Origin of the sequence: Enterococcus sp. 10F3_DIV0382 (genome assembly GCF_002140245.1) — a bacterium.
GTDB lineage: Bacteria > Bacillota > Bacilli > Lactobacillales > Enterococcaceae > Enterococcus_B > Enterococcus_B lactis.
The window spans coordinates 677749-735419 of the sequence record NZ_NGMF01000001.1 but is presented as its reverse complement, the minus strand read 5'-3'; the positions used below and the strand labels follow the sequence as shown (position 1 = coordinate 735419).

Below are 57671 nucleotides of genomic sequence, written 5' to 3'. Positions count from 1 at the left end.
CTTTATCGCAGGGGCTATTGTCCTTGTATTCTGTCATCATTTGTTTGGCGCCCATTCGATTTTGATTGTTTCTATTTTATTCTTGATCATGGCCCTCACTCAGACATTTCAGTTATGGCAGTTTTATCATACGAACCGTTTCACCTTTTGATTCCCCTGAATCAAAAAAACTAAGCAGGATGCTGTTCACAAAGAAATATTTGTGAGTGAGCAATTTGCTTAGTTTTTTATTATTCAGTTGTAAAGATACCCTTTGCTTTCGGGTTATTTGTAGTGTAGCGGATCGATTGGGCATCTGCCTCTTCTGTCATTTTCTTTGCCCGCATCTTGATTTCTTGTACGATTTGTTCTCCACATGTTGGATCGGCTACGAAATCGTATTTATCCCCATCGATTACTATTTTGGGACATATATCAAACTGTTCATACCATTCTTCATAACGTCGATTGAGTTCTTTATAGTAGGAATAGAGTTCAGGATCTTGCTCTAGCTGTTCATATTCCCGACCTCTTTTTTTGATTCTTGCTAACATAGTTTCAAAAGACACACGAATATAAACCAGTAGATCCGGTTTCTTTTGTGGCGAAATTTCTTCTAATTCCTTCAGCATCGTCTCTAAAAGGCCCTCATACTGCTTTACTTCTACTTCAGAAACACGCCCTAAATCGGCATTCAGATGAAACAACATACTATCTTCGTAGATAGAGCGGTCTAGTACATTATCATCATGGCTGAAAGCATCTTTAATCGCCAAAAAACGTTTGTTTAGAAAAAATATCTGCAATAAAAAAGTATACTTTTCCGGATTAGAATAAAACAGTGGCAATACTTCATTATCCTCCACGTTCTCATAAAAAGGTTTTGTTTCTAAATCTTGGGCAAGCATTTCAGTCAGTGTGCTTTTCCCTGCACCGATCGTTCCTGCAACAATGATCACAATTATCGGCATCCTTCCTGTAATAAAATCTGTTCTTCATTTTACTACTTCATTTATAGAAATAAAAGCCTTGACTTTATCTGCTCCTTAAAGACTGCTTCGCCAATAGTAGCTAGAAGTCACGCCTATTCATGAAAATAAAAGAGTAGAATGGATGAACTTCTACTCTTTTATGCTCTCAACATTTTATCTGTTTTTATTCTTCTATTGTACTTGATTTGCGTACAACTAACTGCCAGTGCAGATTATGAGCGGTATCATTGTCTTCTGCTGCGCAATTCATGACACGTATCATCACGCTATTTTCATAGATTTTTTCTATTTTTCCTTTTATTGGTGATTCAAATAAATCAGATTTAAATGCATATGTTTCGCCGACTTCAAACAATTGTTCATTTTCCATAAGAATCCCTCCATCACCTTTTCTAAGGTCAGTAAATTTTTAACATAAAATAATCAAAAAAACACAAACTTGTCATAAAAAGTACTTTTCGTATCAAAACTGTCACCTTTTTTGGAAAGGATTTAAAAAATGAAGATTCTTTTAAGGAAATCATGACGGTTTTGATGCCAAAACCACTTTTTATGAAACAAAACACGTTTTTTATTTTTTTTAGCATAGAATTTGTGGTGGGGTACGTATGAGATGAAAGATAAAGTTGTGAACAAATTATTAGAAACCTTATTCAGCGGAGATAAATCGGAAGAAGATATGGTGTATGTCCAAGTAAAATTTGCCTTAGAAGTTTTATTGAACAACCTTGGAAAACTAGCGGTCGTTCTAGTCTTTTCTCTGGTGACGGGCTCATGGGCGGAAACAGGAATCACCTTTCTTTCCTATATCTGCATCCGCAGATATGCTTATGGATTACATTCCGACTCTGAATTCGTTTGTCTGCTGTGGACACTACTTTATTTATGGGGCGTTCCCTTGGTGATGAAACATCTGCAATTGACTATCTCCTTCCCAATGATGGTCTTTTTGTTAATCAGCTGCTTTTTGTTACTGCTTCGCTATGGATCAAGAGGTACAGCAATCAATCCCATTGAACCCGAGAAACGTCCACCATTATTAAAGAAGGCAATCAGCATGTTTCTAATTTTTTCTCTCATCACTTTATTTTTCTCAGCTTCTTACTTTTCTACCTATTTGCTACTTGGGATTGTTTTAGAAATAGCTACGTTGCTTCCTATTACAAACTACTTGATGAATTTTGGAGGAATCTTTCATGAAAAAAACAATCATTAAACAATTAACTAACTTATCTGACTTTTTTGTATCTGGCTGCTGCTTTGGTATGAGTTCTGAATTCAAAATCCCTGAAAAATTAAAAAAATAATACGCTAATTGTGCTATAATTTGGTAAAAATCAATGGGAGCTGTACTTTATGTTTTTATGGTCCATAGCGTTGCAATATTTGATTTACACAATTTGTATCTTATTGATTGACCATCATATCCGATACAATTATCTGTTTGCAGGAGTCACTCTGATTTCTTGCGTTTTGATTGGATGGGTCTACTCAGTTTTAGGGATTTTTACTGCTCTAATTGCTATAGGAATGCTGATGCTTACTTTTTTCTTCTTTTCGACTTCGCGTCAACAATTAGTTTACGCGCTTCCTTTTGGATTATTGACGTCGCTTTTAGGAGATCATTTAACAAGCATCGGCGATTTTTTTGTTTTGAAATCTGCGGTTGTTGAACCAGGAGATTCCTTGCAGTATTTTCACATTGCCTTATCCGCTCTTTTATCTGCTTTATTAGCTTTTTGTTTTAAAAAATCGTTAGAGACTTGGTTTCACACAGTGGACCGCCGTATGATCGGTACGATTGGGACGTTGATATTATTTACATACTATATCATTATTTTTTATACCCGTTTTTCTGGTGAAACACCTGATGTCTTAGCTTTGAATACTAGTTTTTTCATTCTCTATCTGTGTGTCGGCTTGATCATCTTGGTTTATTATTGGAAAATCTCTAATAAGAAATTAGCTGATCAGTTGTTAGAGCAACAAGTCAGGATGCAGCAGGATTATATCAAAGATCTGGAAAAAAACTATCAAGACTTGAGAGAATTCAAACATGATTACCAAAATCTGCTCTTTTCTCTTCACAGCTATATTGCAGAAGGCGACTTGGAAGGATTACGGTCGTACTACGATCAAACGATATTGCCTACACGCCAGATGATGAACCTTTTCCCGGCCAATCTAAGTATGTTGGATAATATGAAAGTTCCTGAAATACGCAGTTTGCTGTCATTAAAACTTATGATGGCACAGGAAAAAGGATTGATCGTCCAGCTTCATTTTCCTAAGCCAATCGAGTTGGATACGAAACATACGGTAAACCTTGTACGTATGCTTGGTATTATCTTGGACAATGCGATTGAAGGAGCTAGTGCTGCAAAGAAGAAAAAGATCGAATTGACGATCATCAAGAAAAATCATTCCGTGATGATTCGTGTAATCAATACAACAACAAATACATTACCGTTAAACCAGTTGAAACAAAAAGGTTTCTCAACAAAAACAAATCCAAAAAACGAAGGACTTGGCTTATTTATATTGGATGAATTGACAAAGACAAACCCTTATCTTTTCCTTGAAACATCAATTGAAAACCAACGTTTTTCTCAAACGATTTATATTCAAATAAAATAAAGGAGTAATGATATGATTCCCATTTATATTTGTGAAGACGATCCAAAACAATTGGAAGTTTTATCAACGGTGATCAAAAACAGGATCATGATTGAAAACTTAGACAGTTATGTTCATATTTCTACCTCTGATCCGGAAGAACTTCTCAATGCGGCCAAGATCAGAACTTCTTCTTTTGGTATTTATTTTTTAGATATTGAATTAGAAGACAGTGAAATGGATGGCGTAGCGATTGGTAAATTGATCCGTGAATTAGATCCTTTAGGAAAAATAATCTATGTGACTTCTCATACGGAAATGTCGATGAAAATCTTAAAAAGCAACATTGAGCCGACTGACTATATTGTGAAAGAAGACCTTTATGATTTAAAAGAAAATGTCGAGCAGATCCTGAGCAAAATTTTTGAAGATTTTCAAATGTCCCAGATCCAAAAAGATATCTTCAAAATAGAGTTCAATGATGAGATCAAATTTTTACCGATCAAAGAAATCCAATATTTTTCTACTTCGTTAGGCGCACCACATAAATTGGAAGTTCATTTGACTCATGCTCAATTGCAATTCTACGAGAAGATCAAAGAAATCGAGAAAATGCATCGGAATTTTATTCGTTGTCATAAATCTTATGTTATCAATACACAAAACGTGCGGTCGATTAATAAAAAAACCAGAGAAGTCACGTTGGCAAACGGTGAGACTATCCCTGTCTCTATCCGTGGATTAAAAAAGTTAATTTCATAAAAAGAACCGAATAGTTTGGACCGACTAAATAATCAGCCGATCCAAACCCTTCGGTTCTTTTTGCTTCTCAGTGCAAAAGCATTTCCTGTGCAATTTCACGGCCATCCATTGTGTCTGGATAAAATGTTGGCCAATTTTCCATTTCTTTTAGCAATGCCTCTTGACTTTCATTTCCTGCATATAAATGAAAATGTTCGGAGTCAGCCGGTGCAATCGTGTGATCACTGAATTGAATATATCTAAACGCGCCACTTTCCTTATCTTCTGCTTCGAATAGATACCTTACACCACGGTTTCCTGCCTCGTAGGTTAAGATTTCTTTCCCTACATAACGATAATTTGAACGTTTCGTTGTTCCATCCTTAAACGTAAATGCCATCTCTTTCTCACCGATCTTGATTGAAGCAATATCTGTTTGATAGCCCTTCGTATAGTATTCTTTATATTCTTGTGCTGTCTTATCCTGATTCAATTTTTCTTTATATTCAAAAACAGGATCGAATGTCCCATCTTCTACATACGTATCTACTGACTGCCAAGTTCCTGCCCAATCTGAAAGAGAGCGATCTTGTACATCCTCGTCTTCGAAATAACCGTTATAGACGCTCTTTTCTTTTTTGGGAGTCAAAGTATCTTCTAACAGGTTTTCTGTCTCTGTCGTTTTTCTCAACGCTTCGAGGTTGGCTTCCATGATAGAAAGATAGTTTTCTCCATTTTCTATTTGTTCATTCGTCAGCCCCTCCAAAGGATTCAATACTTCTAAAGATACACCTGCTTCGTTTGCTAACGTTCTGGCAATACTATCTTTGGCGTTTTCTTCAAAATAAATATAGTTGATCCCGTGTTCTTTAACAAAGTGTTTCAGTTCAGCGATTCTCGCCGCAGAGGGTTCTTCACTAGAAGAAAGACCAGCAATAGATACTTGATTCAATCCATATTCTAATGCCAGATAGTTGAATGCAGCATGTTGCGTGACAAAAGATCTTTGTTTTGCTGGCTTAAATGTTTCTTGATAAAGCTGATGGAGTGCTTGAAGTTTCTCGGTATAGGCTGCTGCATTTTTTGTCCATACTTCCTGTTTTTCTGGGTAAGCTTCAATCAACTGATCACGTATGCTTGCTACCTGCTTGATTGCTAAACTTGGTGCTAGCCATACATGCGGATCTAGCTCATGTTCATGTGTATGACCTTCTTCCCCGTGTTCATGGTCATGATCATGTCCTTCTTCACTTCCCGGAAGTAAAAGCATACCTTCTGTCGCCTTTATCGTATGGACGTTGCCTTCTTGTAATGTTTTTTGGATTGTGGGGACCCATGTTTCCATATTTTCATCATTATAAACAAAGATATCTGTATCTTGGATCTTTGCCATGTCTTTAGCAGAAGGTTCATAATCGTGGGAATCAGTCCCTGCTGGAATCAATAATTCTACTTCTCCTTCATCCCCGACGATTGCTTTTGTAAAATCATACATAGGATAAAAGGTCGTCATCACGCTCAATTTTTCCTTACTGTCCCCTGCTTCTCCACTTGCCCCGCAACCAGCTAACATACCTGTTAAAACCAGTGTAGCCAATATACCTATCAGTCGTTTCATTTATAACACTCCTTCTCATCTTCTTTCATTTGAATGTTCCGATTCGCCTCTAACAAATCGTAATAGTTACGTTTTAGCAACAGGATTTAATTTATCATAGGGCTAAAAGAGCTGTCAAGCGTTTTCTTATTTTAATTGAGGAGAACTTTCGTATGGATGATTCACGATATTTTTTCAATCAACTCTATCATTTTCCTTTTATCCCCTCTTTTGTCTATAATAAAGTTATAGACAAAGGAGGAAAATGAGTGAAAAAAGAAACAGATACAACGAATCGTTTGATCCGCTTTTTGGGAGGCAAAACCTCTTACTATGTTTTAGGTATGGTGATCCTGCTGGCACTGATCATTTATTTTTTCCATCAGATTTCATTTATATTCAAGCCTGTTGGGATTATTATCGCTACTATCTTGCCCCCATTATTGTTTGCGCTGATCTTATATTATCTTTTGGAACCAGTCATCAAACGTTTAAGCAAGCACCTTTCGAGGAACCTGTCAGTCATTATTGTTTATGTGATTATTTTATTTTTATTGGGGCTTGGAAGCGTATGGCTTGTTCCTTTTCTTGAAGAACAGACAAAAACATTGATTAGCAGTTTGCCAGATTTATTTCAAGATTTCCAAGAGAGTCTCCGTCAATTTTTGGAGAAAACACCTTTTGCCGATTCATTTAATCAATTTTTTACTTCTATTGATGACGTGACGTCTGATATAGCTGGCTTTATTGGAAATTATTGGGAAAGTGGCGCACAACGGATCAGCAATATTTTTTCAACTGTTACAGCTATTTTCATTACTTTATTTACTGGGCCCATTGTCACTTTTTTTCTTTTGAGAAATCCTCAAAAATTTTATCAGTCAGTTTTAGCGATTGTCCCACCAGCCTTTCGTACAGATTTTAAAAATTTGACAAAGATTGCTAATCAACAATTGGGTTCATTTTTAAAGGGGCAGATCATTGCTTCATTTATCCTTGGAGCAGTCTACTGGGTTTGTTTCTTACTGATCGGATTAGAATTTGCCAGTGTTTTAGCTATTTCTGCTGGGTTATTATGTATTATTCCATATATTGGACCGTTTATCGCTTTTTTCCCGGGTTTGATCATTGCATTCCAAGACTCTACTTTTATGGCTGTCAAATTTGTCATTGTCTGGTTTGCCGTACAGCTTCTCCATGGTGACTTGGTAATTCCTCGAGTAATGGGTGATCGGTTGCAGATCCATCCGATTACGATCTTAATCGTTTTGCTTGTCATGGGTGATCTAATGGGAATTGTGGGCGTTATTTTCGGTATTCCTATCTATACGTTAGTCAAATTACTCGTTACTTTTATTTTCCGTAAATTCAAACAACGCTACAATAAATTTTATGGCGACAAAGGAGAATATGAACACTCTTCATTTTCTGAAGAAGATTATTTTAAATAAAATAAAAAACGTCGATCTCACGAGAATACTCGTAGGATCGGCGTTTTATACTTTTTGGTTTTAGTTTTTTAGTAAAGCAATTGCCTGATATGGTTTTAGCTCCAGATTTTGATGAAGAACAGTATCGGAATAATTATCGATAAGAATATCGGCTTCTGTGAATCCTTCTGGAATGGTGATCCTTGTATCTTTATCATAGAAATTTGTTAATACAAGCAGCTGCTGCCCTTCAAATTGGCGAAGATAGCCATAAACTTGCGGATGATCTGCTCCATAAGCATGATAATCGCCTTGTGCAACGATTGGATATGTTTTTCTCAACCGAATCAATTTCTTATAATAGGACAAAATAGAATCCTCAGAAGATCGTTCTTTCTCTACATTGATCTCTTCTAGCTTACCTGCAACTTTTAACCAAGGTTTTCCTGTAGTAAAGCCTGCTTGTTCTGCATCGGACCATTGCATGGGTGTTCGAGAGTTATCACGAGATTTTGCTTTGATTCGACGGAACGCCTCTTTTTCTGTGAATCCTTGTGCAAGGAGCAACTTGTAAGCATTCAAACTTTCTACGTCAATATAGTCGGAAATTGAGGAATAGTCTGGATCGACCATGCCGATTTCCTCTCCCATATAAATGTATGGTGTTCCACGATTTAAATGGATCATGGTTGCTAGCATCTCTGCTCCTTGTTTTCGATACTGATCGATAGCTACAAACCGATTGAGCGCACGTGGCTGATCATGGTTATTAAAAAATAAAGCATTCCAGCCATTACCATCACTCATCTTTTCTCCCCAAGTATGGAACAGTCGCTTTAATTCTGAAAAATCAAATGGAGGAGTTGACCATTTATTGCCATTTTCATAGTCGACTTTCAAGTGATGAAAATTAAAGACCATTGATAATTCTTCTCTACTAGGTTCTGTATACAAGATACAATTTTCGATCGTCGTAGAGCTCATTTCACCGACTGTGATGATAGTGGAATCCGTCCCAAACGTTGCTTGGTTCAATTCTTTTAGATACGTATGGGTGATTGGTTTATCCGTATATTCAGGTTTACCATCATTTTCTTTATTGTTTTTCAATTGCTCGTCTTTACCGATAACATTGATAACATCGAAACGGAATCCTTTTACCCCTTTTTCCATCCAAAAACGAACTACTTTGAATAATTCCTCTCTTACTGCTTGGTTCCGCCAGTTCAAATCAGCTTGTGTCTGATCATATAAGTGCAGATAATATTTTCCTGTATCTCCAAAGGGCGACCAAGCACTCCCACCAAATTTTGATACCCAGTCCGTTGGTTCTTCTCTTAAAATGAAGAAGTCCTGATAATACTGATCCCCTGCTAGTGCTTTTTTGAACCATTCATGTTCTGTCGAAACATGATTCAATACCATATCGAGCATGACTTCTATTTGGTATTCTTTTGCTTTAGCTATTAGTTGCTCGAATTCTTCCATCGTACCAAAGATAGGATCGATGGCTGTGTAATCAGAGATATCATAACCGTTGTCTTTTTGAGGACTTGGATAAATAGGATTTAGCCAGATCATATCGATCCCTAAATCATTCAAATATGGCAGTTTTTCTTTAATTCCTTTTAAATCTCCAATTCCATCACCATTACTGTCTTTGTAAGATTTGGGATAGATTTGATAAATGACTTTGTCTTTAAATGTCATGGATATTTGCCTCCATTCAACTGATTTCTTACCTATCACAACTTATATATACAAGTTATCATTTATTATAACTGAACCGAAAGCGTTTGTAAAATTTATCTTTATACTTCCTAAGAGGGTGTTGTCCAATAAAAAACAAGAGATCAGACATGTATTTGTCTAGTCTCTTGTCTAAAATAGCAAAATGTTCTTGTTTCTTCTATAAATGATGTTCAAAAGCTTGCATCTACGACAATAAGTCCTTTCAAATGAAAAATATGAGGAGCTGTTTTCTTAAATTTCTTCTTATTTCTTGAAGCTGACCACTTCTGTCACAACCTCTTTCTTAAACGGTGTTCAATCAGCTGACCTTCGGTATTAGCTCAACAAACGGCAAAATATGAGGAACTATTTTGCCGTTTGTTTCTCTAATACTCAGGTCAAACCGCTGATTTCACAACCTCTGTTTTTATTCATTCGATTTCAACGCATCAATCATATCGATATGCTTTAATTTGAAATGGGTAACAATCATCACAATAACCGTGAATACGATGGTTAATCCTGCTGATAAAACATAAGCCCACCATGTAATCACTAATGGAAAGATGACATTTTCCATAGATGCTTGTTGTAAGATAAAGTCAGTCAATACATATCCTACACCAAATCCTCCAATGATCCCTAAGAGAGTAAAAATGATATTTTCTCGAACAATATACATCGTGACTTCTTTATCAAAAAATCCAAGGACTTTTATCGTAGATAATTCGCGTACACGTTCGGAAATATTGATATTAGTTAGATTATACAAGACGATAAAAGCCAGCAATCCTGACAATACGACAAAGATTAATACAACCGAGTCTAAGTTTGCCATTGATTCTTCTTGCGTTTCGATTTGTTTGGACATGAAAGACGTATTTGTCACAGCGTCTGTAGCAAGCAGTTTCTCGGAAAGCATTTCTTCTTCTTTCGTTGTCATCTTATCTGTACGCACCAAAAATGCATTATCCGTCATCGATTGATCAGTCACTGAAGCGTAATATTCAGGGGACAGATAAATAAAGCTGCCTAGATAGTTTTTCACGATTTCTTTTACTTCGACTTTCCATTCTTTTTGATTTTCATCATAAAGCGATATATGATCTCCTGTAGATAAGTCAAATAGTTCTGCTGCTTTTTGCGTAATAGCGATTCCTGCTTTAGGTAAGGAACGTGGGTTCTCTTCAAGATTTGTTAAATGGATAAAACGATCAAAATCAGCTGTTTTACTCGGTACGATCACTGTCAGACTTTGCGAAGCATGCCCTTTTTTTCTCAATTCTACGGTTTGAGTATGAATAGCTAGGATCTCATTTACTTTTTCTTGCTGCTGCAACATATCCACTGCTTTTTGACGACTCTCTTCCGTGGATGAATCTAATGTAACGATTGCTTGATAGTCAATGATCGGTCCAAATTGTTTGGCTGAGACAGAACTTAGAGAATCTCTCAATCCCACGCCCGCAACCATCAGACCGGCACAGCCAGCAATTCCGATAATCGCCATAAGCATTCTTGACTTGTATCGGAAGAGATTTCGATAACTGATTTTTTGATTAAAGCTAAGGCGTGACCACAGCGGAGTGATGTATTCAAGAAAAATACGTTTCCCTGGCTTCGGTGCTTTCGGCTGAAGCAGTGCAGCAGGCCGTTCTCTTAGATCTTTGAACAAAACAATCATTGCAGCGCCAAATGCGGCAATGAAGAATGCGGCAGCTGCTTGTAAAATCGGTGGCCAGTCATAAAAAACAAGAGCACTCCCAATGTCATATCGCTCGTTAGATAGTTCAAAAATGATTCTTGGTAAAAGATTCGTTCCTAATATCGTTCCTAAAACAATGCCTATTCCTGAAGCTAGACTTGCATAAATTGCATATTTTTTTGCGATTTCAACTTTCGTATAACCTAACGCCTTCAATGTTCCTATTTCCCTGCGGTTTTCTTCTACCATACGCGTCATTGTCGTAAAAGTGATCAATGCGGCAATAAAGAAAAAGAAGACAGGAAAAACATTGGCGATTGCTGCGATACGTTCAGCCAGATCACCAAATTCTTGAAACCCGACATTTTCTGAACGTTCATTGTACAGGTATGATGGTTTAGTTAAATTTTCAATTTTTTCTGCATTTTCGTTCCATTCTTCCTCTGCAGAAGCTAGTTCTCGTTCTTTCTCAACTAACTGCCTTTCTTGATCAGCGAGTTGAGCTTCTTGTTGAGACAAAGTTTGTACAGCGATTGTCCGTTGCGCTTCAGGAAGCTGCTGGATAGCTGCTGACTGCTGCGCTACCTGTTTTTTAGCATCTTCTAACTGTGTTCTTCCCTGCGCTATTTGTGCTTTGCCTTCTGTTATTTTTTGCTGTGCTGGTTCTAATTCTTCTTTTGCCGATTTTTTCAGTTCTTCTAAGCGTTCTTCGGGTCGATCTTGTAAATACTTTTCTGCCTTTTCTTGATTTTGCTCCATTTTATCTTTGTAAGCTTTGCTGTACGTATTCAAATTCTTTACGTTCGTAAAATCAAGATATAAGACAGAATAAATATCCGTCTTGAAATTGGATTCAGGCAAATAGACAAAATAATCAACGCTACCATTTCCGACATTCGCGTATCCTCTCTCCAAATTGTTGATGAACAATGGAGAACGGACAAAGCCAGTGATGGTATACTCTTTTTCTTTCAATTCATCTGAATCAATCTGATAGATATCTCCGATTTTATACCCTGCATTCTCCGCTTTTTCATCTAATAAAAGTTGGTTGGGTTTTTCCGGGCGTTTTCCATCAATTAATTGTAGCTTGTTCTGCCTGCTATTTTTGTTATAAGAAAAGATTTGGATCACTTCATTTTTTCCAGTATTGGAATAATAGATCTGTTTTCCTGTTTCTACTTTTGCATCTGGGATCTTTTCTGCTTGAGCGATATCTTTTTGTGTCAAACCACCAGTAGAAACGATTTGCAAATCAGAAAGTCCTGCTGTACCAACATAGTGGTCCATCGTTTTTTGCATGACAGGTCCAGCAGTTTTGACACCTACAAATAAAAGTGTTCCTAGCATGACAATAAGGATGATTGCAATGAACCGCCCTTTAGATTGCCGGATTTCGCGAAAACCTGCTTTAAGATATGTTTTTGTTTTCATAAAATCCTCCTACCATACAATCTCATCAATGGATGAAGGATGCTCATTCAATTCCACTGACCTTACTTTTGCATCATTGATGTGGATGACTCTATCAGCGATGGGCGCTAAAGCAGAATTATGTGTAATGATCAAAACAGTATTGCCATGTTGTCTGCTAGCATTTTGCAATAATTTCAATACTTGCTTTCCTGTTTCAAAATCCAGTGCACCTGTCGGCTCATCACATAAAAGCAGTTTAGGGTTTTTGGCTAATGCTCGAGCAATGGAAACCCTCTGCTGTTCGCCTCCTGATAATTGGGACGGAAAGTTATTCAATCGATGAGCTAGGCCCACTTGCGTCAATACTTCTACAGGATCAAGCGCATCAGGGGAAACTTCCGTTGCCAGTTCTACATTTTCTTTTGCTGTTAGATTAGGAACGAGATTGTAGAATTGGAAGACGAACCCTACATCTGTTCGTCGGTAAGCAGTAAGCTGCTTGTCTGAAAATTGCGCAATATCTGTGTTATCAATAATAATCTGTCCTTCATCAGGTGTGTCCATCCCACCTAAAATATTAAGAATCGTTGACTTTCCCGCTCCACTTGGGCCAAGTATAATCACTAATTCGCCTTTTTCAATTGAAAAAGAAATATCGTCATTTGCTGTAATGGTCGTTTCTCCCATCTTGTATCGTTTGTATTCATTTTTTACTTCGACATACTTCACGCTGATTCCTCCATTTTCACGATATTTCTCGCTTTATCTATGCATCGAATACGTTTTCTCACACTTATTTTACCATTGAATTTCTCTAGACTAAAGAAAGGAATTCTTTATTTAGTTGACAAATAAACGATTTATGATTTACTTACATAAAAAACATTGTTATTTGAAAGAAGGAACATCATGAATGATTTAAAGGAAAATATGATTTTTGATTTATCAAAAACTGCTTTTGTCGCGATCGACATGCAAAAAGGGATCGTAAATAACGGTACACTCTCTCCACACACTGCAGCATCTATTCTGACAAACAATGATTTGTTAGCAAAAGCATTGAAACATACCGTTGCCTTGAAAGTTTTAGTGAATGTAGACATCTCCACTTTCCCTTATTTGAGTCAACAAACTGATATGGGTGGAATGACTGCTGCTTCTGTACCTCCAGAATTCACTGATTTACTTTTGAAGGATTCTTTGAAAGATACAGACAATATGTTGACTATCACAAAATACAATCCAAGTGCTTTTTTTGGTACTTCTCTTGATCTTCAACTTCGTCGTCGTGGAATTGAAACCATCATTTTAAGCGGTGTAGCGACAACAAACGGTGTATACGCTACTGCATTGGATGCCTTCCAACACGGGTATCATGTCGTACTTGCTGAAGATGCTTGTAGTGATCGCGACAAAGAATCGCATCAATTGTTCATAAACAAGATATTTCCGAAAACTGCACGAATACGCTCAACGAAACAAATAATCGAAGCGATCCAACAAAGTAAATAGGGTACTAGCGTATATGATTTTCATTTACTTCTTTTTGATTTCATGGGAAAATAACCACAGGATTTAGATAGGAGTATGAACATGGTGAAAAAAAAGATCACAATCAAAGAAGTCGCTAAACTTTCCGGCGTTTCAATCACAACTGTCTCCTTGATATTAAATGGAAATACGGAGAAATTCAGTCCGAAAACCGTTCAGAAAGTTTTAGCTGCTAAAGAAGAATTAGGTTATCAACCTGATTATTTTGCTAGACAAATGATTACCAAGGAAACGAAAACGATTGGCGTACTCGTTCCTGATATCACGAATCCATTCTTCAGTACATTGATGCGAGGAATTGAAGATATCTTGTACAATCAGAACTTCGTCACGATATTATGTAATGCTGATTCTGATCATCAAAAAGAAATCGAGTACCTAGCCGAACTCACACGTCGAGGTGTGGATGGATTCATTATCGCGACTTCTGCTGTCTCTACAGATGCAATCAACGAAAATTTGAAAAAACAAGGCCGGCCCTTCATTGTTTTGGATCAAAAAAAATCTGAAGGATTTAGTGATGCCGTACGAACAGACGATTTTCGCGGTGGTTATCTGGCAGGTATGCACCTGCTTAGTCTAGGACATCAAACGATCGCCCTTATCTATCCTGAAAATCTGCCAGAAAATGTCCACGCTCGAATTGATGGGTTTAAATCTGCTCTTGATGTTTACCAAATCCCTCACGACCGTCTGATCCTCTTGCCTACACAGTTCTCAAAACAAGGCGGCTACCAAATCACAGCCAAACTTCTTGATTCTGCTGCAACTGGTGTGTTTGCTTTAAATGATGAATTAGCTTTTGGATTATATCGCGGATTAGAGGAAGCTGGAAAAAGCATCCCAGAAGACTATAGCATTATTGGCTATGATAATATAGACATGTGCGAATATATCAAGCCAAAACTGACGACGATCGCACAACCAATCTTCGAATTGGGGCAAACATCTGCCCAATTATTGTTAGATCGAATCCAATTCCCAGAAAAAGAGTGGGAAGAAAAACGGCTACCTGTACGACTAGAAAAAAGATTTTCGACTGCACCCTTGAAATAGCTTTCAAGGTGTGCTATATTTTTATCGAACTATTAAAACGTTTTACTAAAACGTTTTAAAAAATAATTCTTTCCATCAAAATGAATGAGATAGTTGGAGGTTTGTGAAATGAACACGGTTACAGTAATTGGAAGTATTAATATGGACACTACCCTTCGTTTAACCAAAATGCCAAAACCAGGAGAAACGATGCATGCACATGAGATTTTTCACGCTGGCGGAGGCAAAGGCGCCAACCAAGCAGTGGCAGCCAAACGTTCAGGCGCACGAACATCTTTTATTGGAGGTGTTGGAACTGACAGTGAAGGACAGCAATTGTTGGATCTACTGACGAAAGAAAATATCGATACATCTGGAATTGCTGAAATTGAGGGCGCCGCAACCGGACAAGCAATGATTATGGTGGACGCAGCAGGAGAAAACAGTATCTTGATTCATGCAGGCGCAAATAATGCTTTCCATGAACGAGAAGTTCGAAAGAACAAAGAATTGATTACAAACAGTGACTTTATTATTGCTCAATTCGAAAGTAGTTTAGATGCGACGATCCTAGCTTTTTCTATTGCAAAAGACGCAGGAAAAACAACGATCCTGAATCCTGCACCAGCTAGAGAAACCATTCCTACTGAACTACTCGAAAAGACAGATATCATTATACCAAATGAGACAGAAACAGAAATTATTACAGGAATCAGAGTTACAGACCATGACAGTTTGGTCGCAGCAGCTGAAAAAATGCATGAATTAGGCATCGGAACAGTAATCATTACATTGGGTAGTACCGGTGCTTTCTACCACACAGAAAAAGAACAAGGTATCGTCCCTGCTTTTAAAGTAGATGCTATCGATACGACAGCCGCAGGTGATACATTTATTGGGGCATTGAGTAGCACACTTCAGCCAGATCTTGGTAATTTGAAAGAAGCGATCCTTTATGGAAATCTAGCCTCTTCTATTGCCGTACAGTCTTATGGTGCGCAACCTTCTATCCCTTACCGTGAAGCTTTAGAACAATCAGCAGTCATAAATTAACAACGAGAGGAAGAAACAAACATGAAAAAAGGAAAAGTAATCAATTCAGATATTTCACGAGTAATCGCGCAAATGGGACACTTTGACAAATTAAGTATCGGGGACGCAGGCATGCCTGTTCCCTTTGGTACTGAAAAAATAGATTTAGCTGTTTCAAATGGACTTCCAAGTTTTTTATCTGTTTTAGAAAACGTTTTAGAAGAACTTGAAGTACAATCCATTGAATTGGCGGAAGAAATAAAGACAATGAATCCGGAAATATTGGAAAAAATCAAATTACTGTTACCAGATACACCGATTAGCTTTATCCCACATGAAGAAATGAAAAAAGACTTGAATAACTGCCATGCATTTATTCGTACAGGCGAGATGACACCTTATGCCAATATTATCTTAGTGAGTGGAGTGGTCTTCTAATGGAAACGACAATGAATCCTGAACAGATGGTACTGTCCGAACAGATTCATCTGCTGATTGATCAGTTAGGGGGAAAAGACAATATTGATTCTGTCCTCCCATGTGCGACTCGGCTTCGTATCAAATTACAAAAACAGCCAGCAGCAAATGTAGAAAAATTAAAGCAGCAAATCCCTTCTATCAAATATTTCATTTTACTCGATAGATATGCAGAAGTAATTATGGATCAGGGATTGGCCCCTGCTTATAAGGAATTGACACGTCAAATCGATCATTCAGCTCCGAAAGAAAAGTTAAATCCGATCGAAAAACTATTTGGTTTGATATCGGAAATCTTTACGCCAATCATTCCCCTATTTGCCGGTTCTGGTATATTAAAAGGTCTGGTTGTTTTAGCGACTACGATTGGCTGGCTTAGTGAAACGAGCGGGACTTATCATATTTTGTCTGCCGCGTCGAATGCTGTCTTTTATTTTCTGCCCATCTTTCTCGCTTTTTCTGCCGCCAAAACGTTTAAAGTGAATGGATATATCGCGGCTGTCATTGCTGCAGCGCTGATTGAGCCAAATTTGACCTCTTTACTTTCAGATAGTGGAAAAGCAGCTACTGATTTTCTGGGGATCCCTGTAGTACTGATGCAGTACACGTCTACTGTCATGCCGGCGATTTTAGGTATTTTCTTTTATTCTTTTGTCGAAAGATTCCTTAAAAAATATATTCGCGAAAACATGCAATTAGTATTTGTACCTTTACTTTCATTAGTCATCACGGTTCCTTTGACATTAATGGTCTTCGGACCTGCCGGTGTTTATCTTGGTGAAGGCTTAGCTGCAGCAATTACTTGGATGATGGATATTAACGGTCCGATCAGTGGAGCAATCATCGCTGGAGGCTGGAACATTTTGGTGATATTTGGTATCCAATGGGCTGTAAATCCTGTCATGATCAGCAATATCTCAGCTTATGGGTTCGACCGTATCGTTCCGTTGACAGGAGCAGCTAATTTTGGAATGGCTGGTGCAGCTTTAGGGGTATTCCTACGAAGTAAACGTTCAAAAACACGTTCGATCTCCGGTTCTGCTTTCGCTTCGATTTTACTTGCGGGAGTGACCGAGCCTACTGTTTACGGAATCGCGATTCCATTGAAAAAACCATTTGTTGCTGCTTGCATCGGTGCAGCTGCTGGTGGAGCTGTTATGGGATTTGCTCAAGTGAAAGCGATCGCTTTTGTATTTGGTAGTCTGACCACATTGCCAGCCTTTATTTCCGGTACTTTTTTCTGGTACTTAGCAGGATTGGCTGTTAGTCTAGTCGTAGCAATGATCACCACCCTTGTTAGCGGGTTTGATGAAGACCTGATGTCTTACGAATAATGAACGAAAAAAGACTGAAGTATGAGATGCTTATCACATATTTCAGTTTTTTTCTTTTTTAGGATCGTTATTTTTATAAATTTTTTGTGATACTCTCCAATCTTTGGTATAATTTACATATGCATGACCATTTTTATCCCCACTTGTTTATCCCCAAACAAAGATGGTTTATGCAATAAAATGAACATCAAACCACAACGAATGACTGCTCGTTGCTTTTTTACAACTTGTTTTATTTAGAATACTCAAGCAGATTCATGGAAAGAAAAAGCTTTTCGACACGATTATCTGTTCAAACGAATAACTTATGAATGCTGAATAAAACAGAAAATCAATGAAAGGAAAAGGACTAGTTTATTATGAAAAACAAAAAAACGATGCGTTTGCTAGCTGCTACTTGGCTGATTGCTCCTACTGTTTTGTCGACTAATGCCGTATTTGCTGTAGATAATCAAACAACCGATCAAACAGTCACAACAGGTACATCTACTTCCAGCTCAGCTACTAGCGAAACAACGGATTCTTCTGCAGAAGGCACAACCGGAACAACTGACTCATCAACAGAATCGACCGAACCAACTGATCCGGCTGATCCATCAGAAAATGAAAAGCCAGCCGAGACATATACCCTTACGATTGCTCCTTCTTTGATTGGGAAGATCCAACTAACTGCTTCGTCAGAGGATACCGCTGAACAGCAACCTTTGAATATCACAGAAAGCGGAACGGTAGAAGGTTTATCAGCAGGAATGAAGGTGACTTACACTATTACGCCAGCTGAAGGTGAACAAATTGCTTCAGTCGCTGTGAATGGTGCTAAAGAAGTGAACTATGAGGCAAAGACTTTTACAGTAGGTACGAACAATTTATCTATTACTGCAGAATTTGAACCTGTACCGGATACTTCAACAGAGGAACCAACTGATCCTAGTGAAGAAGTCCCTAGTACACCAGATCCGGAAACGCCAAATAAACCAGATGAGGGTAATAACAACAATAGCAACAATAACAACAATAATAATGGTTCAAATAATTCAAACAATAATAACAATAATTCGAACAGCGGGAATTCTTCGAATCAAACAAACCCATCTGGATCGAATAACAATGGAAATACTCAGAGAGAACCAAACCATCCAAACAATGGTTCATCGAATGGCGGAACAAACAATGCTTCGTCTCGTCCAAATACAGCAAATCAAAGCAGTATAGAGAATCCATCTTCTGCTTCTTCTGATTTTGTTGTAAAATCACCAATTGATGCTGTATTGCCTACAAATGCAACGAATGTCCAACAAGCAATCGTTCGAGAAGCATTCAAGCATCTTGGAAAACCATACGTATGGGGAGCAAAAGGTCCAAATACTTTTGACTGTTCTGGTTTGACTTATTACGTATATATGAAAGCAACCGGTCATTATATCGGTGGCTGGACAGGCGAACAGCAATATGCAGGTACGCAGATTCCAGTAAGTCAGGCCCAACCTGGCGATCTCGTCTTCTGGGGACCTTCTTCCGGTGTTACTCACCATGTAGGTATCTATATTGGTAACGGACAATTTATCCATGCGCCCCAACCAGGAGATAAAGTTCGAGTAACTTCTATTTCAGATTTCACGCCTGATTTTGCTGTCCGAGTAAACTTAGCAGGTTTACCTGCTGCTTCAGGTTCGCTGACAGGCGGCTCATCTATTTTAGATGGATTAGATGGCTCGTTCCATTTCAGTCAAAACCAAACAACTGATCAGTTCCTGAAAAAGATTGCAGATGATGCACAGGAAATCGGCCAAAAAGAAGGAATCTACGCATCAGTCATGATGGCTCAAGCTATCCTTGAAAGTGGATCTGGAAACAGCTTATTATCAAGCGAACCAAATCATAACCTTTTTGGTATCAAAGGATCGTATAAAGGAAGCAGCGTGACCTTCAATACACTTGAACAAGATAGTTCGGGACAAAGCTACCAAATCCGCGCCCAATTCCGTAAGTATCCTTCTTACAAGGAAAGTTTGGAAGACTATGCCGACTTGATCAAAAATGGACTGACTGGCAATCCTGTCTTCTACAAACCAACTTGGAAGTCGGAAACAAAAGACTACAAAGAAGCAACCAAATATTTGGAAGGACGTTATGCTACAGATCGCCAATATTCACAAAAATTGAACGCGATCATCGAAGCGTACGACCTGACAAAATATGACGAACCGAAAAAAGAAGCAGCAACAACTGAAGAAGCAAGCACTGAAATCCTCCATATGTCTAAGCGATTCGATGTGCCAATCAAATGGACAACAGATGGCGTGCCAATCACAGGATTAGAATTTTCAACGATAAAACGCGTCAACAATGCTGCTTCCATCTTCCGTGTCGCTTCAATCTGGGATTTGTGGAACACTTTCACGGCAAGACAGATACCAGAAACAACTACTCGTACAGTTAAAGCTGCAACTGTTCCGGTACTAACTTTGTTAAGTTTAGACAAATCATTCTGGCTTGATCTGCCTTTAAAGAAATAGAATAAATAAAAAAGGGCGTGTGACAGTGTCACATTCCCTTTTTTAATTTACTCTATTTCTTTATATTTATTTATTTTGTATTCCGTTACAAATTCGCGTACTTGGTTAGGTTCCAGAGTGACATCTCCAAAGCTTTCAAGCCGCTCCGCACCTGGCAATTCTTGAGTCTCAAATGTGATACCGCCATGATTTACTAATTTCTTCCCACGCATTTTTGGCCCATCTTCTCCAAAATTTGCGGTAAAAATCACGATTCCCGAAGCATCCGTTTTTACTTGGATTGATACTTTTTCATCAGGGCTCGTCAATTCCGCTGCCTTTAGCAGATCGGGTTGTTTTTTCAATAAAAATGGATGATCGATACCGCCTACCATCATTGATTGGCGAAAATCACTGGCGAATACCTCACCTAATTTTTTAGGATGTTGAAAGTCAAATGCTGTACCGCTTACTGAAACCACTTCTCCTGTAGGCGTCGTATCTTTATTGAGCGTAGCGAATAATCGGCTGTTCAACCAAAGCGTATGTTCGTCGATTGGCTGTGCTGGATCACCAGTTAAATTGAAATAAACATGATTTGTCGGATTGAATACCGTTTTCCGGTCACTGATCCCTTGGACTGTCACTCGCCATGTATCATCATTCGTCAGTGTATACCGTACTTCTACGTCTAACGTGCCAGGAAATCCATTTTCCATGTCTGGACTAGTCTGATAGAAAATGACCGAGGATTCGTTTTCACCATTAATAACTGTATAATGCCACTGCTTGGCTTCAAAGCTAGGTGCACCGCCATGTAAACAATGTCCAGTATCTGGATCTGTTTTTACTTTGAATGTTTCATCATCTAATTTGAATGTGCCATCCGTGATCCGTCCAGCCATACGTCCGATTGAAGCTCCAATATAAGGGTCTTTTTCCAGATATTCTTTTGCTTCATCAAAGCCTAGAACCAACTCTCGTTTTTCATTATCGATCATTGTTTGAAAATGGACGACTCGTGCACCTAGATCACTGACAGACAAAGATGTCCCATTTTGATTCGTGATCGTAATCAAGTGATAGTTTCCGCCAAAATTTTGTTCATTGATTTCCATGTTCCTTGCACCCTCTTTTCTTTCATTTGTACTGATTCCAGTATACATGGAAACCGTTTTCTTAACAGCTTATTCCGTGAGTAACGAGAAAAAATTTACTATATTCTAATAAAAGACCGAGAAAAAAAAGGTTGCGACAAAAATATTGTCACAACCTCTTTTTCAATACGATTCCAGTATACAACCATGTCGTCAGTACATAGTAGATGAAATACAATACGAAGAAGATCGTAAATGGCACCCAAATATCTTTGTATGGATTTTGCATGAATAGACCAAACATTTGTAATCCGAATAAGACATGGACTACACCTAAGATTCCTGGTGCTAAGAATAACACACCTACTTCTCTACGGATCGATTGTTTAAGCAATCCGCGTCGTGTTCCTATCTTTTCAAGCATTTCATAACGAGCGATGTCACTCTTGCTTCCTGACAAGATCTTGAACATCAAACAGCTAGCAAGCATAGTCAAGAAAGCTAAACCTAAGAAGAATCCCATAAATTCAAAACCAGAGAATAGACTATTATATCCTTCATACATTTCATACTTCTGGTTACTGTACTCTACTTTTTGCAAAGATGGATTGTTCGTTTTATTTTGTGTAGCAAGTGCTTTGATTGGTTCCAAGTTTGCTTGGAAGTCTTTGACCTGAACTAGCTGTAAAGTGGATTGTGGCAAGCTCAGTTGATCAAATTCCGATTGACTGACTACCTTGATTTCTTTTTCTTGTTGCTCAGGCAATTCATAGCCACGAAGCTCATCTTGTACAGTCAGTTCATTCATTTTTTCAGCAGGAACTTTTTCTTTCGTGATTTTTGGCGGTGTTCCATCTTCATATTTTATCATAATCAATGGTTGAGCCACAAATTCACTTGCATTATAGTAAATCGTTCCCGCATCTTCTTTTTGAGTATAAGAAGCAGAAAGTGTTGGTGATAGTTCTTTGATTTTTTGCTGATCTTCTGCCCGAGGATTATTCATCACTAGGTCATAACCAGCAGCATTTTCCGTCATTTCCGAAATTTCATTTCTAAATCCTAGACCTACTGTCAAAGCACCAAGTGCTAAAGCAAACAGCATAGCAACCATGGAGAGCATTTGTGTATATTCACGAATACGAAAACTTAACTGTGACAATGTGAAATTGTTCAATTTTTTCAATGAAATCTGTTCTGATTTCTTTAGTAATGATAAGAAGAAAATGATCACAGAGTGGAAAATGAAATAAGTTCCTAACACGATCGTGACTAGAGCTACTCCCATACCAAAAACTTGATAGGTCTTCACGTGCTTCATCATATAATAACCGCAGCCTAGAAAAGCAATCCCAAGTACTACTTCAAGGAAGAACAAGAATTTATGCTGCTTGATTCTTGTTGGTGTCTGATCCGCACGAATCAATGCTAAAATCGGTTTTTTGACAATCGAAAAAGCATTAACAATAGCTGCTAATAAAAACAAAATAGCAAAAAACAAAACGGTGATCAACAACCCATGAATGCTAAAAGGTGTAAAATGCGAAATATTGATATCTAACTGATCCACTAATAATTGGTGGACAATACTTGTCAATCCTACACCGACAGCTGAACCCACTAAAGTAGCCGCGATCCCTACTACGAATGTTTCAGAAAAAATCATCTGTGCGATTTTTCTGCCTTTTGCTCCTAGCATCATAAACATGGCATAATCTTTTTGCCGCATCGTCATCAAAAAGGAATTCGCATACAAAATATAAACGAAGGTAATGATCCCTAGTAAAACAGAACCTAGTCGGAAAATGATAACTGTAGCTGCAACGATCGTATTACTTTTCAAAAAGGCTTCGTTGCTCGCCATTGATTCAAACATGTAAAAAATAGCAGATGCCATAACTAATCCTGAGAATAATACCAAGTAATCTCTTAAACGGCTCTTGATCCCAGTAAGTGATAATTTCCAAAGCATAGTCAATCTCCCCCTACTGTTCCAAGTTTCCAAGAATAGATAGTATTTCCCGATAGAAGGAATCCCGGCTTTGATCTCCACGTTTCACTTCTTGATGGATACCGCCATCCTTGATGAATAAAATACGTTGGCAATAACTTGCAGAAAACGGATCATGTGTCACTAGAAGAATCGATACATGATCTTTTGTATTCAATTCGTCCATCGTATCTAAAAGATCACGGGCACTTTTAGAATCCAGCGCACCTGTAGGCTCATCGCCTAATAAAATCGTTGGTTGGGTGATCAACGCACGTGCGGCAGCGACCCGTTGTTTTTGTCCACCGGAAATCTCAGAAGGATAGCTTTCCAAAATATGAGCAATCGATAAACGTTCTGCAATTTTTTGGACACGTTGCTTGATTTCTTTTGGTCTGACACCTTGTAAAGAAAGAGGAACAGCGATATTTTCTTGTGCTGTCAAACTTTCTAATAAATTGAAATCTTGGAAAATAAAGCCGATTTCATTCGCACGAAAATCTGCTAGTTGATTTCCTTTTAATGTCGTCACATCTTTTTGATTGATTCGGATATGTCCATTTGTTGGTTTGTCTAATGTGGATAAAATATTCAAAAGTGTTGATTTACCTGAACCGGAAGCCCCCATGATGCCAATAAATTCACCTTTTTCTACATCGAAGCTGATGCCGCTTAATGCTTGCGTCTTTTTCTCATTGTTTTTCCCGTATACTTTTGTTACATTCTGTACTTCGACTATTTTGTTCATTTCTTTCCCTACCCTTTAATTAGTTTTTCTAGTGCTGTTTTCGGCACATCTTTTTTTTCGACTTCTTCATATGAAGTGACACCTTTCTTTTTATTCCAAGTGATTTTTAAATATGCTCCTTTACGAAGCGGTCGAGTTAATTGCCCATTGAAATCTAGTTCTTTTTCCTTACCCTCTTTTGTATAACCAGGCAGGATATATCTATAGTTGACTGTTTCTTGTCCAGAGTCTGCTTTGGATACTGTTTTTGCACCATCTGTCGTAATCTGTACATAGTATTCTTCTCCGCCCATCACTACGTAATCTGCGATTTTCACCCCTGCAAGTGCCACAACGATGAAAACAAGTAGTCCGATCAGAAGTTTTTTCACTTTTTTCCCTTCTCTCTTACTTTATATATTGATTATAGAAAAAAACGAACAATTCTGCCTTCGAATCATCTATCATTCTTCTTTCAATTTTGTCATTTTCTTTAAACAACTAAAAAAGAGTTTAAGACAATCGTCCTAAACTCCTTCTTCCTATTTTACAAAAAGTATGTCACTTACGTTCTTTCATGTCGCCTGTATTGATAACGGGTTGCGTTCCTTTGTCTGTAATGATTGAGACAAGTAAATTATTGATTAATTGGACTTTCCGGTCATCGGTGAAATTAATTTCTTGTCCTTCTTCGATTTGCTCCAAAGCCATTTGAGTGATCGTGACAGCTCCTTCAACAATGGTTTGTCGAGCAGACAAAATAGCTCTTGCTTGTTGACGTTGCAGCATGGCGCTGGCGATTTCTGTTGCATAGGCTAAATGGTTCAAACGTGTTTCGATTACTTCGACACCTGCTACTGCTAAACGCTCTTGCAACTCCTTTTTCAACTCGTCAGACACTGCCGTAGTGTTTCCTCGAAGCGTTAAATCATCATCATTGAAGGTATCATACGGATATTGGCTAGCGATATGCCGGATGGCCGTCTCACTTTGGATTTCTACAAAATCTTGATAATACGCTACATCGAATAATGCCTTTGCTGTATCAATGACTTTAAACACGACTACCGCTGAGATTTCGATGGGGTTTCCGTCTAAATCATTGACTTTTAAAACAGAACTGTTGAAATTCCGAACTTTCAACGAAACAGTCATTTTTTGTGCCAAAGGGATCGTAAGGAAAAAGCCATTTTCCCGGATCGTACCTAAATATTGTCCAAAAAACAAAATCACTTTTGCTTGATTAGGACTGACTACAGTTGCCGAACTTAGCAACAGTAACGCGATCAACCAAAGAAAAATACTTAAAAATAGTGCCCAAACTTTCGCTTGCCACATGCCTAAATAGAAGAAAAATAAACCAACTAAAGCTAATACGACCAAACCGACGATTCCTGCATAACCATTGATATAAATTGCTCTTTTTTCTCTCATTCTACTTTCTGCGCTCCTTTATCCTTCAATAAATATATAGTGTTGCTTTTTAATCCTTTTTTCGAATTCGCGCCATTGCACCTTCTAGTTCCAAATCTTTGTCTTCAGTGATGTACCAACCGCTTGCCTGTGTTCCTCCGGCTGCTTGCGGCAAATAATCCAATCTTGTTCGAACCCAGTGTTTTTCTTCTGTAAAATAGTCTTCTACCAAGATTTCTAGATCCATCCCTGCTGAAAGAGGCAAATCTTCCCGAACAGATTTAAAGATAAATCGTTCCTTCTCCCCATCATACTTCAATATTCCTGTATCGATAATCGGTAAAGAATAATAGTCCAGTTCTTTCTTCACCGTCAATAAATATTTGAAAACTTCATGGTATACTTGCTCTAATTGACGACCTTCTGAATTGTTCGGATAGTTGACCATCACTTTTTCTTTATCTGGATCATAGAAGGTTTGACTTAGTTGAGTGATATAAGTATGTAATCTTTCCATTTCTGTTTTTAACTTTTCTCTTTGACCTTCTTCTGCCTTCATATACTTTTTCACCCTGTTTTCTTTATAGATATGTTCTTACTTATTTTACTATAGTTATGTGTGTTAAGCGATGAAAAACAGCAAAGATCCTTCCGATCTTTGCTGTTTTTTCTTAAACTATCCAGTTGATTGTAGAATCAATCTGTTTCATTGTCCTCTTGATCTGTCATGATATTGATAGAAGTGTCTTTGGCAGTAATCTTCAGCCGTTTCTGTCCTCGCTCTAACAACGTATTTGTTATTGGCTGGTAGTCTTTTTCAATATGAGATTCACCAGATGTTTGGAGAGTATAGCCACTGTTTTCCATCTCATGCAAAGATAAATTACTACTGTTTAGAGTAACTTTTCCTTCTTTACTGACCAAACTGTCTTCTAGATGTAAATTGCTGCTTTCTCCTATGACGGTCAAGTTATCCACCTTGACTTCATCTAAACGAAGAGAACCTAATTCATCTTTCGCCGTTATTGTTCCTCCCGTAAGTTCATTGAATGATACCCAACCATCGTGTGTCGTAGTATTCACTTTTTTGATTGATACTTCATTGATGTCAATCGCACTATTATTCCCTTCAATCGTCAATTCAGATAATTCCTGATCTGTAGGGACAACAATAGTGATTTGTGCACTGGTGTCTTCCAAACCAATAATCGCACCTTCTGATTTTTTGACTGCATTCACGGTCAATACACCATTTTTCTCCTTTATTTCTGGCTTTTCTGTCTTATCGTAGGTCGTTTTTATCTCAAAATCCAATCCGCGTATGACTGACACTGTTTGATGTTCTGCATGGATGACGATTTTGTTTGCCTCTTTGATTTTTTTCGTCTCCGTCACCATATTGATCAATCGAGGACCATTATCCCAAGTCAGACTCTTTTGAGCGCCTAATGTATAAGTTGCACCTGCTAGGAGTCCGCCAGTAACCATCAGGATAATACCGGTAATCAAAAAATGTTTTAATCTCATTTATCTGTCCTCCTTCAAACGCCCGCTGAATGCAGATCTCTTTTTGTAATAAAACGCCGCCCCATCCATTTAACAAAGTTCATCATGACATAAAAAAGCCATTTTGTTCCTTTCAGCAACAGTGGCGAAATAAATACTGCGCTTCCCGTGGCGAACAGACCGACACCGATAAAGAACAACCCACTCAGAATCGATTGACCAAACACACTGATTCCTGAGATGATCATGAATAAGCCAATACCTAAGATACTGATACATAGGACATAGATACTAAAAATGAGCGCCAGCAAAGCAATCAATAGTCCCCCAATAACCAATATAAACCCCAATGCTAGTGGAATGAGGACAGGAGAAGCAAATAAACCGATAATGATTAACCAAATCAGACGTATTTGTCTTTTTGGACTTCTCACTAACTCATCTTCTGCTTGTTCTTCTTCTGAAAAGTAACTGATTTTTAATTTTAAAGCAAACTGCTTTGGTGTACCATATTCATCAATGACCTGATCTAATGTTTTTCCGGAATCTAAAAAATATTCCTCATAATATTGGATCAAATCAAAACGATCGTCTTCAGGAATTTCTTGAAGATGATCCACAACTTCATTCAAATAATCATTCATTTGTGTTCTCCTCCAATAACCGGTCTAAAGAATCTCGAAAAACAATCCATTCATCAATAATTTCTTCTAAATGACGACTTCCTATGGGTGTCAACGAGTAATATCGACGGTTCCTGCCTTCAAAAGGTTCATCATAGGTCTCAAGATACCCTTCTTTTTTCAATCTTCTCAAAACCGGATACAGTGTAGATTCACTGACTGAGAGACTTTCTTGTACGATTTTTGTTAAGGCATAACCATACATATCTTCTTTGCTTAATGCTGCTAACACAGTGCCATCAAGAAGAACAGTTGGAATCTGGATGTGCATTACGTCACCTTCTATTCTCAAGTGTAATATTTTATTCCAATCTATATTATACAACATATAATATAGTTTCAAAATCAGTTTGTCAAATACAAAAAAACTGACTAAAAGGTTTGATACCTTTTAGTCAGTAAAAAATGGCTTCTCTTTGATTATTATTATAACAGTGGCATAATCCAATTCGTCCACATCCAACTTAGTGGCATAATAACGATCATCGCTGGTATCATGTCAGCTACTGGGAACATTTTCACGTTGATCATTCTAAAACCGGTAGCAACCATCAAGAATCCACCGCAAGCTTTAAAGTCTAAGATCATATCTGGTGTAGTCAATGGATAAATAAATTTTGCTAATAAGAACAAGATATAAAAAATAATGAATTGGGGAATCGCTACTACAGAAACGACATATCCTAAATTACATGCAAAAATTGCTGCTGTGAAAAAATCAAGGACAGATTTAGAAATCAAAATCGTACTGTCTCCAGTCATCCCAGAATCTAAGCTTCCATAAATCCCCGTACCACTTGCACAAAATAAAACAATGACCGTCACTAACGTGCTGATAAATTCATCGTGGGTCATACCAAGCTTTTCGCTAGGGAAGATTTTAGAAATAGGTACTTGCATCAACGCAGCACCCTTGTTTATCCCATTACCTAAATGAACAATCAGTCCAATCGCTGTTCCTATCACCAAAGCGAAAATAACAGCTGGCATATTTTTCATTGGCGCAATGGAATAGATCCCCATCCCCATCGAACACACACCAAAAACCATCGTCAGCTGCGCTTTAAAGTGTTCGCTTAATTTATTTCCTACTAATCCGCCAATTAGTCCGCCAAGCAAAACGGAACCTACATTGATCAAAACTCCAGTTGGCATCAAAAAAACTCCTCTCTTTCTCTATAAAGCGAAAATTATTACAGAAAATTTTCTGCAATCATTGCTTTCATTGCAAGAAAGATTGTACCAGACAGAGTAGGTTACACCAATTCATTTTTTGTGTTAAAGTATTCTTTATTGGAATAAGTAGGAGGAATATGATGGATATCCATAAATTTGAAGTTTTTCTTGATTTAGCCGAAACAATGAATTTCACCAAAACTGCTGAACGACAATTCACCACCCAAGGAAACATTTCTAAACAGATTCTTTCGTTAGAAACAGAACTAGACGTCAAATTATTCGAACGTGCCCATAGAAAAATCGAGTTGACCGAAGCTGGAAGCTTGTTGCTCCCTTATGTAAAAAATGTCGTAGAACAATACCATGCCATGCAAGAAGTGCTTGAAACCTATACGCAAGAAAACAATCTTTCATTAAATATCTTAACGATACCAACCATGATCAATTACCAAGGCTTTTCCAAAATTACCGAATTTTTGAAACGCCATCCTGAATTTACGGTCCAGTTGAAAGAAGTGGAAAGTATCGAACTGACTTACGACGATACAAATGAACATAGTGATACGATCCACTTTGCCAGAAGCTTCCAGGCCCCACCAAGTTCGATTGAGTGGCTACCTACTGAAACAGACGATTTTGTAGCAGTTCTGCCTAAAACCCATCCTTTAGCTGCTAAAAAGAAATTGGATCTAAGTGAACTGAAAAAGGAAAATTTTTTGGTTCTTGGCCCTACTACGAACTTGTATCAACCTGTGCTGAACTTGTGTCGCGAAGCTGGATTTGAACCGAGAATCTCTTATAAAGGATCTAGGATCGACTTGATCATCAATATGATTGCAAATGACATGGGGATTGCTATTGTTATGGAAAAAACAGTCAGAAATCTGTTAAAAGAAAATACTGTGATCCTCCCCATCTCTCCAACAAAAGAAAGTTATCTCGCATTTACGCGTAAAATCGGTGAACATTCTTTGGCTTCAGATACATTTTGGGAGTATTTGAGACAAGAAGAACACTAAGCCCTTCATTTTCTGTCTATCTATCCATCCAAAAAGAGAGCAACTCATGACTTTCGCTCTCTTTTTTGCATCATGTCTTTGTTTCAATGACACATCTATCATTTCTCGTATTTCAATAAGAAAGCAGCGATTTTATGCCTAAAGAACAGTAAGAACAAGCCACTAAATACAAAAAAATTGTCTAAAGAAAAATCTCCATCACCTACTCCTGCCCAAAATAGACCAAACACAAAAATCACACTTGATAAAATGGATTGAGCCCTCATCCCTGTTGCCATACTGCTGTAGGAACAAGTAAATTTGTTGTTTTATTTCTAGAAAGTCTAACAATAATCCCTCTGTCAAGATTAATTCTTTCTGCAATAATAATGGTAACCGCTGTGGCAATTATTGAAAAGCCAATCCCAGGAAACAATGCAGCAACTGCTGAAGCCCCTCCAGAAAGAGCCAATTTTGCTGTAAAACTGCTCATATACAAATATTTTAAATCATTACTCATAGTAATTAGTCTATTTACACCAGCTCTTGTCTGAATTGATTGATAGGCTTCTTGCAATTCCTGACGTGTCCATATTAATTCTGGGTTATAACCTAATTTTTTGCATGTTCAACCACATCTTTAGCTGTGACGTTATCAATTTTTTCAATGTCTTCTTGAGAGATATCTTCAGATTTAACTGTGCCTTCTTCTTTAATAACTTGACTTTCAGCAAAAACAGTCATATTTTGCAAACCCACCGAGCTAAAGACAATAAACGACAAACCAGCTACAAAATATTTTTTCATGGAAGACTCCTAATTGTTTTTTTATTTTTATTTCCTATTTTTTCCATTCTTTATAAAAAAGCTTCTTCACAAAATTGTTCCTGCCCGTCTTCATTATTCGTATTGCAAATAAGCACATTAACTTTTCCTTTTTCTTCTTCAACAGCCATCCTTTTTCCTTTTCACAAGAAAATCATAGCATTTAATTTGATAAATAATAAAAGTAAATAATAAAAAAACGTTTTAGATTCATAAACGTTAAATAACTAATCATATAAAAAATATTCATAATATAAAGGGTTAAACACAAATAAAATAACTTTTTAAAAAACACCCCCCCTAAAAACTTTCAATAGAATTTTAGGGGGTTTTATTCTTTTTCCTATTGTTTACTTAACCGTATCATTGCTGTCGTTCCTACTCCTTCGATACTGCTATAATCAATACGTCCATCATGCAGTTCTAGAATTTTTTTGACCAGTGAAAGTCCTAGCCCATTCCCAGAAATTTGACGGCTTGTATCTCCTTGATAAAATTTTTCAAACATTCGATCTCTGGTCTCTTCATTCATTCCTACACCTGAATCGGTCACTTCCAGTACAATCTCTGTGGCTGTCTCAAATAGTTTGATATGAATCTGTCCATTGACTTGATTGTACTTTATGGCGTTATCCATGATATTCAACCACACTTGGTACAAAAACTCTTCATTGCCTGTGTAATTTACTGCAGCAAGTTCGATATCCAATTCTAGCTGTTCTTTCTCCCATTTAGGCTGCAAAAAAACGATTACTTCTCGGATTTGTTCATCTAATCGGTACTCTTTCTTTTCCAGTTGGATACGCTGGTTTTCCAGTTTGTTCAATTTTAAGATGTTCTCTGTTAATTGTGAAAGCTGCGTGATACTTTCGATAATCCGATATAAAAATATTTGGCGTTCTTCGTCAGAGAGATTTGGGGATTGTAACAATTGTACATATCCTTGGATCGTTGCTAATGGTGTTTTGAATTCATGGGATACACTGGACACAAAATCATTCCTCAATGTTTCGATACTATTGAGTTCTTGGACCATAACATTGAAATCTTTATACAGTTGCTGTACTTCTGCTACTTTCTGATGCTCATCCATTCGAATCGAAAAATCTCCCGTTGCTACCAGACTCATATTTGTCCCTAGTGCACTGATTGGATGCAGAATACGCCGCCCAACAAAAATCGATATTCCTGTACCCACGATCATACTGAACCCTGCAAAGACGAATAACGGGTATAGCGTTGGTTTTCCAGCCGATTCAGCTGGTGAGATAGAATGCCGAGACAATAAGAAAATAAAACCGAGAAAACACAGCAGTGTCACTAAGATCGAAATGAAGACGATACTAGCAAAATAGATCCATAATTGTGAAAATAGCTTTTTTTTCATCTTTAAATAACCGCCTTATAGCCTAATCCCCGTACTGTCATGATTTGAAAGTCTTCCGTCTGTTCAAAACGGGTCCTTAAACGTTTGATATGTACATCGATCGTTCGTTCTTCTGTATTCGTATCTAATCCCCAAATGTCATCCATCAACTGTTGGCGAGTGAAGATCTTATTGGGATAAGACAGTAATTTATACAGAAGCAGAAATTCTTTTTGAGGCAGAATCAACGAATGCTGATCTTGTAACACTGTATAAGTATCCAGCTCTAATTTTGTTTGTCCAATCATCAAGCTACTACTGTAATTGATTTTTGAACGTCGAAGCAATGCTTCCACACGTAGGATCATCTCATTGACATCGATGGGTTTTGTCATATAATCATCTGCTCCTAATTTGAACCCACGTTTCTTATCCTCAAAATCGGCCTTTGCCGTAATCATTAGAACAGGTGTGTCAAATCTGGCGCTACGTAATGAGTCTAGCAAGTCATAGCCATCCATTTTCGGCATCATGATATCTGTAATGATCAATTCTATACGTGTCGCTTCTAGTTTTTTCAGCGCATCCTCTCCATTCAGTGCAGTGATAACTGAAAAGCCCGCTCGTTCCAACACAGAACGGTAAAGCAACTGTAATTGCGGATCATCTTCTACTATTAAAATACGATTCATTGTTCTCCCTCTGTTTTTTGAAAAATTTCTAGATTTTTTCTTGCAGTTCATCTTCAGTTAACATTTATTTCGTATACTACGTTTATTGTTCTGGTATACTTATTAGTATACCGAATATTTCAATACGGGAGAAGGGTGATTATGCTTCAATTAAAAGATATAAAAAAATATTATAAAGTCGGCGAAACCACCACTAAAGCATTGGATGGTGTGTCTGTTGCTTTCAGACAAAAAGAATTCGTAGCGATTTTAGGTCCTAGTGGTTCTGGTAAAACGACTATGCTGAATGTGATTGGTGGACTAGATAATTATGATTCCGGTGATATGGTGATTAACGGAAAGTCTACCAAAGACTTCAAGGACAACGACTGGGATGCCTACCGAAACAACTCTATCGGGTTCATTTTTCAAAGTTACAACTTGATTGGTCATTTAGGCATTATTGAAAATGTTGAACTTGGGATGACATTAAGTGGTGTTTCTAAAGACGAAAAACGAAAACGGGCAGAAGATGCTTTGCATCGAGTCGGCTTGACAGATCATATGCACAAAAAGCCAAATCAGCTATCTGGTGGACAAATGCAGCGGGTAGCAATCGCTCGAGCGCTAGCCAATGATCCAGATATCCTTTTGTGTGATGAGCCAACTGGAGCTTTAGATACAGAAACAAGTATTCAGATCATGGAACTGATCCAAGAGTTATCGAAAGAAAAATTAGTGATCATGGTCACACATAATCCTGAGCTAGCCAATCAATATGCAGACCGAATCATTGAATTTTCTGATGGTAAAATCTTAACAGATTCCCATCCTCACATCGAACGACCAAAAGATGATCAATTTAACCTGCGCAGAACGAAGATGAGTTTTTGGACAGCGTTGAAGCTTTCTTTCAACAATATCCGAACAAAAAAAGGACGTACTTTCTTGACTTCCTTTGCTTCCAGTATCGGGATCATCGGAATCGCGATCGTCCTTTCCCTTTCTTCTGGTTTCCAAAAGCAAATCGATAACACACAAGCTGAAACAATGGCGAAATTTCCGATCACTATTTCTAAGGTAACGACTAACCAGACCCGTGACGATGCTGGATTGGGTGCAAGCAAAGCAGATTATCCAGACAGCAAAACGATCACAGCAAAAGTCAGCGAAGAAGACAAAGCACAGCATACGAATAAAATCGATCAAACATACGTCGATTATGTAACAGACATCGATCCTAATTTAAGTAATAATATTGGGTTTACTCGTACAACAGGAATCAATCTTTTACGTGATGTAAATGGCAAAGTACAGCCTGTCAGCTTCTCGAATCAAAACCCTGATGCGGAATCTCTTTCCTTGTCTAGCACGATGTCAGCAATGACAGGGGTGGGAGTGTCAAGTTTCCCTACACAACTTGACACTAGTAAAGAAAACTTTTTAAAAGATAATTATTCTTTACTTGCCGGAAGTTATCCAGCCTCAGCAACAGATGTCGTGCTGATCGTAGACGGCAACAATAATACTAATATCAATGCATTGAAAAATCTTGGATTTGATGTGAAGGAAGACGAAAAACTTGATTTCGATGAGATCGTCGGTACAACATTCAAATTAGTAAACAACAATACTTACTATACAAAACTTCCAACTGGGAATTTTATCCCTAATACAGATTATGATGCGATGTATCAGAATGCTTCAGATGAATTAAAGATTTCAGGAATCCTACGGGTGAAGTCTTCTTCTACAATGAATCTCTTATCACCAGGAATCGCTTATAGTGATCAATTAACGACTCAAATCGTCAATGAAAACAAAGAATCAGAAATCGTCAAAGCCCAAAAAGACAGTGATGTAAATGTCTTAACTACTGAAAAAGTTGACGAAAGTACCAAACAAACATTGCTTAGTTATTTAGGTGGAGACAGCTTGCCTTCAAGTATCATGATTTATCCGAACAATTTTGAAGACAAAGAAAAAATCTTGGATTATTTAGATGATTACAATAAAGGCAAATCAGATGAAGATAAAATCATTTATACTGATTTAGCTGGAACGATGACTGAACTGACTGGCGGATTGATGGATGCTATCACTTATGTCCTCATTGCTTTTGCAGGGATCTCTTTAGTAACAAGTATGATCATGATCAGTATCATTACTTATACATCTGTGATTGAACGGACAAAAGAAATCGGTGTACTAAAAGCTTTAGGTGCACGGAAAAAAGATATCACTCGCGTATTTGACGCAGAAACGTGTATTTTAGGTATTTCTTCTGGGATACTAGGTGTGTTTATTGCCTGGCTAGCTACATTCCCTATCAATAGCATCTTGTACAGCATGACGGATCTAAAAAATGTTGCGCAACTAAATCCTGTCCATGCGATCATTCTAGTGATTGTCTCTACTGTATTGACGATGCTTGGCGGTCATCTTCCTGCACGAATGGCAGCGAAAAAAGACGCTGCTATCGCTTTGCGTGCAGAATAAAGCTATTCGTTTTTTCCGATTACTACAAAGGGTGGTGACAACAATTTTGTCACCACTCTTTTTTGCGAATAAACAGCTTTTCATAACCTCTCGATAAACGGCGTTCTCTTGCCAACTCCTCGGTCACAACCTCTGATTCACGGTGTTCTTGAAGTAACTTCTTCGGAAATAAGCCGAAATGTCACAAAAATTTGAGAAGCAATTTTCGTATATTCCTTCTTATTTCTTGAAGCTGACCACTTCTGTCACAACCTCTTGCCTATTTATAATTCTGGAATATGGTTTTCCCCTTTGAGCCACAGTTCTTGCGGTGTATATTTGTCTTTTCCATTTATGAATACTGTTCCATCTGCTTCAATCGTTACTTCAGTCCCAATCCACATATTAGTAGACAAAGCGAGAAGATTTTTTCTTTTTCCTCTTCCTTTTTTTCCAAATTGCAAGGCATCGGTTATCTCTTCTGTCCAATGAGATTTCACGTATTTTACTTCCCCGTTTTCAAATGTAACTTTCAAAATATTCGCTATATTTTCTACTTTTACTGCTTTAGGAAACGACTCCTCCATTTTTTTCACTTTCCTTCCATCAGCATTTAGTATGCGCTTTCTTATCGCTGTAAGTATATCATAGTTTGTTCTATTAGCAAAAAACGTATTCATTCCATTAAGGAATATTTTATCAATCAAGTTGAATTGTTTTCCTCCTTTGCACCTTTTACTATAGATAGGTAAAGACAACTAAGGAGGAATTTTTCATGACAGATCAACCGTATGATTTAAGAAAAGTCATCGAAGAACTAAAAACACTTCCAGGTCAATATCACGAAACAGATATTGAAATCGATCCTGAAGCAGAATTATCTGGTGTTTACCGTTATATCGGTGCTGGCGGTACAGTAAAACGTCCAACTCAAGAAGGACCAGCTATGACTTTCAATAATATCAAAGGTTTCCCCGGCACACGTGTGAACATCGGGACAATGGCTAGTCGTAAACGTGTAGGTGAAATTTTGCACCATGATTATCGAACACTTGGTCGTTTCTTGAAAGACGCTGTAGAAAATCCAATCAAACCTGTGAAAGTAGACAAAGCAGACGCTCCAGCACAAGAAGTCGTTCATCTAGCTACCGATGCAGACTTCGATATTCGCAACATTTTGCCTGCACCTACAAATACTCCTGAAGATGCAGGTCCATACATCACGATGGGTGTAGTCTTAGGATCAGATCCAGAAAAAACAATGAGCGATGTAACGATCCATCGTATGGTCCTAGAAGACAAAGATACGATCGGTATGTACATCATGCCTGGTGGACGCCACATTGGTCACTTCCAAAAACAATTTGAAGCATTGAATAAACCAATGCCTATCACTATCAATATTGGTTTAGATCCAGCAATTGCCATTGGTACGACTTTCGAACCACCTACCACTCCACTTGGCTACAACGAACTATGGTGTGCAGGAGCTTTGCGTAACGAACCTATTCAAATCGTTGATGGTGTAGCAGTCGATGAAGTGGGTATTGCTCGTGCTGAATTTATCATTGAAGCAGAAATCATGCCAAATGAAACAATGCAAGAAGATATCAACACGAACTCAGGAAAAGCAATGCCAGAATTTCCTGGCTATACTGGGGATGCTAATCCAGCTGTACAAGTAGTGAAAGTCAAAGCAGTTACTCATCGAAAAGACAATCCAATCATGCAAACAACGATTGGTCCAAGTGAAGAACACGTATCTATGGCCGGTATTCCTACAGAAGCAAGTATTCTTGCCTTGGTTGATAAAGCTATTCCAGGAAAAGTAGTAAATGTCTACAATCCTCCTGCAGGTGGCGGTAAATTGATGACCATCATGCAGATCCGTAAAGAAAACGAAGCGGATGAAGGTATCCAACGCCAAGCAGCTATTCTTGCTTTATCAGCCTTCAAAGAATTGAAGACAGTCATTTTAGTCGATGAAGATGTTGATATTTTCGACATGAACGATGTAGTTTGGACTTTCAACACTCGGTTCCAAGGAGATAAAGACGTCATTGTGATCCCAGGAATGAGAAACCATCCATTGGACCCATCAGAATTACCAGAATATAATCCTGGCTCTATTCGTTTCCGTGGGATGAGTGCAAAAACTATCTTTGACGGTACAGTTCCTTTCGATATGAAAGAACATTTTGTACGTGCAAAATTCCAAGAAGTAGAAGATTGGGAAAAATATTTGAAATAATGAATGATCTGCAACTGTTTTGACATCATAAAAAGGAGTGCGGAAAATGGAACAATTGGCACAACGGAAGAAAAAAATCGTGATTGGTGTAAGTGGCGCTTCGGGCACCATTTATGCCATCAACCTAGTGAAGAAACTAAAAGAATATCCGATGGTAGAAACACACGGAATCATCAGTCCATGGGCAAAACAGAACTTAAAGCTGGAATCCGATTTATCCCTAAATGAATTCGAAAGCCTGTTTGATTACCATTATTCAAACAAAGATCTAGGGGCTGCTGTCGCCAGCGGATCATTTTTGACCGATGGAATGATCATCGTACCGGCAAGTATGAAAACAGTCGCAGGTATCTCTGTTGGTTTAGGCGACAACCTGATTGCACGTGCTGCTGATGTAACAATGAAGGAGCAACGAAAGTTAGTCATTGTCCCTCGTGAAACGCCATTAAATGCCATTCACTTGGAAAACTTGACTAAATTAGCACGACTAGGTGTGCAAATCATACCACCGATCCCTGCTTTTTATAATCAGCCTCAAACGATCCAAGATCTTGTTGATCACCATACAATGAAACTTTTGGATCAATTTGGGATTGTAAATGAACATTCAAAACGTTGGCAAGGTGATTAATATGGAAAAAGAAACGATAGTTGAAGTAACAAAACTAGGTTTCACGATCCAAGCTGCTGTTAAAGTAATCGGTAAAGACTTATTGATTACTTTAACAGGCGGAGATACACCACATATCGGAACAGTCACTACATTTTCTCGTGATACAGAGATCCAAACTGTACGTTTCCCTAGCCACGATGGTCGTTTCCACAAAGACGATGTCTTAGCCGAAAAAATAGCTGTGATCATCAAAAATGCCGTTCCAGGAAGCTGTACAATCACTTCCGGTATCCATGTTGACCATATCTCCAATGCACAAATCAACGCTTCTTTTCCGATGTCAGAAGAGTTAGGTTACAAGATTTTAGATTGGTTGGAAAAAACAGATTTCCATATCAAAGAACCAGTTTATTATACAGATGGTGAAAAACCATTATGAAAGAAGAGGTTGTGACACATCTTTTGTCATAACCTCTTGTTTTTATTTTTGCTTCACTGTAACTACTACGATATCACCAATTTCGTTAGAACAGGTTCTTTTTTCTTCAATAAAAAGGCAATAATAAAGCCAAGGATCCCAAAGATGATCGCTACGATAAACGCGGCATGGTAACCTGACAGTGTGGCATTAATTGCCTGATCTTTATAAGCTAATGGTGTATTGTCCAATACAGATTTGCTTGGGATATTTGCTTTTGTCACATTCGTCAACACACTGATCAAAATAGCTGTACCGATCGAGCTTGCAATTTGACGGAATGTATTATTTACCGCTGTCCCGTGACTGATCAAGTTATTTGGCAATGCATTCATACCAGAAGTCGTTACCGGCATCATGACCATGGAGATCCCAAACATACGGATCGCATAAAGGATCACGATATATAAAACTGGAGTCGTTTTTGTCAAGAAAGCAAATGGTGCAGTTGCGGCTGTCAAAATGAACATCCCTGTAATGGCTAAACGTTTCGCGCCGTATTTATCGAAAATCGCACCTGTAACAGGCATCATAGCCCCCATGATCAAAGCACCTGGCAACAACATCAAGCCAGAATGGAATGCTGATTCTCCGCGAATGTTTTGGATATACAACGGCACGACCATTTCTGCCCCTACCATCGCCATATTCGTTACACCGGCTAAAACAGCTGCAATCGTAAATGTAGATGATTTGAATACACGAAGCTCCAAGAATGGATGTTCCAAATGTAATTGACGCCATGAGAACAAGGCGATGAAAATCACACCAACGACTAAGAAACCAATTACTTTCAAGCTTCCCCAGCCATCATCACCTACACTAGAAAATCCATAAAGCAAACTACCGAATCCAATCGTTGACAAAATAGCTGATAAAATATCAATGCTAGGATTTGACAATGGAATAACACTTTTCATTAGGAAGAATGCTAAAACCAAGACAAGAACAACGATTGGCAGTACCATACCAAACAAGTCACGCCAATGGTAGTTATCAATGATGTAACCAGATAATGTAGGGCCTAAAGCAGGAGCAAGCCCAATAACGATTCCTGACATCCCCATTGCTGATCCTCTTTTTTCTGGTGGGAAAATAGACAACATGATATTTTGCAATAATGGCATCGATACTCCCACACCGCAAGCTTGGATCAAGCGACCGATTAGTAATGTACTAAAATTAGGTGCTGTAAAACAAGTAATCGTTCCGATCAAAAAGATCGTCATGGCAGAAAGATATAAATTTCTTGAACTGAATTTATTGATCAGCCATGCTGTTATTGGGATCATGATCCCGTTGACTAGCAAGAAACCAGTCGTTAACCATTGCACATCAGACGCTGAAATATCGAAAGCTTTCATCAATGTAGGAAAAGCTGTCGTCAATAAGGTCTGATTCAAAACGGTACAAAATGTACCAATTAATAAGACAACAACTAAAAGTGTCCGATTATATGGTTTTCCGTAAATATCTACGGGTTGGTTGTTACTCATATTTCTCCTTCTTTCTGAATTTTTTCTGAAACTACTAGAATACTTTAGTCCTAAATCCACCATTTGTCAACCTACTTGACACATTAGTTAATACAGATATAATTAAAGAAAGTAAGAGGACAAAAGGAGTGACAAAAATGGTTGGGGCTTCCCTTAAACGTTTGTTGGAAAACGATCAATTGGTTGTTGGCATCAGTGAATTAAGTGATATCGTCGGTGTGTCTCCACGTCAATTACGGTATTGGGAACAAAAGGGATTCATTCGTTCGATCGAAGCTGATGCGAATTGTCCTAGAAAATATCGTTTGCCTACAGTTATAAAAGTAGAACTGATCAAAAAATACTTAGATGACGGATTTACCTTATCTAAAGCTGCAGAAAAGGCAGAAATCCGACAAAAGAAAATGCATCATGTCCGCAAAGTTTTTTCAAAAGCAATCAAAGATATCGAATTGATCGACGAACGCTATACGATTTTACAAATCGGTAACTTCAAAGAAGAGAATGCGAAGATGTACATCATTCATGACAACGAGACAGACGAATTGTCTTACAAACTCCTTCCTGTCGATGAAAAAGCTGACTACGAGCAGCTGTTAAAAGAACTCTAAGCTCCGCTAATCTCCTAAACATCAGACTTTTTAAAAAGTAGATGATACATATAACACTTAGAAAAAGCCTGCTTGAACATAAGAATATCCGAACGGTGATCTGCATTTCTTTCATATAGAAAGGAAGCATCCATCACTGTTCGGATATTTTTTAGTTTATTTTTTTCGGTTGTTTTCTTCTTCCAATACATCTGTCAGCCAACTTGCATATTCTGTTTCCCGATTGATCGCATGCGCTAAAATCAAGTAATGTCCGTAATTTTCATGTTTTTCTTTTTCTGTAGGAAAGATTGTTTTTTTCCGCTCTAATAGATGAAGGCGTTTTTCTTCATGAAGATCACGTTGCTGCTGGATAATTTCTACTAATGCCGGATCATTTACGTCTTTGACGAAATACAATTTTAAAACGAATTCGTCTCGATTAACCGGCAGTTCATTGGTCGGTGTATGAATCCACTCTGCTAATTGTTCCTTCCCTTCTTCTGTTAATTCATAAACTTTTTTTTCCAATTTTTCGCCTGTGATCTCTACTTGATGCTGAATGATTCCTTGCTCTTCCATTTTTGCCAGCTCAGGATAAATCTGACTATGTTTTGCTTGCCAAAATTCTCCTATTTCATTTTTGAATGATTGATTCAATTCATATCCTGTCATCTGCTTCTTACTTAATAACCCTAATAAAATATAGCGAAGTGTATTTTTTCTTGCCATCAGTTTTTCCTCCTTGACAAATCTTTAAATCCATTCTATCATAAACAAGTAATCGAAAACATGTAGTTTATTACATGTTTTAATTTAGAGGGAGATGCTTAAACATGAAAGAATTTAAAGAATTGGAAGATTTTATTGGAACTCACTTTATTTATACGTATGACAACGGTTGGGAATATGAATGGTATGCAAAAAATGACCATACTGTCGATTACCGTATCCACGGCGGAATGGTCAAAGGTCGTTGGGTAAAAGACCAAGAAGCTGATATCGTTAAATTGACAGATGGCGTATTCAAAATTACTTGGACAGAACCAACAGGGACAGACGTTGCATTAGACTTTATGCCAAATGAAAAGAGACTTCACGGAATGATCTTTTTCCCTAAATGGGTTGAAGAACATCCAGAAATCACTGTTACTTTCCAAAATGAACATATCGCAGAAATGGAAGCAGCTCGTGAAAAATATGAAACTTATCCAAAATTACTTGTTCCTGAATTTGCTACGATCACTTATATGGGTGATGCAGGTATAGACAATGAAGATGTTATTAGTGAAGCACCATATGATGGAATGCCTGATGATATCCGTAGCGGAAAATATTTCGATGAAAATTATAAACGAGTAAAATAAGGTTGTGAAAGAGAGGTTGTGAAATCGGCGTTACGCTTTGAGTAATAAGAACGCTAGTCAGAAAATAGCTTTTCATATTTTCTAGGCTAGTGGGCTTATTACCGAGAAGCAGCTGATTGAACACCGTTTATCAAGAGGTTGTGAAATCAGCGTTTTGACCTGAGTATTAGAGAAACAAACGGAAAAATAGTTTCTCATATTTTGCCGTTTGTTGAGCGAATACCGAGGGTCAGCTGATTGAACACTGTTTAGTGGAGAGGTTGTGAAAAAGCTGTTCTGCCTCAAGTAATAAGAACAGCCAAACAAAAATAGCTTCTCATATTTTTTGTTTGGTTGGGCTTATTACCGCAGATGCAAGCTTTTGAACACTGTTTAGTGGAGAGGTTGTGAAAAAGCTGTTCTGCCTCAAGTAATAAGAACAGCCAAACAAAAATAGCTTCTCATATTTTTTGTTTGGTTGGGCTTATTACCGCAGATGCAAGCTTTTGAACACTGTTTAGTGGAGAGGTTGTGAAAAAGCTGTTCTGCCTCAAGTAATAAGAACAGCCAAACAAAAATAGCTCCTCATATTTTTTGTTTGGTTGGGCTTATTACCGCAGATGCAAGCTTTTGAACACTGTTTATCAAAGATTGTAACCTGCATCTTCACACAGTTAAAATAGTGACTTCAAAATGAAATAATGCTCCCAGCAAAAAAATAGGCTGGGAGCATTATTTCGTTATTCTGTTCATCAAAAATCAGTGGTTTGATTCCATTGCATCACAAGCTCCTCCTCATTTACTGCTTCATCTTTTTGCAGTATTTGAACGGTAAAGCCTTGTAAAAGATAGAAATGAATAGCTGATTGATTTTTTTGATAAACTGTCAAAGTCAATGTTTTATTGGTTTCTTTTATTTTTTTCATTAGTTGCGTACCGATTCTTTGTTGCCGGTATTCCCTTTTTACAAAGATTCCTGCGATGAACTGATCGATCACCCCAGCAAAACCGACGATTTCTTGATCTATTTCTGCTAAGTAAATCACCGCATCTGGTAAAGCTTTCCTAACAGATTCTACTTGATTCTCCCAATAAGTTGGTGAGATGAATCCATGAGAATCCAAATTAGCATGCAGCCAAATCGATAGAACAGTTTCCAGTTCTTCAGCAGACAACTCTGTTGTTGTACGAATCATTTTTTCTCTCCTTACTTAGTCATTGAGTTTAAACCAAAAACCATTTTTTTGAAGTTCTTTCACTAGTTTTCGCCCCTCAAAAAAGTACATCTTTTCTTGTTTTAATTTTCTGATACCAAAAGATGCAGCGACTTTAGGATCATCAACTGATACGATTCGATAAGTCCCACCAGGCAATTGATCCAGCTTGACTTTCCCATAATGATCGCTTTGCACTGAAAACGGCACACCATTTCTAGTAAGTGTTTTTTTCTTATGTTTCAAAATAAATGAGCCACCATTTACTGGATTTCCTGCTGAATCACTTATAATAAATGAAAAATCAAGCACTTTTTTACTTAACCGATACTGATAAATCAATCGACCAATAAACAGTAACAGTATGACTACAGCTATTATCGTTCCTGCAAGAATAAGCAACTGTCGCAAATTTCTTTCCTGATTTCCTTTTTCTTCTTCCTTTTTTACCGATTCACTATAAGGAATCCGATGTCCCGTCACTAGCAAACGATGCGTGTTGATCATATATGGTGTACATGTAAGCAAGGTGACTAAGTCTTTTCCTTCTTCAATCGTTAGAACAGACGTGTCATCTGGCAGTACCACTTGTATATTTTCAACTTGATAAGCCAATTTCTCCCCCAAAACAGTCAAAATAAACGTATCTCCGTGTTCTAAGCGATTTAACTCGGTAAATAATCGTCGATTGGGTAACCCGCTGTGAGCAGAAATCACTGAATGCGTCGAATTTCCACCAAGTGGGAAAGAAGTTCCTTGTAAGACGCCTGCTCCATTCTCAAGAATCATGCCGTTAAGCCGGTCATAAAGTGAAATACTTATTTGGATTTTAGGTATATTGACACTTCCGATCAGCCATTCCTCTAATTGGCTGGATGTCGTGCTTTCATTTCTGTTCTGTTCATCGAAAGGATCAGCCCCAGGATTGAATCCTTGGTCAGTTAATCGTTGGTTTTGCTCCTCCATTTTCTTTCGTTGCGCTTCATTTTCGGCTGCGGTTCGTTTTTGTACTTGTTCCATTCGTTTTTGATCCATAAGACTATTTAAAGAATCCACATAAAATGGATACAAAGCGATTAATAACCCTACGGCGATACATATCAATAAAAATAAACGAAACAAAAGCCGACGAGACTGTTTTTGCTTTCTCTGCTTCACATGTTTCCTCCCTTGCAAGTTTTTTTGTTCTTTCTTTTATTATATGGGTTCAGGAAAAAAATAGAAAATGAAAGCCGATGAGGTTGTGACAGAAGTGGTTAGCTTCAAGAAATAAGAAGAGATTTCTGAAGAAGCTACTTCTGGAACACCGTGAATCAGAGGTTGTGAAAAAGCTGTCCTGCATCAAGTCATAAGAACAACCAAACAAAAATAGCTCCTCATATTTTTCGTTTGGTTGGACTTATTACCGCAGATGCAAGCTTTTGAAGACCGCTTAAGGAAGTGGTTGTGAAAACTGCGTTATGCTTTGAGTAATAAGAGCGCTAGTCAGAAAATAGCTTTTCATATTTTCTAGGCTAGTGAGCTTATTACCCAAAACAAGGGAGGCGACATGGCTTTGTCACATCCTCTCTCCTTAGAAATTTCACTTGTGTTTTTCTTGTAAAATTCATAAATATTTTCATGAATTTTCTAATTTCTTGCCTCCCTATCGCATAGGATATATGATGAATTTATCTAAAGTTTGCAAAGGAGTTCGACAATTGAAAAAATATGGCCCGTTTTTAGCAATTTTTTTCATTGCTTTGGTATTTCTCATGCCTCATTTATTCACACATAAACTAATTTTGGGTGCTGATGCCCCCTTCCATTACAATCGGTTCTACGATGCTGCGCAACAAATCAAACATGGGGATTTCCATTATTTTCCTTCCCTTTATGGATTCCAGCAAAGCGGTAGGATCGTTAATGCCGTTTACGGCCCATTTTTTGCTTATTTACAAGGATTGATCGTGTTGCTTGCAGGTAGTTGGTTTCACTATCAGATTCTTTCAAACTTCATTCTTTATCTTATTTCAGGATTTTCTATGCTGATTTTACTGAGATATGTCAATGTTCGGAACTGGGTAAGTGTACCAGTAGCCGTTTTATTCATGAGTACGTATTCTATTCAATATTGGTCTATCAATCAAGGATTCACTAGTTGGGGGACTTGTTTCTATCCTTTATGCATGATCCCTATTGTTGATTTCGTCCTTCATAAAAAGTTTCCTGTGATCAAAGTTGCGATCTCAGTTGGACTTATGACGCAGATTCATCTGCTGTCTTCGATCATGTTAGCCTTGATGTATATTCCTTTTTATCTTTATTACTTTTTTAACCAGACTGAAAAAGGAAAAGCACTGCTTCAACTGATCAAGTCGGTCTTGCTTTATTTTGTCCTGACAGCAAATATTTGGGCAGGACTAGCTATTGTTTACAGCGGGAATAAGATTCTTCCCCCCTTTGTTAACAGAGAAATGAGTCAAAAGGCGATTGACCTAGATGGCAGTTATTGGCTTCATTACCCTAAAGCCTTTCCGATATTGATATTGTCAGGTTTTTTGCTTTTTATTTTCTTTCAACAAAAGAACACCTTGTTCCAAAAAATCGTGTTGTATACAAGTCTTGTTTTCTTTTTTCTTTCTACTAGCTTGATTCCATGGACGACATTGATCGAAAAAAATGTACCTTTTATTAGCTTAATTCAATTTCCATTTCGATTTTTCGTCCCATTTACGCTATTGCTTCTGCTTTACCTTGCCCTATCACTAAATCAATGGTCTGAGCAAAAGTGGTTCCGTCTTTTAGGTATATTGGGTATTCTTATTTTTTCTGCACAGACGATCCAAAACTTATACCAGCATCTAGAAAAGTGGGAGAATGAAACATTTGTCAGTCGACATACTTATCTCTTCGATACACCGGAAGAAGCAAGGAAAACATTCTTCAGTAAAGATATGTCTACCAGCTTATTCGTTTTCCAAAAAACCACCCCTGACTATCTCCCAATCTATAAGGAGACAAAAGACAACAAATACGACCGATATAACGAAGAAATATTAGAAAACGAAACAACTTTCATAAAAACACATCCAGGCGGTCTTTTGACAATCAAGTGGAAAAATACTGGGGACAAAACGGTTCATATCCCTGTTATCGTTTATGATCGGACTGTACTACAGCAAAATGGAAAAACATTGACTGATTATGAATTAACGGATATCGGGACCCCAATTGTGAATCAGCAAAAAGGGATCAACGAGCTCACGCTTCACTATCGAACGCCAATCTATTTCTATTTCATTCTTTCTCTTACTTTGATTGGCTGGTTTACCTTGCTGTGCTTATTTATTTATCATAGATACAAGCATCTACATGCTTAGTCAAAACGGATGATACATCCAATCAAAAAAACTCTCCGAACGGTAGGATCGATCGGAGAGTTTTATTTTGTTTAGTTTTTTTGTGTCATATTTTTGTTCGTTCATCGTCCATCTATTTCGATTTCAGCCCCATAGTGATCACTGATGATTGGGCTATCGATCCCGTCAAAAATCCGTTGATATTTTTTTACTTGTACTCCTTCAGGGACAAAAATGAAATCTATACGCAATTTTTCTGTATTTTGTTCCCAACCATCAATCTTCTTTTCCACAGTAGCAGCCTTGCCTTTTTCATTCGCGATAACATACGAATCTTGAAGAAGAAGACCACTTTCCTTTACTATATGATAACCTTCAGAATCTGCTGGATTATTGAAATCACCTAGGAAAAAAAGTGGTGCGCGTGTTTCAAAAAAGTAGTTTTCCAAGTTTTTCCACTCAAAATAAAAGCCGCTTTTTTTATCTGTCCACCAAGAAAAGTGGCAGCTAGAGACAAAAATATCTTGATCATCTATCTTTGTTTTTCCAATCAAGATCTTGCGCGTCCGATAATCTTCTTTCTTTTGAGATTCGGAGACGGTGAGGACCTGACTTTCCAATGGTCTTTTCGTAAGCAGCGCATTTCCTTCTTCATATTTATCATAACCGATGTGGCTCATTTCCCAACTCCAAAAATACTCTTTTCCTTGTTCTTTTAAAAGCTGGACTAAACAGTAGGCAAAATTATCTTTGCGGATAGGAACTTGATTCTCTACTGGACAGAACTTCGTTAGTTTTGGAGGGTCTGCTTCTTCAGATTCCAGCAATTGGTTGATTTCTTGTAAAGCGATCACTTCATAATCTTCTAACAGGATCTTCTCTGCTAATTCCTGTAATTTTTTCTCTGGTTCTGGCTCAAGCCAGCTATGTGTGTTCAATGTCATGAATTTCATGGTTCTTCTCCTTCTTTTCATTTCGAAACAAAAGGGGTTGTGACAAAATTTTGTCACAACCTCCCCAGTAAACAGTGTTCAATCAGCTGACCTTCGGTATTAGCTCAAAAACGGCAAAATATGAGGAGCTATTTTTCCGTTTTGCCTCTCTAATACTCAGGTCAGGGCGCTGATTTCACAACCTCCCCTTATATTTTAATGGAGCCGATCACTTTACCAGCTGCCACTGTCCCTACTTGCTTGATCACTACTTCTTCCACTTTATCATTCGTAAATACGATCATGATCGTTGGATCTTTTTCTTCGTTTTGGATCACCTCAAGATTCATCTCAGCTAATTTCGTTCCTGTTCCTACTTCTTGTCCTTCTTTGACAGCAATCTCAAAAGCTGACTGATTCATTTGGACTGTATCAATCCCCATATGGATCAAAACTTCGACGCCATCTTTCGTTTCTAGCCCAATTGCATGTTTGCTAGGGAAAATACTTGTAACTTTTCCAGCGATCGGCGCAACAACTTCTCTTGACGTTGGAATAACAGCAAAGCCATCACCCATCATTTTTTGTGAGAATACTGGATCTTTTACTTCAGCTAATGGAATCACTTCCCCAGAAGCTGCGGAAACTAGTTCTTGTTCTATACCTAAGTAATGCTTACTATCTGCTTGTCCATTTCCTGTAGAAACCATTTGCGGCTCTGGAATCTCTGCTCCTGATTGCAACAAATCTTCGATATCTGATTTCAAGACATCTGCTTTTGGTCCATAAACTGCTTGGACTCCATTGTCTTTGACGATTAGCCCCATTGCTCCTGCTCGTTTCCAGGCTTCTTCAGTCCCAACTTTTTCCCGATCGTTTACACTTACACGTAAACGAGTCATACAGGCATCGACATCTTTGATATTTTCTTTTCCGCCCAACAAATGAATGATCTGGACCACTTGCTGATCTGCTGTTCCTGTTCCACTGTTAGATACAGTGGTTTCTTCACTGTCATTGTCATAATTTCCGTTACGCCCAGGTGTAGCAAAGTTGAATTTTTTGATTAAGAAATTTGCTAAGAAATAAGTAACAACACCAAAAACGATTACACATAACACGAAGTTGATAAGATCTGCACCTAGACCCGCTTTGATAGCTAACGGTGTCCGCGTCAGCAATTCGATATTTCCAAATGAATGGACCCGCAATGGTAAAATGTCTGCCATTGCAAATGCCACTCCCTGAATGACTGAATAAATGGCATATAATGGTACAGCCGCAAACATGAACATGAACTCCAATGGTTCTGTTACACCTGTTAGAAAGACAGCTAACGCTGCTGAAAAATACATTGATTTATATCTTGCTTTCTTATCAGGATCGACATTACGGTACATCGCAAATGCCATCCCCATCAAAATACCCGAAGAACCAATCATTTGTCCTACTTTGAAACGGGCCGGTGTCCAGTTATGCAGCACAAATTCATATTGCGCCATATCCCCTGCACCTCTAAGATTCACTAAATCAGTGGCCCAAGCTAACCATAATGGATCTTGTCCAAAAACTTGTGTTCCTGCCTGTGCACCTGATAGAATCTCGTACGATCCGCCAAGCTGTGTATAGTTGATAGGAATCGTCAGCATATGATGCAATCCGAACGGTAATAGCAAACGTTCCAATGTACCAAATAAAAACGGTGCTAGAATCGGTGCGCTTTCCTGGGATTCTGCAATCCATAAACCAAAATTATTGATTCCGGCCTGTACGTTTGGCCACACAACAGCAAGAATCAATGCCACAATCGTTGACCATAAGATAACGACAAACGGAACAAAGCGCTTTCCATTGAAGAAAGACAAAGCATCCGGCAATTTTCTATAATTATAGTACTTATTATAAGCCATTGCCCCGACAAAACCAGCGATGATCCCTACAAATACACCCATATTCAAAGCTGGTGCTTCCAACACACTTGTAAAGAACCCTTTAACCATAATCTTCGTACCGAAAAGAGTGTGAGTAAACGCGTCTTCATTCGCAAGCATGTCGCTTGTGACACCAAAGATGGCCCCAGTGATCCGATTGATCAGAATAAATGAGATCCCAGCAGCAAATGCCCCACCTGCTCGTTCTTTTGCCCAACTTCCTCCTATTGCTAAAGCAAATAAAATATGAAGATTACCAATAATTGCCCAACCAATATTTTCTATTACTCCGCCCGTTGTAACAAGCGGCGTCCACTCAGGATTGATCAAAGGAATTGATTTCCCTATACTGATCATCAATCCAGCTGCCGGCATCACTGCCACCACAACCATTAAAGCCTTTCCAAATTTTTGCCAAAACTCAAAACTAAATATCTTTTTCATTCCGTTTAGCTCCTTTACGCAATCGGTTTCGTTAAATGTATTATAGCGTGCGTTTTCTTTTTTGTAAATGCTTTATTTTTCATTCTTCTGTCTATACCATTCTTCAAAACCTATAGTACATAAGTTTCCTTCTATAAATAGCTCGAAAAAAATTTATTTTTATGCTTTTTTCTTTGAAATATTTCTTATTGTCTATTGACTTGCGCAATCGGTTGCGTTTATTATGAACGTATAAAACAGCTCATTAGGAGGAGAACAATGAAACAGATCAAACGACTATTTGCTATTGATCCATGGAAAATCAGCACGACCCAATTAGATAAAAAAAATCTTCGACTGCAAGAATCTCTGACAAGTATTGGAAACGGTTATATGGGGATGCGTGGGAACTTTGAGGAAACTTACTCAGGGGATCACCATCAAGGTACTTATTTGGCAGGTGTCTGGTATCCTGATAAGACACGTGTCGGCTGGTGGAAAAACGGTTATCCAGAGTACTTTGGAAAAGTGATCAATGCCTTGAACTTTATCGCAATAGATATTTCGATCAACGATCAGCTGATCGACTTGGCTTCTTTGGAACCAGAAGATTTTTATTGGGAACTAGATATGAAAAACGGTGTGCTATCTCGCACATTCACAATCACTACTTCTACTAATAAAGTACGTATTTCATTTGAACGTTTTTTGAGCATTATCAAAAAAGAAGCAGCTTACATCCATTTGACTATAGAAATGCTTGAAGGTAATGGAACAGTCGACCTCGTATCGAAATTGGATGGAAATGTCCAAAACGAAGACAGCAACTATGATGAACATTTTTGGAATGAGATCGATCGTGGAACCATAGAAGAAATCGGCTATTTAACAACTAAAACTATTCCAAACAACTTCGGGATCGAACAATTCACTGTTACTGCAGCAATGCGTCATTTCGTTAACGGAAAAGCAGTCGTTCCTGACTATCACGAAGATACTTTAGCCTTACATGGTTGCCTGTCTGCTGAATTATCTCAAGGCGAGACATGGACAGTAGAGAAAGAAATCATCGTTCTTACTAGTCGAGATATCCCAGAAGCGCAGCAAGCAGAAAAAGCCCTCTCAGAATTAGCAAATCAGACAAACAATTATATCCAAGCAAAAGAAGAACAAACAGCGGCTTGGGCAGAACGATGGAAGCTTGCCGATGTGGTCATCGAAGGAGACGAAGAAGCACAGCAAGGTATTCGCTTCAATTTGTTCCAACTATTCTCTACTTACTACGGCGAAGATGAACGATTGAATATTGGACCCAAAGGATTCACAGGAGAAAAATACGGCGGTGCCACTTACTGGGATACAGAAGCGTATGCAGTCCCTCTTTATCTCGCTTTAGCCAAACCCGAAGTAACTAAGAATCTTCTGAAATACCGGCATAACCAGCTGCCGCAAGCGATCCACAACGCTCAGCAGCAAGGATTAAAAGGCGCGCTTTATCCTATGGTCACCTTCACTGGCGTCGAATGTCATAACGAGTGGGAAATCACTTTCGAGGAGATTCATCGAAATGGTGCAATCGCCTATGCAATCTACAATTACACGAATTACACCGGTGATACAGAATATTTGAAAAATGAAGGTCTAGAAGTTTTAGCAGAAATCGCCCGCTTCTGGGCAGACCGTGTCCATTTTTCAAAACGAGCAAATAAATACATGATCCACGGAGTGACTGGACCAAATGAATATGAAAACAACATCAATAACAATTGGTATACAAATACGATCGCAGCTTGGGTCTTGCGTTACACGCGAGAAAATTATTTAACTTATCAAAAAGAAGCTGCTATCACTATCAGCGAAGAAGAACTAGCCAAATGGAAAGATATCGCAGAGAACATGTACTTCCCAGTGGACGAAGAATTGGGGATCTTTGTCCAGCATGACACATTCTTAGATAAAGATCTCATGCCTGTATCCGATATTCCCACAAGCGATCTTCCTCTGAACCAGCATTGGTCTTGGGACAAAATCCTTAGATCTTGCTTCATCAAGCAGGCAGATGTATTACAGGGGATTTATTTCTTCAACGATACTTTTACAAAAGAAGAAAAACAAAAAAACTTTGATTTCTATGAACCAATGACTGTCCATGAGTCTTCCCTTTCCCCAAGTATCCATTCGATTTTAGCAGCAGAATTAGGAATGGAAAACAAAGCTGTAGAAATGTACCAACGAACAGCTCGCTTGGATTTGGATAATTACAATAACGACACAGAAGACGGCTTGCACATCACTTCCATGACTGGCAGCTGGTTGTCGATCGTCCAAGGATTTGCACAAATGAAAACCGCCCATGATCAATTGAAATTCGCACCATTTCTGCCAAAAACCTGGAATGCTTATTCTTTCCATATCAATTATCGCGGACGTTTATTATTCATCTCAGTTACAGATGAACAAGTTACTTTCGAGTTATTAGAAGGTATGCCTCTGGAACTTTTCGTCTATGAACAGTCTTACACTTTAGAGGATCGCCTAGAAATAACGCTAAGAAAGGAGGAAGCAAATGTTTAAAGGGGTATTGTTCGATTTAGACGGCGTCATTACCGATACTGCCGAATTCCATTATCGTGCTTGGCGAAAGCTTGGTCAGGAAATCGGCATTACGATCGACCGTACATTCAACGAACAGCTAAAAGGCGTTAGCCGAGAAGACTCTCTCTCTTTGCTTTTAGCTTATGGCGGAAAAGAACACTCTTTTTCAAAGGAAGAATTTGCAGAATTAGCAAAAAGAAAAAATGATTATTATTTAGAGATGATCCAGACGATCGAACCAAAAGATGTCTTACCTGGAGTCGTCCCTTTACTAGATTCTTTAAAAAAAGAAAAAATCAAGATCGCTCTTGCTTCTGCAAGTAAAAATGGGCCTTTCCTACTTGAAAAAATGGGTCTCACACCTTACTTTGACGCTATTGCCGACCCGGCAGAAGCAGCAAACGGAAAACCTGCGCCAGATATCTTTCTCCTTGCAGCAAAAGCTGTCGGACTAAAAGCAGAAGAATGTATCGGGATCGAAGACGCGCAAGCTGGTATCCAAGCCATCCTCTCAAGTGGTGCCCAACCAATTGGCGTGGGACGTGCTGAAGACCTTGGAGAGGAGATCCCGCTTGTCCCTGATACGACTTTTCTTACGATCGATTACTTGAAAGAAAAGTGGCATGACCATGGATAATCCAGAAATCTCCGTCGTACCAGTTCCAGAGACTGAAATAAAGAAAATCACGTTGAAGAACGACTATTTAGAAGTCGTTCTTCTCAACTATGGTGCCCGCCTGCATCAAATCTTCGCGCCAGACAAAGAAGGAAAATCAGAAAATATTTTATTGTCTTACGATCGTTTCGAAGATGTTCTAACAGATAAAAGCTTTTTTGGCGCAACTGTCGGACCTGTAGCTGGAAGGATCCGAGATGCTTCTTGGGGTGAGCATAGATTGGAAAAAAACTGCGGATCACACCATATCCACGGTGGCACGAAAGGCTGGTCTTTCCAATATTGGGAAGTAGAAGTTTTCAAAACTCCTTCATCAATAGGCGTGGTCTTTTACTTAAAAGATGAATTTTCTACCTATCCAGGACCAATCACTGCTACGATCACTTACCGTTTGACAAAAAACGAGTTAGAGATGACGACCTCTGCCAGTAGCCTAGTCGAAACCATCTGCAATCCGACCAATCATGCCTACTTCAACCTTTCAGGAAATGGAAAAAGAGACATCTATGACCATCAGTTAACGGTCTTCTTAGATGGTATCCTTGAATTAGATCAAGAAAAACTACCTACTGGAAATTGGACGAAAAAAGAAGACCTGCCCATCGACTTTAGAAAATCTCCAACACTGCAAGAAATCCTTGCTTGTTATCCAGCTGGACTAGATGATGTATTTCTTTTGCATCATCCTAGGCTTTCCAGAAATTCCTTACAATTATTCGAGAAGCATTCTGGTCGTCAAATGACTATAGCAACTTCCAATAAAAGTATGGTATTATTTTCTACGACTGGATTTGAAGCTGATTTCTCTGTCAACGGAAAACAGATGCATTCAAACTACGGATTAGCAATCGAACCGCAAGAAATCCCTGATATCGTTCATTTTCCCAACTTTGGATCGATCAACCTCCATCCTGGTCAAGAACGGATCAGTCAGACGATTTATCGGTTCTCTGCACAATAACAAGAGAAAGGTGTTTTTATCATGGCTATTACCGTAAAAGATGTGGCGAAAAAAGCCGGTGTTGCTACCTCGACCGTCTCTCGTGTTATCAATGATCATCCTAGTATTTCCGAAGCAACAAAGAAGAAAGTCCGAAAAATCATGGATGAACTAGGTTATGTTCCTAACATGACTGCCCGCAATCTAGGAAAACGCATTTCCAGTGCCATCGGCGTGATCTTACCCCCTCTTGATTCAAAAGAGCGGATCGGGAATCCCTTTTATCTTGAGATCATGGAAGCAATCAACGAAGAAGCGCGGAATTATGATATGACGACAGCGATTGCTACTGCTAAAAATTTTGATTTACTGTTAGAGAACGTCCAGCGTATGCATCTACAAAAACAAGTAGATGGTTTTATTCTAGTGTATTCAGATAGTCAAGACCCTGTCATTGATTATTTATACCAAAACCATATCCCTTTCACTTTGATCGGACAGCCTTATCATCACGAAAACGAAATCGTTTATGTAGATAATGACAACCAACTTCTAGGCAAACAAGCAACAGAATTTTTGATTCAGAACGGACATAAGAATATCCTATTCGTGACGAATACGACTCATGAGAGTTTGTATTTCGAACGATATTTCGGTTATCAAAAAGCGATGATGATGGCTGATTTTCCTGCGTTTTCCAGTGTAGTACTGGAACATACAGAAGATTATCTGACCTTTGAGAAAACGTTGAAAGAAAACGAAGCCACAGCATTGGTAGTCATTGACGATATCTTCGCCCTTCGCACGATGCAGTTGGCACAAATGTATGGTTATGTCATTCCAGAGACACTTTCCGTCATTAGCTTCAACAACTCGATCTTCTCAACATTGACACATCCTTACCTTACAAGCATCGATATCGATATCTCCGAATTAGGACGTGTCGCTATGCAAAAACTGCGTGAACTGATCCATGAAGAATTAAGTAGCGGCGTACGCTTGGTCATCCCTCATCGCTTGATCAAAAGAGAGACAGTTGTTCCTTTAGAAAGCACGAAACTTAGTTAAATCACTGAATTTGCTGACCATTTATCCTATGGTCAGTTTTTTACATAAAATATGTTATTTCTATAAGTTTGAAAAGAAAACATTAAATAACATTAATATTAAAATAAATAAATCTATCCCTTCTTTTTCTTTATCAGTTATGCGAACGATTATGCATCCAAAACAAACGATTATTTGACATAACTACTATCTTCCATGAGAATACACGAAGGAAACACCAATAATATAAAAAACATTTTTTTAAATTGATTTTTTCTATTACGCCTTGTATTCTTTTGTTTTTTCAAGAATAATTAAATGTGTAAGCGAATACGAATGAACGGAGGTGCAAAAGACCCCCTTGTCGATCAGCCGCACGTGTTCTTGAAAGGAGAAAACATGAAAAAACTCACTCATTTGTTTTTTGTTGTGTTGACACTTCTGCCATTTGCTGCCACGCCTGTCCAAACGCGCGCCCAAGAAACGTATACGATTAAAGCAGAACAACATGCGACGACCGAAGTTGTTCCTGAACTCCCGTCTATCTCTCGTATCCCTGTCACTACCCAAGAACCAGATCCGCACAACGCAGCATTGGTTCCTTTAACCGGTGGCGTCAGTTTCTCCTCTTTTCTCTCTCCTTTTTCTGCTGTTGGTGCTACATTAAGTTCTGCATTGGTTTCCCTCCCTGCTTCTGCTGCAGTAGTTTCTGCTATCCTAGGAGCAGGACTTGGTTATAGTTTTTACCAATTAGGTTCCTCCTTAGGCGTCGCCACTGCAGACTTACTCAAAACGAATGCGAGCTTGTATGAATTATCTTCCAATAATCCTGCCCTGCAACAAGAATTGGCCGCTTTTGCCACTTCGGGAATTGATTCTACTACTAGTACCTATAATTTCTCGCAAGGTCTGCAAAAAAGATACGCGCAAGACGTGACCAGTCATGCATTGATGCGGGAATATTTGACAGGAACAACGGATCATGGTGCTTATCGCTTTTCGATCAATGACCATCCGGCTTTTCGTAAACTGATCTCTTATGGTTCTCTTTCTACTGAAACGGCTCGGACTGGCGTGATCGGACGTGATGCCTCGGTAGCTGATCGAATGTTCATCGAAGATCAATTCTTCTTACTGGAAATGGTTCGTGTCATGGAAACTCGAGTCGGCAGTGATACAACATTACTAACGATCTCCGGTCATAATTATGGCCATCGGGGTAGTCACGGTTCCTTTGTCCATGAAGTCGAATTAAGTGTCCCGATGTCTGTCTTGATGAGCCAGATCGCGACTCAAGAAGACTTTCTGGAATACATCCAGCAAAACACCACTTTTGAATTTGGGGTGATCGAAACACCCTCAAGAGAAGTCGCTGTCCAGACGGCTCAGCAAATGGCGCAAGCCTATCATACACGCACTGCCGATATACAAAAGAACTTAGCGGAAGTCTTGGCACCGACTGAAAACGGATTGAGCTTCGATCCTTCTGGTATAATCGCTACCTTATACGGACAAACGGTTGTCCTTGATGCAACAGGAAAGTTCGTGTACGCTGACACTCGCGTAGCCGTTCCAGAATACCAGTGGGGAGCGATCGATTTTGCTTACAGTGAAGCAGCCATCCCAATAGATGATTCGATCACGATCGATGGGCGAAGAGGTGTATTAGATGAAGAAACTGGAGACATCGTAGAAGATGGTACAGGTAAAACATTAGTCGAAGGCGCAATGGGCGCTGCATGGAATGCGTTGAGTCTTGCCCGCGTCCTTGAAGCAATCAAAAACTTCAAAGGGGATGACGATGATGACGATGAATTCGAATGGTATTCCCCTCTTGATTTGTACTATGACGAATGGTATGCAGACGGTGGGAAAGGGCATACGATGGAACGACATGTGGGACAAACTGCGGATGCCCTACAAGCCCGATTGGAGGACATAACCTATTCCGCTGCCTTCCATACTACGGAACAAGCTTTGATATTTATCAACTGCGCGATCTATACTGCCAATAAAAAATACTTAGAGGGTACGATCAAATTACCTTTAGGTGATTGTTCTTTACAAGATGGTAATCGTGTAATCTATCGATCGTATAAATCGATCGCTCTTGGAAAGACATTAGGATGGGGATTTTACAAAACGCCTTATGAGAAATATGTTCAATATGATTCAATCTATTACGCCAAAGTGGTCATCCAAAGAATGCCCAACATCGTATGGAAAAAACGAAAGTATTATATCCTAACTGCTTATCCTGACTTACGAAGAACCGTAAAAGAGGAGCCGCCAAGGGCGGCTCCTCTTTCTTCAATCCAATATCAATATAGCATCAAAAACAGTGAATCGCTTTCTCTTTTCGTCATACACTGACCACACATAAGCACCATCCCAATAACGACCATTATTATAATAATTCGTAAATTCATTATTCCAAAGGTAAATATGCAGATGATCTTTATCTGGGAAAAGACGATCATTCAACTGGTTAAATTCTTCTTCCGTTCCTGCCGCTCCTTGAGGCGCATCAAGAAAAGAAGTCCGATAAATACTATCTTCTGCCCAGAATGATTCAGGTGTGATCCTTTCCGCCTTCATCATTTCTTTATTCACATAAATAGGATACTCTTTCATCTTGTCAAAAAATCGGATATCCGTATAGTTGATTTTTTCTTCTCTGAATTCGTAAAGTTTTTGTGCATATATTTTTTTAGAAACTATAAGCCCTTCTTTG

At 38.4% G+C, this 57671-nt stretch carries 52 protein-coding genes (1 of these 52 running past the window's edge); 24 read left to right on the top strand and 28 right to left on the bottom strand.

The features are described from left to right. Positions 1-151: the final stretch of a YoaK family protein gene (locus tag A5849_RS03630; RefSeq protein WP_002310796.1), read on the top strand. 533 nt of this gene lie to the left of the window's left edge; the window shows 151 of its 684 coding nt (coding positions 534-684); its start codon lies off the left edge, out of view; its stop codon occupies positions 149-151. Positions 152-230: 79 nt separating this feature from the next. Here the strand turns inward: A5849_RS03630 and A5849_RS03620 are convergent, their stop codons facing one another. After that, positions 231-950 carry a deoxynucleoside kinase gene (locus tag A5849_RS03620; RefSeq protein ID WP_002312814.1) on the bottom strand — a complete coding sequence of 240 codons (720 nt, stop codon included), beginning with the start codon at positions 948-950 and terminating at the stop codon, positions 231-233. 184 nt (positions 951-1134) lie between these two features. Further along, complete coding sequence (locus A5849_RS03615) at positions 1135-1341, bottom strand: hypothetical protein (RefSeq protein WP_002293266.1); 207 nt, start codon at positions 1339-1341, stop codon at positions 1135-1137. Positions 1342-1584: 243 nt separating this feature from the next. Between A5849_RS03615 and A5849_RS03610 the strand changes: the two genes are divergently transcribed. The 3 genes from A5849_RS03610 (at position 1585) to A5849_RS03600 (ending at position 4349) form a co-directional block, all read left to right on the top strand. Next, a complete protein-coding gene (locus A5849_RS03610) occupies positions 1585-2187 on the top strand; it encodes an accessory gene regulator B family protein (protein ID WP_002293263.1) in 603 nt (200 codons plus the stop codon). A gap of 140 nt (positions 2188-2327) precedes the next feature. Beyond that, on the top strand, positions 2328-3608 hold the full coding sequence (locus A5849_RS03605) for an ATP-binding protein (RefSeq protein ID WP_002373258.1): 1281 nt from the start codon (positions 2328-2330) through the stop codon (positions 3606-3608). Between the two features lie 12 nt (positions 3609-3620). Then, positions 3621-4349 (top strand): LytTR family DNA-binding domain-containing protein, encoded by a 729-nt coding sequence (locus A5849_RS03600; RefSeq protein WP_002293258.1) that lies wholly within the window; start codon positions 3621-3623, stop codon positions 4347-4349. 67 nt (positions 4350-4416) lie between these two features. Here A5849_RS03600 and A5849_RS03595 read toward each other — a convergent pair whose 3' ends face one another. Beyond that, complete coding sequence (locus A5849_RS03595; RefSeq protein WP_086309961.1) at positions 4417-5946, bottom strand: zinc ABC transporter substrate-binding protein AdcA; 1530 nt, start codon at positions 5944-5946, stop codon at positions 4417-4419. Between the two features lie 248 nt (positions 5947-6194). Here A5849_RS03595 and A5849_RS03590 point away from each other — a divergent pair, with 248 nt between their 5' ends. Further along, entirely contained in the window at positions 6195-7376 is a 1182-nt protein-coding gene (locus A5849_RS03590; protein WP_002293256.1) for an AI-2E family transporter, read from the top strand. Between the two features lie 60 nt (positions 7377-7436). Here the strand turns inward: A5849_RS03590 and treC are convergent, their stop codons facing one another. The 3 genes from treC to A5849_RS03570 form a co-directional block, all read right to left on the bottom strand. Beyond that, on the bottom strand, positions 7437-9065 hold the full coding sequence (treC, locus tag A5849_RS03580) for an alpha,alpha-phosphotrehalase (RefSeq protein ID WP_002314064.1): 1629 nt from the start codon (positions 9063-9065) through the stop codon (positions 7437-7439). A 448-nt stretch (positions 9066-9513) separates the two neighbouring features. After that, positions 9514-12225, bottom strand: coding sequence for an FtsX-like permease family protein (locus A5849_RS03575; RefSeq protein ID WP_002345394.1), 2712 nt, complete (start codon positions 12223-12225; stop codon positions 9514-9516). Positions 12226-12234: 9 nt separating this feature from the next. Continuing rightward, positions 12235-12936 (bottom strand): ABC transporter ATP-binding protein, encoded by a 702-nt coding sequence (locus tag A5849_RS03570; protein WP_002310780.1) that lies wholly within the window; start codon positions 12934-12936, stop codon positions 12235-12237. A 180-nt stretch (positions 12937-13116) separates the two neighbouring features. On the opposite strand from A5849_RS03570, the gene A5849_RS03565 reads away from it, so the two are divergent. The 6 genes from A5849_RS03565 (at position 13117) to A5849_RS03540 (ending at position 20152) form a co-directional block, all read left to right on the top strand. Continuing rightward, positions 13117-13719, top strand: coding sequence for an isochorismatase family protein (locus tag A5849_RS03565; protein WP_002335186.1), 603 nt, complete (start codon positions 13117-13119; stop codon positions 13717-13719). 81 nt (positions 13720-13800) lie between these two features. After that, positions 13801-14814: a ribose utilization transcriptional repressor RbsR gene (gene rbsR, locus A5849_RS03560; RefSeq protein ID WP_002310778.1), complete on the top strand. Its 1014-nt coding sequence runs from the start codon at positions 13801-13803 to the stop codon at positions 14812-14814. Between the two features lie 108 nt (positions 14815-14922). Continuing rightward, on the top strand, positions 14923-15846 hold the full coding sequence (rbsK, locus tag A5849_RS03555) for a ribokinase (RefSeq protein ID WP_086309960.1): 924 nt from the start codon (positions 14923-14925) through the stop codon (positions 15844-15846). Positions 15847-15867: 21 nt separating this feature from the next. Next, positions 15868-16263, top strand: a complete 396-nt coding sequence (gene rbsD, locus A5849_RS03550) for a D-ribose pyranase (protein WP_002293242.1) — start codon at positions 15868-15870, stop codon at positions 16261-16263. Further along, positions 16263-17636, top strand: a complete 1374-nt coding sequence (locus A5849_RS03545) for a PTS transporter subunit EIIC (RefSeq protein ID WP_002316674.1) — start codon at positions 16263-16265, stop codon at positions 17634-17636. The genes rbsD and A5849_RS03545 overlap by 1 nt, the downstream gene beginning before the upstream one ends. 359 nt (positions 17637-17995) lie before the next feature. Further along, positions 17996-20152 carry a glucosaminidase domain-containing protein gene (locus tag A5849_RS03540; protein WP_002345396.1) on the top strand — a complete coding sequence of 719 codons (2157 nt, stop codon included), beginning with the start codon at positions 17996-17998 and terminating at the stop codon, positions 20150-20152. Positions 20153-20199: 47 nt separating this feature from the next. Here A5849_RS03540 and A5849_RS03535 read toward each other — a convergent pair whose 3' ends face one another. From A5849_RS03535 to A5849_RS03490, 10 genes are all read right to left on the bottom strand, one after another. Then, complete coding sequence (locus tag A5849_RS03535) at positions 20200-21249, bottom strand: aldose epimerase family protein (protein WP_002314061.1); 1050 nt, start codon at positions 21247-21249, stop codon at positions 20200-20202. Between the two features lie 148 nt (positions 21250-21397). Beyond that, complete coding sequence (locus A5849_RS03530; protein WP_002316672.1) at positions 21398-23200, bottom strand: FtsX-like permease family protein; 1803 nt, start codon at positions 23198-23200, stop codon at positions 21398-21400. 13 nt (positions 23201-23213) lie between these two features. Next, the gene (locus tag A5849_RS03525) at positions 23214-23966 is read right to left on the bottom strand and encodes an ABC transporter ATP-binding protein (protein WP_002314060.1); all 753 of its coding nucleotides are present in this window, start codon (positions 23964-23966) and stop codon (positions 23214-23216) included. A gap of 8 nt (positions 23967-23974) precedes the next feature. Continuing rightward, positions 23975-24337, bottom strand: coding sequence for a YxeA family protein (locus A5849_RS03520; RefSeq protein WP_002310770.1), 363 nt, complete (start codon positions 24335-24337; stop codon positions 23975-23977). A 169-nt stretch (positions 24338-24506) separates the two neighbouring features. After that, a complete protein-coding gene (locus A5849_RS03515) occupies positions 24507-25379 on the bottom strand; it encodes an SPFH domain-containing protein (RefSeq protein ID WP_002314059.1) in 873 nt (290 codons plus the stop codon). Positions 25380-25428: 49 nt separating this feature from the next. Continuing rightward, on the bottom strand, positions 25429-25917 hold the full coding sequence (locus tag A5849_RS03510; protein ID WP_002345397.1) for a DUF5348 domain-containing protein: 489 nt from the start codon (positions 25915-25917) through the stop codon (positions 25429-25431). Between the two features lie 137 nt (positions 25918-26054). Beyond that, positions 26055-26885, bottom strand: coding sequence for a DUF4097 family beta strand repeat-containing protein (locus tag A5849_RS03505; RefSeq protein WP_002310768.1), 831 nt, complete (start codon positions 26883-26885; stop codon positions 26055-26057). 14 nt (positions 26886-26899) lie between these two features. Then, on the bottom strand, positions 26900-27508 hold the full coding sequence (locus A5849_RS03500) for a DUF1700 domain-containing protein (protein ID WP_002310767.1): 609 nt from the start codon (positions 27506-27508) through the stop codon (positions 26900-26902). Continuing rightward, complete coding sequence (locus A5849_RS03495) at positions 27501-27818, bottom strand: PadR family transcriptional regulator (protein WP_002310766.1); 318 nt, start codon at positions 27816-27818, stop codon at positions 27501-27503. Before A5849_RS03495 ends, A5849_RS03500 begins: the two co-directional genes overlap by 8 nt. 155 nt (positions 27819-27973) lie before the next feature. After that, positions 27974-28702 carry a DUF554 domain-containing protein gene (locus tag A5849_RS03490; protein ID WP_002293223.1) on the bottom strand — a complete coding sequence of 243 codons (729 nt, stop codon included), beginning with the start codon at positions 28700-28702 and terminating at the stop codon, positions 27974-27976. A 161-nt stretch (positions 28703-28863) separates the two neighbouring features. Between A5849_RS03490 and A5849_RS03485 the strand changes: the two genes are divergently transcribed. Next, on the top strand, positions 28864-29745 hold the full coding sequence (locus A5849_RS03485) for a LysR family transcriptional regulator (protein WP_002310764.1): 882 nt from the start codon (positions 28864-28866) through the stop codon (positions 29743-29745). Between the two features lie 262 nt (positions 29746-30007). Here A5849_RS03485 and A5849_RS03480 read toward each other — a convergent pair whose 3' ends face one another. From A5849_RS03480 to A5849_RS03465, 4 genes are all read right to left on the bottom strand, one after another. After that, a complete protein-coding gene (locus A5849_RS03480; protein WP_002345398.1) occupies positions 30008-30301 on the bottom strand; it encodes a hypothetical protein in 294 nt (97 codons plus the stop codon). 35 nt (positions 30302-30336) lie between these two features. Continuing rightward, positions 30337-30531, bottom strand: coding sequence for a hypothetical protein (locus A5849_RS03475; RefSeq protein ID WP_002310761.1), 195 nt, complete (start codon positions 30529-30531; stop codon positions 30337-30339). A gap of 361 nt (positions 30532-30892) precedes the next feature. After that, the gene (locus tag A5849_RS03470; protein ID WP_002316668.1) at positions 30893-31936 is read right to left on the bottom strand and encodes a HAMP domain-containing sensor histidine kinase; all 1044 of its coding nucleotides are present in this window, start codon (positions 31934-31936) and stop codon (positions 30893-30895) included. A gap of 2 nt (positions 31937-31938) precedes the next feature. After that, positions 31939-32607 (bottom strand): response regulator transcription factor, encoded by a 669-nt coding sequence (locus tag A5849_RS03465; protein WP_002345399.1) that lies wholly within the window; start codon positions 32605-32607, stop codon positions 31939-31941. A 141-nt stretch (positions 32608-32748) separates the two neighbouring features. On the opposite strand from A5849_RS03465, the gene A5849_RS03460 reads away from it, so the two are divergent. Continuing rightward, positions 32749-35085 carry an ATP-binding cassette domain-containing protein gene (locus A5849_RS03460; protein WP_002345400.1) on the top strand — a complete coding sequence of 779 codons (2337 nt, stop codon included), beginning with the start codon at positions 32749-32751 and terminating at the stop codon, positions 35083-35085. Between the two features lie 263 nt (positions 35086-35348). Here A5849_RS03460 and A5849_RS03455 read toward each other — a convergent pair whose 3' ends face one another. Further along, the gene (locus A5849_RS03455) at positions 35349-35660 is read right to left on the bottom strand and encodes a hypothetical protein (RefSeq protein ID WP_002320403.1); all 312 of its coding nucleotides are present in this window, start codon (positions 35658-35660) and stop codon (positions 35349-35351) included. A gap of 179 nt (positions 35661-35839) precedes the next feature. Between A5849_RS03455 and A5849_RS03450 the strand changes: the two genes are divergently transcribed. The 3 genes from A5849_RS03450 to A5849_RS03440 are packed head-to-tail and all read left to right on the top strand — an operon-like array spanning position 35840 to position 38367. Then, positions 35840-37315, top strand: a complete 1476-nt coding sequence (locus tag A5849_RS03450) for a UbiD family decarboxylase (RefSeq protein WP_002314053.1) — start codon at positions 35840-35842, stop codon at positions 37313-37315. Between the two features lie 46 nt (positions 37316-37361). After that, a complete protein-coding gene (locus A5849_RS03445; protein ID WP_002293209.1) occupies positions 37362-37946 on the top strand; it encodes a UbiX family flavin prenyltransferase in 585 nt (194 codons plus the stop codon). Between the two features lies 1 nt (position 37947). Next, entirely contained in the window at positions 37948-38367 is a 420-nt protein-coding gene (locus tag A5849_RS03440) for a hypothetical protein (RefSeq protein WP_002310750.1), read from the top strand. Between the two features lie 65 nt (positions 38368-38432). Here the strand turns inward: A5849_RS03440 and A5849_RS03435 are convergent, their stop codons facing one another. Next, positions 38433-39902 (bottom strand): MDR family MFS transporter, encoded by a 1470-nt coding sequence (locus tag A5849_RS03435; RefSeq protein WP_086309959.1) that lies wholly within the window; start codon positions 39900-39902, stop codon positions 38433-38435. Positions 39903-40039: 137 nt separating this feature from the next. Between A5849_RS03435 and A5849_RS03430 the strand changes: the two genes are divergently transcribed. Beyond that, positions 40040-40513: a MerR family transcriptional regulator gene (locus A5849_RS03430; RefSeq protein ID WP_002293203.1), complete on the top strand. Its 474-nt coding sequence runs from the start codon at positions 40040-40042 to the stop codon at positions 40511-40513. A 156-nt stretch (positions 40514-40669) separates the two neighbouring features. On the opposite strand, the gene A5849_RS03425 is transcribed toward A5849_RS03430, so the two are convergent. Beyond that, a complete protein-coding gene (locus tag A5849_RS03425) occupies positions 40670-41224 on the bottom strand; it encodes a PadR family transcriptional regulator (protein ID WP_002293202.1) in 555 nt (184 codons plus the stop codon). 104 nt (positions 41225-41328) lie between these two features. Between A5849_RS03425 and A5849_RS03420 the strand changes: the two genes are divergently transcribed. Then, positions 41329-41859: a phenolic acid decarboxylase gene (locus tag A5849_RS03420; protein ID WP_002345403.1), complete on the top strand. Its 531-nt coding sequence runs from the start codon at positions 41329-41331 to the stop codon at positions 41857-41859. Between the two features lie 731 nt (positions 41860-42590). Here A5849_RS03420 and A5849_RS03395 read toward each other — a convergent pair. Then, a complete protein-coding gene (locus A5849_RS03395) occupies positions 42591-43034 on the bottom strand; it encodes a GNAT family N-acetyltransferase (RefSeq protein ID WP_002310743.1) in 444 nt (147 codons plus the stop codon). A 15-nt stretch (positions 43035-43049) separates the two neighbouring features. Beyond that, entirely contained in the window at positions 43050-44210 is a 1161-nt protein-coding gene (locus A5849_RS03390) for a class C sortase (protein WP_002314050.1), read from the bottom strand. Positions 44211-44713: 503 nt separating this feature from the next. On the opposite strand from A5849_RS03390, the gene A5849_RS03380 reads away from it, so the two are divergent. Continuing rightward, a complete protein-coding gene (locus tag A5849_RS03380) occupies positions 44714-46414 on the top strand; it encodes a hypothetical protein (protein ID WP_002316660.1) in 1701 nt (566 codons plus the stop codon). Between the two features lie 101 nt (positions 46415-46515). Here A5849_RS03380 and A5849_RS03375 read toward each other — a convergent pair whose 3' ends face one another. After that, entirely contained in the window at positions 46516-47346 is an 831-nt protein-coding gene (locus tag A5849_RS03375) for an endonuclease/exonuclease/phosphatase family protein (RefSeq protein ID WP_002320399.1), read from the bottom strand. Positions 47347-47534: 188 nt separating this feature from the next. Continuing rightward, positions 47535-49700 carry a PTS transporter subunit IIBC gene (locus A5849_RS03370; protein ID WP_002310738.1) on the bottom strand — a complete coding sequence of 722 codons (2166 nt, stop codon included), beginning with the start codon at positions 49698-49700 and terminating at the stop codon, positions 47535-47537. Between the two features lie 258 nt (positions 49701-49958). On the opposite strand from A5849_RS03370, the gene A5849_RS03365 reads away from it, so the two are divergent. The 5 genes from A5849_RS03365 (at position 49959) to A5849_RS03345 (ending at position 57310) form a co-directional block, all read left to right on the top strand. Further along, positions 49959-52253 (top strand): glycoside hydrolase family 65 protein, encoded by a 2295-nt coding sequence (locus A5849_RS03365; protein ID WP_047927983.1) that lies wholly within the window; start codon positions 49959-49961, stop codon positions 52251-52253. Continuing rightward, the gene (gene pgmB, locus A5849_RS03360; protein WP_086309958.1) at positions 52246-52911 is read left to right on the top strand and encodes a beta-phosphoglucomutase; all 666 of its coding nucleotides are present in this window, start codon (positions 52246-52248) and stop codon (positions 52909-52911) included. The genes A5849_RS03365 and pgmB overlap by 8 nt, the downstream gene beginning before the upstream one ends. Then, entirely contained in the window at positions 52904-53911 is a 1008-nt protein-coding gene (locus A5849_RS03355) for an aldose epimerase family protein (protein ID WP_002335179.1), read from the top strand. The genes pgmB and A5849_RS03355 overlap by 8 nt, the downstream gene beginning before the upstream one ends. A gap of 21 nt (positions 53912-53932) precedes the next feature. Further along, positions 53933-54958 (top strand): LacI family DNA-binding transcriptional regulator, encoded by a 1026-nt coding sequence (locus tag A5849_RS03350; protein ID WP_002312769.1) that lies wholly within the window; start codon positions 53933-53935, stop codon positions 54956-54958. Positions 54959-55273: 315 nt separating this feature from the next. Next, entirely contained in the window at positions 55274-57310 is a 2037-nt protein-coding gene (locus A5849_RS03345) for an RNase A-like domain-containing protein (RefSeq protein ID WP_086309957.1), read from the top strand. Here A5849_RS03345 and A5849_RS03340 read toward each other — a convergent pair. Then, positions 57248-57671: hypothetical protein (locus A5849_RS03340; protein WP_256923956.1), on the bottom strand; the 424-nt coding region annotated here is incomplete at its 5' end. The genes A5849_RS03345 and A5849_RS03340 overlap by 63 nt on opposite strands.

Coding starts and splice junctions, on each gene's coding strand:
- A5849_RS03620 (WP_002312814.1), bottom strand. CDS start 950: ATGCCGATAATTGTGATCATTGTTGCAGGAACGATCGGTGCAGGGAAA.
- A5849_RS03615 (WP_002293266.1), bottom strand. CDS start 1,341: ATGGAAAATGAACAATTGTTTGAAGTCGGCGAAACATATGCATTTAAA.
- A5849_RS03610 (WP_002293263.1), top strand. CDS start 1,585: ATGAAAGATAAAGTTGTGAACAAATTATTAGAAACCTTATTCAGCGGA.
- A5849_RS03605 (WP_002373258.1), top strand. CDS start 2,328: ATGTTTTTATGGTCCATAGCGTTGCAATATTTGATTTACACAATTTGT.
- A5849_RS03600 (WP_002293258.1), top strand. CDS start 3,621: ATGATTCCCATTTATATTTGTGAAGACGATCCAAAACAATTGGAAGTT.
- A5849_RS03595 (WP_086309961.1), bottom strand. CDS start 5,946: ATGAAACGACTGATAGGTATATTGGCTACACTGGTTTTAACAGGTATG.
- treC (WP_002314064.1), bottom strand. CDS start 9,065: ATGACATTTAAAGACAAAGTCATTTATCAAATCTATCCCAAATCTTAC.
- A5849_RS03575 (WP_002345394.1), bottom strand. CDS start 12,225: ATGAAAACAAAAACATATCTTAAAGCAGGTTTTCGCGAAATCCGGCAA.
- A5849_RS03565 (WP_002335186.1), top strand. CDS start 13,117: ATGAATGATTTAAAGGAAAATATGATTTTTGATTTATCAAAAACTGCT.
- rbsR (WP_002310778.1), top strand. CDS start 13,801: ATGGTGAAAAAAAAGATCACAATCAAAGAAGTCGCTAAACTTTCCGGC.
- rbsK (WP_086309960.1), top strand. CDS start 14,923: ATGAACACGGTTACAGTAATTGGAAGTATTAATATGGACACTACCCTT.
- rbsD (WP_002293242.1), top strand. CDS start 15,868: ATGAAAAAAGGAAAAGTAATCAATTCAGATATTTCACGAGTAATCGCG.
- A5849_RS03545 (WP_002316674.1), top strand. CDS start 16,263: ATGGAAACGACAATGAATCCTGAACAGATGGTACTGTCCGAACAGATT.
- A5849_RS03540 (WP_002345396.1), top strand. CDS start 17,996: ATGAAAAACAAAAAAACGATGCGTTTGCTAGCTGCTACTTGGCTGATT.
- A5849_RS03535 (WP_002314061.1), bottom strand. CDS start 21,249: ATGGAAATCAATGAACAAAATTTTGGCGGAAACTATCACTTGATTACG.
- A5849_RS03530 (WP_002316672.1), bottom strand. CDS start 23,200: ATGCTTTGGAAATTATCACTTACTGGGATCAAGAGCCGTTTAAGAGAT.
- A5849_RS03525 (WP_002314060.1), bottom strand. CDS start 23,966: ATGAACAAAATAGTCGAAGTACAGAATGTAACAAAAGTATACGGGAAA.
- A5849_RS03515 (WP_002314059.1), bottom strand. CDS start 25,379: ATGAGAGAAAAAAGAGCAATTTATATCAATGGTTATGCAGGAATCGTC.
- A5849_RS03510 (WP_002345397.1), bottom strand. CDS start 25,917: ATGAAGGCAGAAGAAGGTCAAAGAGAAAAGTTAAAAACAGAAATGGAA.
- A5849_RS03505 (WP_002310768.1), bottom strand. CDS start 26,885: ATGAGATTAAAACATTTTTTGATTACCGGTATTATCCTGATGGTTACT.
- A5849_RS03500 (WP_002310767.1), bottom strand. CDS start 27,508: ATGAATGATTATTTGAATGAAGTTGTGGATCATCTTCAAGAAATTCCT.
- A5849_RS03495 (WP_002310766.1), bottom strand. CDS start 27,818: ATGCACATCCAGATTCCAACTGTTCTTCTTGATGGCACTGTGTTAGCA.
- A5849_RS03490 (WP_002293223.1), bottom strand. CDS start 28,702: ATGCCAACTGGAGTTTTGATCAATGTAGGTTCCGTTTTGCTTGGCGGA.
- A5849_RS03485 (WP_002310764.1), top strand. CDS start 28,864: ATGGATATCCATAAATTTGAAGTTTTTCTTGATTTAGCCGAAACAATG.
- A5849_RS03475 (WP_002310761.1), bottom strand. CDS start 30,531: ATGAAAAAATATTTTGTAGCTGGTTTGTCGTTTATTGTCTTTAGCTCG.
- A5849_RS03470 (WP_002316668.1), bottom strand. CDS start 31,936: ATGAAAAAAAAGCTATTTTCACAATTATGGATCTATTTTGCTAGTATC.
- A5849_RS03465 (WP_002345399.1), bottom strand. CDS start 32,607: ATGAATCGTATTTTAATAGTAGAAGATGATCCGCAATTACAGTTGCTT.
- A5849_RS03460 (WP_002345400.1), top strand. CDS start 32,749: ATGCTTCAATTAAAAGATATAAAAAAATATTATAAAGTCGGCGAAACC.
- A5849_RS03450 (WP_002314053.1), top strand. CDS start 35,840: ATGACAGATCAACCGTATGATTTAAGAAAAGTCATCGAAGAACTAAAA.
- A5849_RS03445 (WP_002293209.1), top strand. CDS start 37,362: ATGGAACAATTGGCACAACGGAAGAAAAAAATCGTGATTGGTGTAAGT.
- A5849_RS03440 (WP_002310750.1), top strand. CDS start 37,948: ATGGAAAAAGAAACGATAGTTGAAGTAACAAAACTAGGTTTCACGATC.
- A5849_RS03435 (WP_086309959.1), bottom strand. CDS start 39,902: ATGAGTAACAACCAACCCGTAGATATTTACGGAAAACCATATAATCGG.
- A5849_RS03430 (WP_002293203.1), top strand. CDS start 40,040: ATGGTTGGGGCTTCCCTTAAACGTTTGTTGGAAAACGATCAATTGGTT.
- A5849_RS03425 (WP_002293202.1), bottom strand. CDS start 41,224: ATGGCAAGAAAAAATACACTTCGCTATATTTTATTAGGGTTATTAAGT.
- A5849_RS03420 (WP_002345403.1), top strand. CDS start 41,329: ATGAAAGAATTTAAAGAATTGGAAGATTTTATTGGAACTCACTTTATT.
- A5849_RS03395 (WP_002310743.1), bottom strand. CDS start 43,034: ATGATTCGTACAACAACAGAGTTGTCTGCTGAAGAACTGGAAACTGTT.
- A5849_RS03380 (WP_002316660.1), top strand. CDS start 44,714: ATGATGAATTTATCTAAAGTTTGCAAAGGAGTTCGACAATTGAAAAAA.
- A5849_RS03375 (WP_002320399.1), bottom strand. CDS start 47,346: ATGAAATTCATGACATTGAACACACATAGCTGGCTTGAGCCAGAACCA.
- A5849_RS03370 (WP_002310738.1), bottom strand. CDS start 49,700: ATGAAAAAGATATTTAGTTTTGAGTTTTGGCAAAAATTTGGAAAGGCT.
- A5849_RS03365 (WP_047927983.1), top strand. CDS start 49,959: ATGAAACAGATCAAACGACTATTTGCTATTGATCCATGGAAAATCAGC.
- pgmB (WP_086309958.1), top strand. CDS start 52,246: ATGTTTAAAGGGGTATTGTTCGATTTAGACGGCGTCATTACCGATACT.
- A5849_RS03355 (WP_002335179.1), top strand. CDS start 52,904: ATGGATAATCCAGAAATCTCCGTCGTACCAGTTCCAGAGACTGAAATA.
- A5849_RS03350 (WP_002312769.1), top strand. CDS start 53,933: ATGGCTATTACCGTAAAAGATGTGGCGAAAAAAGCCGGTGTTGCTACC.
- A5849_RS03345 (WP_086309957.1), top strand. CDS start 55,274: ATGAACGGAGGTGCAAAAGACCCCCTTGTCGATCAGCCGCACGTGTTC.